Below are 57,671 nucleotides of genomic sequence, written 5' to 3'. Positions count from 1 at the left end.
TGGGCTTGCTACCTCGTATCCTGATGATCGGCAGCCTGGCATGGTCATGCGCGGTTACGGCACAGCAGGCATTTCCAACCCCGGAAAAGGCTGCTCAGGCGTTCGTCGAAGTACTGGGTACGAAACACGCCGATCAGGCACGCCTGACGCAGCTGCTGGGTGAAGACTGGCGCAGTTTCATCCCGCGTGGTGGCGTCCAGCGCAGTGACGTGGATGCGTTTTTGAAGCTTTACCGCGAGCAACATGCCATCGAAAAAACCGGTGAGCGCAAAGCTGTCCTGTCGGTCGGCAGTGACCACTGGACACTGCCGATACCCCTGGTAAAAGCCGAAAAGGGTTGGCGTTTCGACATGAAGGCCGGTAGCGCCGAAATCCGCACGCGGCGAATCGGCAGCAACGAACTGGCCGCGGTGCAATCGGTGCTGACCTATCACGACGCCCAGATGGACTATGCATCAGTGGACCGTGACGGGGACGGTGCCCTTGAATATGCGCAGAAAATCTTCAGCTCTCCCGGCAAGCACGACGGACTTTATTGGGCGGACGACGACAGCGGTCAAATCAGCCCATTGGGACCGCTGTTCGGCAAAGCCATCGCCGACGAAGACTGGCATGGTTACCACTTCCGAATCCTCGACGGACAAGGTCCCTCGGCACCTGGCGGCGCCTACAGCTACCTCATCGGCGACAAGATGAGCCGTGGCTTTGCCCTCATTGCCTGGCCGGCGAAATACGATGACACCGGAGTTATGAGTTTCATGATCAGCCATGAGGGCCAAGTGTTTGAGAAAGACTTGGGACCCGAGGGTTATAAACTGGCGCAGTCGATGAAGCGGTTTGATCCCGATGACAGCTGGCAGGAGGTCACCGTAGATCAGTAGCCGTAACATTCACCTTGCTTCCGCCAGCGGGCAGTCAAAGACATGCTTCACCGCTCATCTCAAGAGACTGTAATCGGCCAAAAGCAGTCATTTCCCACTCCTGGAACATGCCCATCAGCTATAGATTTCAGGATTGAAACGACCTGTCAGGATTTGGGCTTAAGCATTAGTAACGCGTTAATGTCAGTTGGTAACGGGCGATACAATTACGAATCTGTCGGGTAGAACCCGGCAGGATAGCCTCCGCAGGTCCACGCTTTGGCTAAGCGTTCGCGCAAATGGCTAATGCCGATCAGATGGACTCAGCTCCACCGGGGAATTTTACGTAAACTTTACGGGTAGCCATGTTGACTCAATTGATACTGTGCGGCGCTCATCAGCCAGGCGTTTTTTATGTCCATTGCAGTACTGCGGCTTATCGGATTTATCCTGGGTATTTTTTTGATCACGTTGGCCGTAAGCATGGTTATTCCCATGTTTACACTGGTGGTTTATGAGCGCAGTGATGATCTGTCGGCGTTTCTCTGGTCGAGCCTGATCACCTTCGTCTGTGGACTGGCGCTGATTATTCGCGGGCGTCCAGAGGTTGCCCAACTTCGTCCACGAGATATGTACCTGTTGACCACGACCAGTTGGGTTGTCGTCTGCGCCTTTGCGGCTTTGCCGATGGTGCTCATCCATCACATCAGCTACACCGATGCGTTTTTTGAAACGATGTCCGGCATCACCACTACCGGCTCGACGATTTTGACGGGGCTGGATACCGCGTCACCAGGATTACTGATTTGGCGCTCGATGCTGCACTGGCTCGGCGGAATTGGTTTTATCGGCATGGCCGTGGCGATTTTGCCTTTGTTGCGAGTCGGCGGCATGCGTTTGTTTCAGACAGAATCTTCAGACTGGTCAGAGAAAGTCACACCACGCTCTCACGTCGCGGCGAAATATATTCTGGTGCTCTACCTCGGGCTGACCGGGGTGTCCGCTCTGGCGCTATGGGTAGCGGGAATGACGCCTTTCGAAGCGATCAATCATGCGATGTCATTTATTTCAACGGGCGGCTTTTCAACCTCGGATGCATCCCTGGCGCACTGGCCTCAACCGGCTATTCATTGGGTATCCGTGGTCGTCATGATTCTCGGCAGCCTGCCTTTCACCTTGTATGTCGCCACACTACGGGGCAACAAAAGTGCGTTATTAAAAGACCATCAGGTGCGAGGGTTCATTGGTTTTCTGGTGATTACCTGGCTGCTATTTGGTACGTGGTTGTGCATTAACAGTGACTACAGCTGGTGGGAAGCGTTTCGTATCGTGGCCGTCAATGTAACCTCGGTGGTCACGACCACGGGTTTAGCCCTCGGGGATTACACCTTATGGGGCAGCTTTTCTGTTTTGCTGTTTTTCTATTTGACCTTCGTCGGCGGCTGCTCCGGGTCTACGGCGGGAGGGCTTAAAATATTCCGCTTTCAGGTCGCCTCCTCCTTGCTGATGGGCAGCCTGAATCAACTGATTCATCCTCGTGCGATGATTCGGAAAAAATACAACGGCCATCCCATTGACGAAGACATCGCACGTTCACTGCTGACCTTTTCATTCTTTTTCACCATCACCATCGGTGGCATTGCCCTGGGGTTGGCGCTGATCGGTCTTGATTGGACGACAGCCTTAAGCGGTGCTGCCACCGCAGTTTGCAACGTGGGTCCCGGACTGGGGACGATCATTGGTCCAGCAGGCAACTTCTCGACCTTGCCGGATGCGGCAAAATGGCTGCTGACGGTCGGCATGCTCTTGGGAAGGCTGGAAATTCTGACGGTGCTGGTGCTGCTCACACCAGTCTTTTGGAGGTACTAATTGAGTCGATAGCGACGGTCTGGCCAAGACCGTCGCAGTGGATGGTCCGACTTCTGTCTGCTCTGCCATTTCCAGAGCATCATCGACCTCGATGCCCAAGTACCTGACAGTGCTTTCGAGCTTCGTATGCCCAAGCAAGAGTTGGACTGCTCTCAAGTTTTTTGTCCTGCGATAGATCAACGATGCCTTGGTTCGCCGTAGCGTATGAGTGCCGTACATGGTTGGGTCAAGGCCAATGGCGGTCACCCACGCTCAGGAAAAATGCAGGTGCGGTTCTAAATATACCTATCCCACGCCCCCCTCCGAGTGGCCGCCGACTGTCCCGCAGGCCGCCCGTTCAGCTCATCGGCCGACGATTGCCCTTGTCATGAAATGAAAACTCTCTGTCGTGCGATGCGAGGTGGCCGCAGGCGCTGCTGCCCTAGAGTCGTTGCAAAACAACACAGCGCCCGGAACACGAGAGCCGCCATGAGCAGATCCACCCGAACGAGTGAGACCGCAACCCCCACCCAGCGCCCCCCGGCGACCGGCCGAAAGCGTCGCGCTCGCAAGGATGGCGATCTCCCGGACAACATCCGGCAACAAGAGCTGATCGGCACGGCCGCCAAACAGACCCTGGCAGGCAATCCGCTAGTCAGCCTGCGCGCGGCGGACCTGGCCAGTTCGGCCGGCTACCTGCTCAAGGCCGTGGGCAAGTCGCCGCTCAAGGCTGGCGCTCATCTGGGTGGCTACCTGAAGGCGCTGCGCGGCATCGTCGGCGGCAACTCCAGCATCGCGCCAGACCCGAAGGACAAGCGCTTCGCCGATCCGGCCTGGCAATCCAACGCCTTCCTGCGCGCACTGCTGCAGAGCTACCTGGCCGGCCAAAGTGAGCTGACCCGTTTCATCGAATCCACCGACCTGGCCCCGCAGGAAAAGAGCCGGGCCCGGTTCGTGGCCGCGCTCCTGGCCGATGCAATGGCGCCGAGCAACTCGCCGCTGACCAATCCGGCGGCGCTGCGCAAGCTGGTGGACACCGGTGGCATGAGCCTGGCCAGGGGGGCCCGCCAGTTCGGCGAGGATATGCTGACCAACCGTGGGCTCCCGAGACAGGTCGACAGCACGCCGTTCAAGGTGGGGGAAAACATCGCCACGGCCAAGGGCGAAGTGGTGTTTCGCAACGAGATGTTCGAGCTGCTGCAGTTCGCGCCCACCACCGAAAAGGTCTTTGCCCGGCCCTTGGTAATGTCGCCACCGCAAATCAACAAGTACTACGCCATTGACCTGTCGCCGGAGAAAAGCCTGATCAAGTGGATACAGGACAGCGGCGTGAACCTCTTCGTCATCAGCTGGCGCAATCCCACCCGCGAACACCGCGACTGGGGCTTGTCCGATTACGCGCTGTGCCTCGACCAGGCGGTGGACGTGGCACGCAGGGTCACCGGCAGCCCGGATGTGAACATGTGGGGCTCCTGCTCGGGCGGCATCACCCTGGCGGCCTATCTGGGCTGGCTGGAGGCCCGTGGCGAAGGCCACAAGGTGGCCAACACCAGCTGGGCTGTGTGCGTACTCGACATGCCCTCGGCGCTGGACGACACCACCCTGGGGCTGTTCACCACCCCGTCCGCCCTGCGCGCGGCCAAGGCCAGCTCCCGGCGCAAGGGCGTGCTGAGCGGCCAAGGCATGGCCCGCATGTTCGCCTGGATGCGGCCCAACGACCTGATCTGGAACTACTGGGTCAACAATTACCTGCTGGGCAATAAGCCACCGGCCTTCGACATCCTGGCCTGGAACAACGACACCACGCGTCTTCCCGCCCAACTGCACGCGGACTACCTCGACCTGATCCAGCAGAATCCCTACAGCAACCCGGGCTCACTGGAGATTGCCGGCGAGTCGATCGACATGACTCAGGTGAAGGTGGGAGCTTATGTGGTCGGCGGCACCACTGACCACATCACCCCCTGGCAGGGCTGCTACGGCACCGCCCGGCTGTTTGGCGAGGACACAACCTACGTGCTGTCCAATGCCGGCCACCTGCAAAGCCTGGTGAACCCGCCGGGCAACCCCAAGTCGTTTTACTACGCGGCGCCTGCCGCGGCCGAAACCCCGGAAATCTGGCTGCACAACGCCGGGGAGCGCCAGCAAGGCAGCTGGTGGCCGCATTGGCGCGAATGGATCGGGCAGCGCTCGGGCGACAGCCGGCCGGCGCCGAAGAAACTTGGCTCGCGCAAGTACCCGCCCCTCTGCCCCGCACCTGGCACCTATGTCATGGAGCGTTGAGGCAACCCTCTCGTCCTCAACAAGCCACGCTCCCCCAGGTTGTGCGCAGCCCCCTGTGGGAGCGGGCTTGCCCGGGTAGAAACCGGGGACATCCTTTACGTTTTAAACCGAAGCCAGCGTCTCGACCAGGTACACCATCAGCGTTTCGGTCGTGGTCTGCGGGTTAACGGTAAATAAAGTACTGGGTGTTCGCGGCGTGGCCTTTATGTCGGCCGTAGAGGGGAAGTGAAAGTCGAGGACACGCTCGGCGGCCTCGTTGAGCTTTTTTTCATCGGGTTCGTAGGGGATGCCGGATCAGTGTCTGGGGGATTGGGTGTGACTTTGAACATAGGCTAGTTTTCCAGATTGGGTGCCACCCCTCCTGCGACTAAACGGGAGGGAGGCAGCTGTGCGCAGGTTAGTCGACCGGGGAATCTAGCAAAGCCGGCGCGCCCGAAGGCGCCCTGCGCACAGCCACCATCGAGCGCAGGCATCGAACTACCTGACTGATGAGTTTGTGCAACTCTCTAAATATCCAACCGGGCGACTAAACCGGCAGTGACGCGAATCAAGTTACCGATGGCCCCCAAAGCGCACAAGCCGGCGGATTCTGGCGTAACCGTAGGCAGCGGCGCAAGGTTTTGTAGCTTTCAACGGGTAACTGTAGGAGCCTTTAAACAAACACTTTCAGGGGATGTTTAACGAGTAGGTACGCACTTCCTACACGAAAAATAAATCCGTCCCCTTTTTCGTCCCTAATCTACGAAATCGGTAGCTGTGCGTCGTGATGCAATAAACTCATCACTACAAATTAGCCACAACTAGCCTGCATATTTCCGACAACGGCCAGTTGCTTTAAAGCCACAATCCTTTTGAGGCTCCAGCATTATCCATGCTGACGGTGCTGTTCGAATCATCATGTTCGCCAGCAGAAAAAGCTGCCCCTTCAATATGGTAGACCCTCGGTTCTTCCGAAAAATATTCCTCCAAGCCCATCATGAACACCCGATGGTCTTCACTCTCTTCGAAGCCCGGCGTGTGATCCTCAAGTGAAGCCCAGCGCACTATCAAGTTGAATAGCTGGGGGGTTTCAATCCCTTGCGCGAGCAAGTGGCCGCCGTAACCCTTTGCGCGGGTGAGCAAAGGAGCGACTTCGGCAAATGCACGTTTGAACATTTCAATGCGTTCTTTGTGGACGGGGAGCAGAGCGATTTCATAAATCATGGCGTTCCTCTGATACGACTTAAACGATTAAAAGTACGCATTTACGAGATGAGCGATGGCTCGACTGCAATCGCGATTTTTCCTTGAATGCCGTTGTTGGGGCTCTCCAACCGGGCATGGGCGAGCGCAATGTCGGCAAGCGCATAGACGGCGCCAACGTGTGGCCGCAGCTGACCGCGCTCTACCAATGCGCTCAGCTCATCCAGCTTGCCGCGGTTCTGTCTGGTGAAAACGAAGTGATAACTCGCGTTCTTGCCCCAGGCCTGAACGAGGTTTTGCGGCTGGGCAATGTCCACAATCGAGACCACGCGGCCAAGTTGAACGAGCACGTCAGGGCTGCGCGACAAAGTGTTGCCGCCGATGGTGTCGAACACCACATCGACTCCGCGGCCATCCGTTTCCCGATTGATGGCGTCGACGTAATCCTCCTTTTGGTAGTCGATGACCACATCGGCACCCATGCTTCGTGCGAACTCAAAGTTTGCTTTGCGCACGGTCGTGAAGACCCGCGCTCCAATGGCTTTTGCCAACTGGATCGCTACATGACCTACGCCTCCCGCGCCGCCGTGTATCAGAATGCTTTCCCCCACTCTGAGCGCTGCGCGCACGGTCAGTGCTTCCCACACCGTCCCGCCAACCAGGGTCAGACTTGCCGCCTCAAGATGGCTCAGTGATGGCGGCTTCTTCCCGATAATGCTTTCGGCCGCAACGTGGTACTCGGCATAACTTCCTGGCCCGTCAAATATTTGCGGGGTGTACCAGACTTCGTCTCCCGGAGCGAAGGTCGTCACACCCGGCCCGACTTCTTCGACAACGCCCGATACGTCGTGCCCGGTAATGGCCGGCAGTTGCACCAAGTCGGGATAATCGCCACGTCGAACCTGATAATCCAAGGGGTTGATGGAGGTTGCGTGTACCCGCACCAGGACTTGACCCGCACGCGGCACTGGCTTGGGCACGTCGCAGAATTCGAACGATTCCGGGTCGCCAAATGATTTAAGCACCATCGCTTTCATAGAAAATCCTCGCATCGACAAAAAGGGATATCGAGATATCTCGATATCATGTGGTAAAAAAAGTTACAGATCTTTCCCTATGATTTCGGCAAGCGCACTGATGGTTGCTTCATTGCGTTTGTAATAGGTCCACTGGCCGATGCGCCTGACTTCGACCAGGCCCACTCGTTGCAGAGTTGCAAGATAACCAGACACCGTTGACTGCGACAACCCGATACCTTCCTGAATACTGCTGACGCAGACCCCTACCGTGAGAACGTCACCCTCATCCTGGGGAGGGAAGTTCTTTACGGGGTCCTTCAAGCCTTTCAGGATTTCAAGGCGTGTAGGATTTGAGAGGGCTTTGAATATTTCGAGTAATTCCATGAGCAGAGGATATCTAGATTTATCGATATGTCAATACGAAACGGTGTCTGACTGACGTCCCCATTTCCCCCATCGCGGCCATGGCCCGGCTCCTGCAATTGCAAATTGCACCCTAGCTGACTGCAACCGGGCCTCACGCTCAGGACGATTCACAGGCGACGAACATGTTCTGCAGGTGAGGTGACGACCTGGATCAATACTCGAGTTGAAGCTATACCGAAAGGGTTCAGAGTGAGGATGAAACCCACGCTCGATCAGCGACTGAGGAGAGCTTCGTGGTGTCGAATCAGCTGGTCATACGCAACATGACCCGTCCCGAGCTGGACGAACTCGTCGATTGGGCTGCCCGTGAGGGTTGGAATCCCGGTTTTCACGATGCCGAGCTGTTCTGGGCGACGGACCCTGCCGCCTACATCGCGGCATCCCGGGGCGGCGAATTGATCGGCGGCGGAGCCATCACCTCCTACGATGGCGAATTCGGCTTCATGGGTTTTTTCATCGTCCGGCCTGAATATCGCGGTCAAGGTCTGGGCAATACCCTCTGGCACGCGCGCCGCGAGCGACTCCTCGCCCGCCTGCGACCAGGCGCGAGCATCGGCATGGACGGCGTCTTCGCGATGCAGGACTACTACGCCAAGGGTGGTTTCGTCTTCTCCCATCGCAACATGCGTTTTCGTGCCATTACCGCTAAACGCCCGGTGATCTCGCCGGTAGACGACCAGGACATCGTCCCGTTGGCCGCCTTCCCGTTCGATCAGGTTGTCGATTACGACCGCACCTGCTTCCCCGCCGCGCGCGCAACCTTCCTGAGCGGGTGGATAACCCAAGCCGATGCACTCGCCGTGGGTTGCCGGCGCGAGGGCAGGCTAAGCGGCTATGGCGTAGCAAGGCGCTGCCGGGAAGGCTACAAAATCGGCCCCTTGTTCGCCGATGACGCCCTGGCAGCCACCGCCCTCTACGCGCGCCTGGCGGAATTTGCAGAGGGCGGCCCGTTGTTTCTTGATGCCCCGGAGAATAACCCCGCAGCGATGGCGCTTGTGCGCCAACAGGGCATGGTCGAGGTGTTCGGCTGCGCACGCATGTACCTCGGCCCTCCCCCGGCGATCGCGCACGAACGTGTGTTCGGCGTCACGACCTTCGAGCTGGGCTGATGTCCGCTCGCGACCTCATCGGTTATGGCGGCCGCCCACCCCACCCGCGATGGCCCGGTGAGGCGCGTGTCGCGGTCCAGTTCGTACTCAACATCGAAGAGGGAGCGGAGTCATGCATCCAAAATGGCGATGCACAATCGGAGGCCTGGCTGCACGAGCTACCAGGCCGCCCGCCGCGTGTGGGGGAATCGGATTTGAGCGTCGAGGGCATGTACGAATACGGATCGCGCGCAGGTGTGTGGCGCATTCTGGAACTGTTCAGTACCCGAGGCCTGCCGCTGACCGCCTTCGCCGTCGGCCGGGCACTGGAACTCACCCCGACGATTGGCCATGCGCTCTTTGCTGCCGGGCATGAGATTGCCGGGCATGGCTACCGTTGGCTGGACTATCGCGACATGCCTGAAGACCAGGAGCGGCGCCATATCCGCCTCACTCTCGACGTGATCGAGCAGATCTGCGGTAAACGCCCCACAGGTTGGTACACAGGAAGGGTCAGCCAGAACACCCGCCGCCTGTTGCGTGAGGAAGGTGGGTTTCTCTATAGCTCGGACGCCTACAACGATGATCTGCCCTATTGGCTCCCAGGCTCGCCCGCCCACCTGGTGATCCCTTACACACTGGTCAACAACGACGCCCGCTATCTGCTACCGAACGGTTTCGCCTGCGGTGAAGACTTCTTCGGACTGCTCAAGGATGCTTTCGACCTGCTGTGGCAGGAAGGCGCGCACCACCCGAAGATGATGAGCGTCGGCCTGCATGGGCGGATCAGTGGCCATCCTGGTCGTGCGATGGCGCTGGCGCGCTTTCTCGATTACGTGCAAGGCCACGACGCGGTGTGGATCTGCCGACGCGAAGAGATTGCCAGGCACTGGATAGCCCAATTCCCCGCTTGAGTGGTAGGTGGTTCGGAACGGTCTGAGCCTCGCTGGCGTATCAACATCACCACAGCTTCGGGCCTTCTCTGCCGGTCAAGGCCACGAAGTGCACCGGTTAACGCACTCTCCTGCCGACGTCTAAGCTTCCACGATCAAACCTTGTCTACCAAGGACTCCTCCCATGCCCCCCTCCCTCTCCGAACTCGACACCGTCCTACCCACCCTGACCCGAAAAATCCGCGTCCTGGACGCCTTGAGCTGGCCCGACGGCATCGAAGAATCCTTCCTGAAAAATTGGCGCACCGGATGCGCAAAACTCCCCAAAGTCGAACTCCACCCCCGCGATCACACTGCCGATATCGCCGCACTGGAAGACTTCATCACCCAATGCGATCCAGGCCATCCGGCCGGTAATTTTCTCGCCATGACCGCTCGCAGCTATGCCTCCGCCGGACGCATGCTCGGTGCCATTGGTACGCCGGACTTTACTCATTATTCGTCAGCGCTGTACCGCCGCCCGGACTTCTACTACACGAACCAGAAGCTGAGCATGCTGGATGCGGCGCGTTTCTTTCTGACGACCACCGACGCCCTGCTGGGCGGTGCGCGGATTCCGCCGACCCAGGCTGATATTCCGGCCGAGGCCTTTGCCGCGTGGATGCAACCGGAGCTGGACCGGTTCTTCGGTGAGGGGCGAATTGAGGTGGTACTTGATGCAACGCTGGCCGCCAAGGCCATCGCCGGGGCGAGTCGGATTCGCCTGCGGGCCAGCGCGCTGTTTTCGGAGCTGGACAAGAATCAGTTGTTGCAGCACGAGGCTTTCGTGCATGTGGCCACGGCGCAAAACGGTGCGCTGCAACCCAACCTCAAAAGCCTGGGCCTGGGGGCGCCGCGCACTACCCAGACGCAGGAGGGTATAGCCACCCTGGCCGAGCTGTTCACAGGCAGCATGGACATCAACCGTCTGCGGCGCCTGGCGCTGCGCGTACTCGCGGTGCAGCAGGCGCTGGATGGCGCCGATTTCATCCAGGTGTTTGAAGGCTTTTTGGCGGGAGGACAGTCGCAGGAGGAGTCGTTCCGATCGACGCAACGGATTTTCCGTGGTGCCGACCTGCGTGGCGGCTCGGCGTTTACCAAGGATGCTGCTTATCTGACTGGGATGCTTGGCGTGCATACGCTGTTGCGCATTGCGATTCGTGATAACCGGCCGGATTTGGTGGGGCATTTGTTTGCCGGTCGCCTTAGCCTGGGGGATACGGTGCGCCTGGCGCCGCTGTTTGAGTGCGGCTGGCTTAAGGGGCCCACCTATGTTCCCCCTTGGGCTTCTGACTTGCGTCTGCTAGCCGCCAACCTGGCCTTCTCCGCCTTTATCGCCCGCATCAATCTGGATGTGCTGGATCTGGACGTGTTCATGGCCTTTGCGGATGAGCATGAAAGCGATGCCAGTGCGCCGTGATATGCGGGCTGCCTGGATGATCGTGTTGTCTGGACGTTCTTTTCGCGGGCAAGCCACGCTCCCACAGGGACCTACGCCAAACCTGTAGGAGCGAGCCTGCTCGCGATGGACGTCAACGATGACGCGGGCAGTCTGAATGACCGCGTTGTCTGGGCGCTTTTCGCGAGCAGGCTCGCTCCTACACTGGCCTCAAGGCGCCATCGAATGCCGGCGTCAATCCCGCCAACTCCAGTTTGCAGACAAAGTCGCCCAGACGCTGCTGCTTGTAGGCTTCCACGTCCAGGTCGCGGTAGTCGTAGAAACCCTGGCCGTCTCGCAAGCCATTGCGGCCGTTTTGCATGTTGTCGGCGATCACCTGTGGCGACTCGAAGCGCGGTGACAGCGCGCCACTGAGGTAGCGCGAGGCGTAGTACAAAATGTCGCCACCACCCCAATCGATGAATTCAAGCAGGCCCAGCACCGAGAAGCGCAACCCGAAGCCGACACGCACCGCGGTATCGATATCTTCTGCGCTGGCCACGCCCTCTTCCACCATCCGCGCGGCTTCGTTCATGACCAATGCCTGGATGCGCGGCACGATGTAGCCAGCCACCGGGTTGCACACCACCGGTACCTTGCCGATCCGCTTGAGCAGTTGCAGCAGTCGTTCGACCACCTGCGGGCAGGTGGCTTCGCTACGGCTGACTTCCACCAGCGGCATCAGGTATGCGGGATTGAGCCAGTGTGCATTGACGAAGCGCTGGGGCTCCCTGACCATTTCGCTCAACTCGGTGACCAGAAACGTCGAGGTGGTCGACGCGATGATGGTCGATGCCGGAACATGCTCGCTGACCCAGGCGAAGGTCTGCTGCTTGACCGCGATGATCTCCGGCACCGCTTCGAACACCAGGTCGCACAGTCGCAATGCCTCTGCGGCCTGGGATCTGCTTTGCAGCGTCAAACGGGCTATCGCGATGTCCGCCTGTTCCGGCTCAAGCACGCCAAGGCGTACCAGCGTCTGAAGTTCGCTGCGGATGTTGTTCCGCACACGCTCAAAGTAGCCGTGCCGCTCATCCTCGGTGCGATCCTTGATGTCGATGAGGGTCACCGGCAGGCCCGCATGGATGAACGCCAGGGCAATGCCCTCGCCCATCCGGCCGGCGCCGACCACGCTGACTTTGGGCAGCGCGGCGTTCATCAGTTGAAGCCTCTGGTGAGAAGCTTGGTCATTTGCACCCGGTCGAGCTCGGCCAGACCCAGGTTCTCCAGCGTGCGGCCTTCGGCGTAGAGATCACGACCAGCGACGACAGAGGCGATGCTCAGCAGCCCCTGCGCCACCGGGGTCGACACACCGGCCCAGCGGCCGACGGACACCAGGAATGACAGGCCCAGGCGGGTGTCTTCGAGCATGTAGCGGTGTTTCTGCAGGTCGATGTCTTCGCGCCAGTCACCGCTGTCAGTCAGCTTGCCATGGGCACCGCGACCGTACATCCACTCATCGCCTTCGGTGCTGTTGTAGTGGTCGGCCAGGGGAAAGTGCGGCGCACCGTAGGTCAGCGCTTCGCGCACGGCCATGCGTTCGGCATCGAGCTGGTTGGTCACACGACGAATCGACGGTTGGGTGCCTTCGTTGTGAATGTCCCAGGTCTCGAAATGCTCCAGGGGACCTGCGTTCATCATGATCAACGGTGGGTGGATGATGGGGCCGGCGTTCATCAATGCACCGCTCAAGGCGTCTTCAATGGGTTCGACGCTCGGGTAGGCTTCACGCAGTACCGCGAAAGCGTGTTCGGACAGGTTGCTCGGGAACACACCGGTCGGCAGGCGGGTGGCGTAGCCGCTGATCACCAGGTCGCTGGCGCCGTGTTTGCGTACCAGATACGGCAGCGTACCGGTTTCAGCGAAGGCGACCTTGCTCTGGTTGCCCGCATCGGCCATGGCCTTGGCGAACACGAAACTGCCGAAGGTGCCCGGCGGCAGGAACACCACCTGACCGTCGCGTAGGTGCGGTGCCACGTGCCTGGCCAGATCTTCGTGGGAGGTCGACGGCAGCGGGATGATCACCAGTTGCGCGTCGCCCAGGGCTTCAGCCGGATCGTCGGTCAACGACAGTTTGTCGCCCTCCTGTCCGACGGACAGCATGCGAGTTCCCCGGTAGTCCTTGATGGTCAGACTGCCAATGGCCAGCAGCTCCTTGAGCGCGGCGGAATCTCGACGCCACAGGCGGGTCGGGTGCCCCTTTTCAGCCATTTCGACAGCTGCGGCGTAACAGCCGTGTCCACCACCCAGCACGGTAATATTCATGGAGATGCTCCTCTTGTAAGAGACTCGATGCTATCGAGCCGCACCGCCACAGACTCCTCCGATTGCGCAGTCGACTGACGGATTGCGCAGCCGTCTCAATGCTTGCGTCGGCGCAGGGTGTCCGACGGCAGACAGCCATAGCGTTGCCGATAGGCGCTGGAGAAATGCCCGAAACTGTTGATGCCGTGACGCAACAGGATATCGGTAACGGTTTCACCAGCCCTACCCTGCTTCAGCGACTCGTGGATCACCGCCAGACGACGGTCGCGGATGTATTCGACCGGCGCCTGCTGGAGGAACTGGTTGAAGCCATTTTGCAAGGTTCGCACCGAGACACCACACAGTCCGCTCAAGGTCGCCAGGCTGATGGGCTCGTCGAGGTGCTCCTCGATGTAGTCACGGGCCTTTTTCACGTGGTGCGGCAGCGGCGCGCGCGTATCGATCAAAAGATCCGCCGAATAGTTGTGCGGCAATTGAGTGAGCAGCAGTTGCATCAGGTATTCGGACAGGCCGCCGGCCAGACGCGAACCGTCCACCCCGCTGCCGTAAAGCCGACAGATGTAGTCCAGGGTGTGATAGAGGCTGACGACGCCCGCGCCCAGGTGGTCGACGCTGACATCGAAGATCACCGACTGCCGCAGGCTGCGGCCTAGCAGGTGTTGCAGTTGCGTCTCCAGAGCATCACGGTCGACGCGCAGGATCAGGTTGCGGCACTGCCCATCGGTGACGATGCGGCTTTGCGCGAACGGCGAGGAAACGCTCAGGTAGCCTGACTGCATTGCCGCGCTGCGCCGCCCGTGGGCCACCTCGCACTGCCCCTGCAAGGTAATGCGAAACAGGTACTGATCGGCAATGTCGTCGATGGTGATCTCCACCGGCGCGCCATAGCGCAGGTCGAGCAGCGCCGAATCACCGAAGAATACGCCGTTGAGCCGGGTATGGATCGGCTCGTCACGCAGCACATTGAAACTGTGCGGGCACAGGTAATGGCTGACCTTGTCCTTGATCTCGCAGTAATCGGCCGAGCTGAGCAGGCTGTGCCGTTCGAGCAAGTGTACGTCATTCAACATCAGGGGTTCTCCTGATCTGGAGCACACAGGCCCCGCTCCCTTCAAAAGGAGCGAGGCCCGGGCGCCGATCGTGGACTATGAGCAATCAAGCCAGGCTCGGGTACTCCCGGGCATAGCTTTCGCGGAAACGATGGCAACCACGCCAGAGCAGCAGCACGGTCAATGCCGACGCGCCGGCGATCACCAGCGACATCGACGAACCTACCGCTGCGGGCGATCCGAAGTAGCGGTCGGTCAACAGCGCCACCAGCGTGGTCCCCAGACCCAGGCCCAGCAGATTGCTGATCAGCAGGAACACCGCCGAGACCTGGGCGCGCACCTGGTTCGGCGCGAGGATCTGCATCGCCGCCGTGGACGCCGGCATCGGGAACGAGGCGAAGAACATCGCAGGCACCAACAGCGTCACTGACAGCCACAGTTGATCCACTTGCGGGAACAGCACGGCGGGCACCACCATGCCCAGGGCACCGATGACGCCGGTGCGCATGGCGGCATCCTGGTGACCTTGCTTGGCCAGGTAGTCGGTGAGCCATCCACCGAACAGCACCCCGGCGGTGTTGGCCAGCAACAGCACGGTGCCAAGCATGTAGCCCGCCTCTACCGGCGTCAGGCCGAACTTGCGGATATACAGCGCCGGGCTCCAGCTCATCATGCAGAACAGGACCATGGCGTAGAACGAAAAGCCCAGGTAATGGCAGGTGAAGGTGGCACGGTGACGAGCCAGGAAGCGAAAGCCATCGCCCAACGCGACCTTTCTGGCCCGACCCTGGGCATCGACCTGCAGGCCTTTGCGCGCAGGGTCACGCACGGTGAGCCAGATCAACAGGCCGACCACGATACCGGGCAGACCGACAATGAAGAACGCCAGCTGCCAAGCCTTCATCGCGCCGAGGAAGGCGACCTCGATGGTGTTCATGTCCTTGAGCATCGCGATCACATAGCCGCCGACCAGGAAAGCCAGGCCACCGCCGACGAACGAGCCGATAGAGTAGATGCCCACTGCGCGGCCGAGTTTTTCCTTGGGGAACATGTCGCTGAACATCGAGTAGGCCGAGGGCGACAGGGCCGCTTCACCGACGCCGACGCCAATGCGGGCGAGGAACATGTGCAGGAAGTTCTTGCTCAGGCCGCAGGCAGCCGTCGCCAGGCTCCAGAACACGACGCCGACGGCGATGATCTTCGGTCGGGAGAAGCGATCGGCCAGATAGGCGATGGGCATGCCCATGAAGGCGTAGAACAACGAAAAGGCCAGCCCGTGCAGCAGGCTGAACTGGGTGTCGCTGATCTGCAGGTCGGCTTTGATCGGCTCGATCATCAGCGCCAGGATCTGCCGATCCACAAAGGAAAAGATGTAGGCGATCATGCACAGGCCGACCACGTACCACTCGTAGATGTAGGTTTTCTTCTGCTGCTGCAGGACCGCGTTATCGACCTGGATATTCACTAGTGTTTGCTCCTCTTGGAATCCGCTCATGCGCGTAGCCGTGCGCAGAACAACGACTGGAAAGTTGCGGGGCAGATGCAAAGGACAAAGGGTTCACGCATGGTCAGGCCTCTTATTGTTATGGGGTCAAACGTCGGGTGGGTTTACCAGAACTTCCAGGTGTAGGTCGTGGCGAAACGGAATTCGTTGTAGTCGTAGCCGTACTTCTGCTTCACGTCGATGTTGCGCAGGTCCAGCCCCAGACCTTGCAGCGCCCCGCTCTGCACTACGTAGCTGAGCCCCAGAAAGCGTTCGCTTTCCTGGTTGTCGCTCAGGTTGGCGCCACGGTCCCAATGGGTACCTTTGATGTAGCGGGTGTAGAGCTTGAGCCCCGGCACGCCCATCCCGGCAAAGTCATAGCTGTAGCGCGCGCCCCAGGACCTTTCATCCGGACGGACAAACCCGAGGGACGACCAGTGCACCAGGTAAGGTTGCGGTATATAACCGTTCATCGTGGGGAATACGCTGTCACCGAGCATGCGCTGGTAACTGAGGCCAAACATGTGGGCGCCTTTGAGCAAGCTGAACAAGGCACCGTAGGAACGGTTGTCGATCTCACCGTTTAAAGCATTGCCATCTTCATTGTTATTGAAGTAGCGCAAGTCGGTTTTCAGTTTGTAGCCATTACCCAAGTCGGCCATATGCATCAGGCCAAAATAGTGCTGCTGATAAATATCGTGCAGCACCCCATAGAAATAACTGGCTTGCAGGTTTTTGGTAATGTCGTAAGTTGCGCCGCCAAAATCCAGGCCGTCACTGTCGAGATTATCGGTGGAGCCAAACTTGTAAAGTTTCTCGTGGTTGGAAGACTCCCGTGTCACGGCCGACCAGAACCGGCCACCGGTCATTGTCAACCCATCGACCTCCCTGGACTCGACCACGGCCCCTTGATAGATCGTATCCAGTTGCCGACTGGTGTCATCGAACGCCACCGGCAATTGCGGGCGAAGGTCACCGACCTTCAACTCGGTCTTGCTGTAGCGCATCTTGAGGGTTGCACCGGCGCGACTGTAGTCATCGGCCGTCTGCCGGTCGCTGACGCTATACGGCAGCGAGCCGTCATTGCCCGACGAATCCAGGCGCACGGCATACTGCGCATCCACATCAAGGCCGATGGCCAGGGCCGTGTCGGTGTAGCCGGAAGTAAACTGCGCATCGAACCCCTGAGACCAACTATGCACTTCAGAGTCCGGTGCATTGGTATTGGTGTAATTACGGTGCAAGTAAAAGTTACGCGTATCCACTTTGAAGTGACTGTCATCAATAACATCGGCCTGTGCGGCCAATGGCGAACAGATCATTCCCAATACACCGGCCATACCGAACCCGCGGCAAGATTGTTTTACCTCATGCATCTAACTTCTCCACATCTGTATGTGCCTGGGCACTGTATTTATAGGAGCAGGTTCAAACTAAAAACTAAAAATGCCGGCAGCCGAACACCGAGCCCTCTTGCGCAGGAAGGCGGATTGCATGAGGGACATGAAGGACGGTGGATTCGAGCATTGTCAGGCCTATTGTTGTTATGGGGTAAAACGCCAGGCGGACTCAAGGGAACAGACGACACGCCTCTTGCCTGCCCAAGGTAAGTCAGTAGACGCTGCACCGGTATCGAGAAGAACCGCATCCGTTGGGGGGAAAACTTCAACCCGGCTAAAGGTTTCCCTTAGTCGACCCGAAAGCGCAGAGGGCAAGCCTGAGTTGCCCGGGCCTTCCGGTCGCAAGGTCTTGTTACTGGATGGCCCCTAAACTAGCGACTGCACCGCCTGCCAACCTCCCCGATTGCGCAGGCGACTCTCCAATTGCGCAGCCTATTGCAGGCAGCCTGAGCACTGTCGCCGCCGTGTTACCGGCGTGTCGTCGAGGTATTTCAACGCCACTGGAAAAGGTCACCATTCATTCATGGTGACGATCGCATCAGGCAGCAACCTTTCGCGGCTCCAAATCACCCACGCTTGAGGTTGGCGGGTGCAAGCACCGGCGCCATCAGCGTATCCGGCTCCGCGTTTGTACATGTCACAGACGCCATCGATATCTGTGCACTCCCGTAACCGGTGTTTTGCTCTTCGTCCAAGCCAGACTCAACAGCACCGAAATCAGGATGATGCCGCCGACTATAACCAGCGACCATTGGATCGGCATGTGCCACCACGGCGCGACCAACATCTTGCCGCCAATGAACATCAGTACGATGGCCAGACCATATTTGAGCAAGTGAAAGCGGTCGGCCATGTTGGCAAGCAGAAAATACAGCGAGCGCAGGCCCATGATGGCGAAGGTGTTGGAGGTGAACACGATGAAGGGGTCGGTGGTGACGGCGAAGATAGCCGGGATGCTGTCGACCGCAAATACCAGATCGCTGGCCTCGATCAGTACCAGCACCAGGAACATCGGCGTCGCCCAGCGCAGGCCGTTCTGGCGCACGAAGAAGCACTCACCGTGAAAGCCGTCGGTGATGCGAAGATGGCTACGCAGCCAGCGCAGCAAGGGGTTCTTATCGAGGTCTGGCTGCTGGTCGGCGAAGATCAGCATTTTGATGCCGGTGATGACGAGGAAGGCGCCGAAGACATAGAGCAGCCAGGCGAACTCCTGCACCAGCCAGACACCGGCGAAAATCATACCGGCGCGCATGACGATGGCGCCGAGCACGCCATAGAGCAGGACGCGGCGCTGCATCTCTGGCGGCACGGCGAAGTAGCCGAAGATCATCACGAAAACGAACATGTTGTCGATCGACAGCGACTGCTCAATCAGGTAGCCCATCAGGAATTCGAGCGTTGTACGCTGGGCCACTTCGGCACCAAACATGATGTGCAGATACCACCAGAGCAGGACGGCGAAGACCAACGCCAAGCTGGTCCAGGCGATCACCCAGGCCAGCGCTTCGCGGGCCGAAACACGGTGCGCCTTGCGCCCGCCGAAGACAAACAGATCAAGCGCCAGCATGGCGAGGACGAAGCCGATGAAGGCGGACCACATCCAGGGTTGGGCGACGCTTATGACGGTCATGCCGTGCCCCCTGACAGATAGGCGGTGTTTTCAGTAACGGGCTCGAAGCTGTTGCACGCGCCCCTTGACCGCATAAATGCCGGCCACCGCCTGGGCGCTCAGCGCATCTGCTCATGCTAACGGGCATGTTGCATCAATAAAAATCGTTTATTTTTTGCGAATTGTTCGTTATTAACGAAGTATTGATGCCGATGTGTTGGCGCTGATTGAAAGTTGACCCACCCTGTCGATTGAAATATGACCCAGGGTGGATTGCTGATTTTGCATTCGCAATCGTGGATAAGCTTGGCAGCAGCGTACTGATTGATTGAAGCGATCAGGGCATGCCTGAAGAGGTCTTTTTTTTGCCGATCCAGCAAGCTGATGGCCGCGCTGAGGGGCTCCAAAGCCGCAGTGATAATCCGCAGAAGTTGTTTCGACCAATTGCTCAGCTAACAACTGTCGTCGCAACGCCCCGACTGTGCATCAGTGCGTTTTTACACACTCTGGGCCAGAAGCAGTCACTCCCGTCACGTCGCTTTGATCCAAAGTTTTGGTTAAGGGGTTAGCTTTAGGCGATCCCTTGGAAAGAAGTGAGCAATTTTAGCGCATTTTTACACGTCCAGACCACGAATAAGTTTATTGGCTTCTTCAGCACTTATGATTTTGTATGATTGGTTGTAATGTGAGTATAAGAATGGCGTGCCGCCCTCTTTGGAAGTGACCTTGGCCTGAATTTAAAACATAGTTCCTACCGGATGGCCTTTGCGCATTTCTGAAGAGCATTCGACATTCATGGAGGTGTCGAAATTTTGGCTTGGCAGCGGGCGTGCCCGAACAACTTCGCTAGAAGTAGTGCCCTACCTGTGTACGTTTCGATCACGACGGTTCGATAATTGCTCACTGACTACCTACATGTGCAGATATTTATTGTTTGGATGTATAACGCTTGGATAACGGGGGCTTTATCTCGCCCCAATGAGCGAAGTAAACAAAGAGAGAAAAAGAAGGGAGGACAGATTTATTTTTTGTACGTGACAGCATGAAAAAATAAATCTGCCCCATTTCTTATTGTGCCATTTTTTGAGAAAAGTCATTTCGGAAACAGCATGCCAGAACTGCTAGAACCACTCAGAGGTATCGGATTGATATCAGACCATTCACCATTTATTAAAGCATAATAGTTCCATCCGCTGTCTGTTTTAAGTCCAAAGATGAATGCGCCCAATGTTATTGTCAACATGGTGGGCAACGCATCTTCTGCTGCAGCTTTGACTTTTGCAGCTATTATCTTGGCATCCTCCTCGCTTTTGCCTTCTGACATTGCCAACTGGACGACCGACGTGGTTATACTCGTTATCGTGTCCGCGGAGGCTCCTTTTTCCTTATAAATATTCCGCAATGTTGTTGCCGTGTACCGGTTTTCCGGCCAAGCGCTCATCAAAGCATTTGTTGCAATATCCACAAGACCCTCCCCTCTGCGAGCAACGTAAGGTTGAGTTCCGGCTCTATCAGTTATCGAAACTCTCCGCAGCATATTAGGCGCCTTATTTTTGAGTGCCGTTTGCTCGGCTTTGTCGCGCCTCACGTGGCCCGACTCGTAACTAAGCCCAACATCTGCGGCGATATGAAGAACAAATTCGTCAGTAATAGTGAACCTGCACCCACTTAGCTCGACTGTGATAAAAAACTCATGATCACTTTCGTAGTCGCTACGTTTAACGCATGTGACCTTTTTAGCGGAATAATTTAATAGATAGACCTTTGTCCAGTCATGACCAATTTGTTTTGATAGTTCCCAGCTGTACTCTCCTGTTTTTTTTGCACTTACATAGATCGATGCTCCATGGGTCACAAAGCTTTTGTCTCCTGCCAACAATGCTCCTTTGCCTTCAACCTGCTTTATTCTACTTCTGTTGGTTTTTAGCAGATCCCAAAAAATAATATTGTCTCGCTTACTCTCATCACCCGACGAACTAGAATCTCCATTTTCGTTTTTTCTTTCTTCATCCTTAATAGTCATTGGTATCATAAGTCCAGCTCCGCGATAGTGGTTGATGCAGGCTAGTACATCTGACCGCTTACGGCCAATTCTGTTGAAAAAGTCGGTTCGTCCAAACGGCCCGAATACTGATCGGTAAAAACGCCACTTTTACACGCTGCTACGTGAAATCTAAGTCCGGAAGCCTCTGTTAAAAAGAAAGATTTCAATATCCGGCGCGTACTTTTCTGCCGAGGAAACCATGGCCGACTTTTTCAACAGAATCGGCCAAAAGCGAACACTCGGTTAGCACCGCTTTTGGGCATTTAGCCGAATTTGAAATGCGTCGCTTTCAGTCACTTCGGTGAAAGCAGGGGCAGGATTTTCACCCGCCCCCAGTTGCCTAACCTCGCAGGAAAGCGAGCAAATCGGCGTTGATTGTATCGGCGTTCGTTGTGGGCATTCCATGCGGGAAGCCCGGGTAGGTTTTCAGCGTGCTGTTTTGCAATAGCTTGGCTGACAAGAGCCCGGAATTTTCATACGGCACGATCTGATCATCATCACCATGCATCACCAGCACGGGGATCGTGATGCTCTTTAGATCGTCGGTAAAGTCGGTCTGGGAAAAGGCCACGATCCCATCGTAATGTGCCTTTGCACAGCCCATCATGCCTTGGCGCCACCAATTCAAGATGATGCCTTCGGACGGTTTTGCACCAGGGCGGTTATAACCGTAGAAAGGTCCTGCCGGAACGTCATGGTAGAACTGTGCGCGGTTGGCCTTCAGCTGTGCCTGCAAATCATCGAAAACCGACTTTGGCAAGCCGCCTGGATTGTCTGGGGTCTGGACCATCAACGGTGGCACTGCACTGATTATCGCCGCCTTCGACACTCGGCCTTCGCCGTGGCGAGCAATGTAATGGATGACTTCCCCCCCACCGGTGGAGTGGCCCACATGGACTGCACCTTGCACACCAAGATGGTTGACGACGGCCGCGACGTCATCCGCATAGTGATCCATGTCGTGCCCGTCCCAGACCTGACTGGATCGCCCGTGGCCACGTCGGTCGTGTGCAACCACCCGGTAGCCGTTCGCCAGGAAAAACAGCATTTGCGCATCCCAGTCGTCCGCGCTGAGCGGCCATCCGTGATGAAAAAAGATCACCTGGGCATCGCGTGGCCCCCAGTCTTTGTAAAAGATCTCAACACCGTCCTGCGTAGTGACATAACTCATGCTCGCATCTCCTGTGTGGCAGGGAGGCCATGACCCAAAGCATTAAACCTGCGCCGCTGGCTGCCCAATAACTTCAGGTTTAAAGTCAACTTTAAGGTCAACGGTTTTTTGGGTGGAATATGAGAATAGGCGAACTGGCGAAAATCAGCGGATTGGCGCCTTCACGCATCCGCTTTTACGAAGCGAGCGGCCTGATCAAGTCTGTCGCGCGCAAAGCCAATGGGTATCGGGACTATTCGCCTGACACGGAATGGGTTCTGGAGATCATCACGGGCGCCCAGGCAGCGGGTTTTTCATTGGAAGAAATCCGACAATTACTGCCGATGAATGCGAACGGTTGGAAGCATGAAGAGCTGCTCAGTGGGCTCAAGCGCAAGGTTGAGGAAATCGAAATCCTCCAGCAACGGCTGGCCCAGAATAAAGCGCAACTGCTGCTGGTGATCGAGGGTATTGAAAGCAAGCCTGAAGGCATGGGTTGCGTGGACAACACGCAGTTGTTGTTGCATCGTCTGCGCGAGGAAGGTGTGGCGCCAGCACCACGCGACCGCGATACTGCGTCGTCCAAGTAAAGCGTCACCTGTCAGGCTTACAAAACTGTCGTCAGGCAAGTTCAAATTGCGGTTACTCCGGACCAGCTTCAGCCGTCAACCAGCGAGAAAGGCGCGTATTCTTCAGATCGAATAGGGTTGATTCAGAGGAGCCTTAGGTGATAATCAACTAACTCAATCGACCAACTAACTGAACTTTAAACAGAATAGCCGCCATACTTAGCAATCGAGTTGAGCGTGCAAATAACGCAGCAATAGAGCAACTCGATTTAGTCCACCAAGGTTGGAGGTATCCGTCTGCGCGTAGTATTTACGCGGATGGATAGGCGCAGGCAGGCCTGGAATTGAACGTAGCCGATACTCACACGCTACTTTGCCGGCAGCGCAACCATCAGGAAAAACGCAATTCATTCGGCACTAAGTGTACCGGCCGCGTTACAACTCAATATAGATGCGATGGAAGAACAGCGCCAGTGCTATGGAGTTAACTTGCACAGTTGCATGAGCGATCAGCAGCCGTTGCGGTAATTACTGTCAGCTCGAATCGAGCGTCAACATTCGGACTGGGCAGGCAGGATTCGATTTTAGCTGTCGCGTGCATGATGTCGGTAAGTGAGCTTCCGGTTGACGGGCGGACAAGGGGTGGCCCAACGCGTACACCCCCGAAAGGGCATAGGCCGAGAACGCCCGTGCCGCCGCCCCACATAAAACCACATAAAAACTGTACTCATGCACAGGAAGACACTCATGCACACCATTCGCAACACCTTGGTGGTGGTGGATCCGCAGCAGTCCAATGACCTGATCCTGAATAGAGCCAAAATGATTGCCGGCGCTACCCAGTCACACCTGCACCTGCTGGCCTACGACAAGGGGCACCAGCATTCCTCCTGCTTGAACGACATGCAAGGCGCCTTGGTACAGGAGGGTTATAGCGTCAGCACCCAGCAGGCCTGGAATGGGAGTTCACACAAGACTATCATCGCCACCCAACAAACGGAGGGCTGTGGCCTGGTGATCAAGCAGCACCTGCCCGACACCCCCCTGATGAAGGCCCTGCTCACCCCCGAGGACTGGAAACTACTGCGATACTGCCCCAGCCCGGTGCTTATAGTAAAAACCGCCAGACCGTGGACCGGTGGCACCATTCTCGCGGCAATAGATGCTGGCAGCAGTGATATGGAACATCGCGTCCTGCATTCCGGCATTGTCAGCCACGGCTATGACATCGCCGCACTGGCCGGCGGCACTCTGCACATGTTGAGCGCCCACCCCTACCCCATGCTGTCGGCGACCGACTCCGTATTCCAACTCAAAGAAAGCATTCAGGCTCTCTATCGCGAACTGTGCAAGACATTCCAGGCCGAATTCGATGTCAGCGACGAATGCCTGCATATCGAAGAAGGTCCTGCCGATGTGCTGATCCCGTATATAGCGCACAAGCTCACAGCCGTACTCACGGTGATCGGTAGCGTGGCCCGCACCGGACTGTCCGGCGCATTGATCGGCAACACCGCCGAGATGATTCTGGACACCCTGGACAGCGACGTCCTGGTACTCAAACCGGACGACATCATTAACCACCTGGAAGAACTGGCCGCCCCATCACACGGTACATCGGCAGATACTGAGACATCCTCTTGGCCGTATAGCCACAATAACCGTCGATCACATACTTAAGAGCGAGACCGCTGCACCGGCCAACCACCTGCCATGGCATGGCATGGCATGGCATGGCACATCAGGCCAGCCATGCCTGCTGGATGAATTGCCACGTGCCACTATCGTCGGCTTGGGGCCGAGAGCAGCCCTTGCCGAGTGCTAATCGCCGTGCCCCTTCCTTCCCGCCCCCTGCTGCACATCCATCACGCTCACACCTGATCCATCGCCTCGACCACGCCCTTATCCTCACCCAGGAACCCGCCGCTTTGATGCTGCCACAGCCGCGCGTAGACGCCGTTCTTCCCGAGCAATTCGGCGTGGGTACCCTGTTCGATGATGCGCCCGTCATCCATGACGATGAGCCGGTCCATGGCCGCAATCGTGGACAGCCGATGGGCGATGGCGATCACGGTCTTGCCCTGCATCATTTCATCGAGGCTTTCCTGAATGGCCACTTCGACTTCGGAGTCCAGCGCGCTGGTGGCCTCGTCAAGCAGCAGGATCGGGGCGTTCTTGAGCATCACCCGGGCAATCGCGACGCGTTGGCGCTGGCCGCCTGACAGCTTGATGCCCCGCTCACCCACAAGGGTGTCGTAGCCGGTATGGCCTTGCCGGTCGCTCAGTTGGCTGATGAACTCATCGGCCTGGGCATTGGCCGCGGCGTTGCGGATTTGCGCTTCGGTCGCATCGGGACGGCCGTAGGCGATGTTGTCGCGAATGGAACGGTGCAGCAGGGAGGTATCCTGGGTGACCATGCCGATGGCGCCGCGCAGGCTGTCTTGCGTCACGTGTGCGATGTTTTGGCCGTCGATGCGAATCTCCCCGCTGTCGACGTCATAAAAGCGCAGCAGCAAGTTGATCAACGTGGACTTGCCGGCGCCAGAGCGGCCCACCAGGCCGATTTTTTCGCCCGGACGGATGCTCAGGCTCAGGCCATCGAGCACCTGGCGTTCGCCGTTGTAATTGAAGCTCACGTTATCGAAGGTGACCGCGCCACCGGAGGTCACCAGCACGCCCGCGTCCGGCGCATCCTTCACCTTTGGCCCGCGGGTAAGGGTCTCCATGCCGTCCTGCACGGTGCCGATGCTCTCGAACAGCGAGGTCATTTGCCACATGATCCAGTGCGACATGCCATTGATGCGCAACGCCATGGCGGTGATTGCCGCCACGGCACCTGCGCCGACCTCTCCCTGGTGCCATAGCCACAGAGCATAGCCACCGGCTGCCATGATCAACGCCACCACCAACGCCTGGTTGACGATCTCGAACTGGCTGACCAGGCGCATCTGACGAAAGCCGGTTTGCTTGAAATCCTCCATCGCCGCACGCGCGAAGTGCGCTTCACGATTGGAGTGGGAGAACAGCTTCACCGTCGTGATGTTGGTGTAGGCGTCCGAGATACGCCCGGTCATCATCGACCGCGCATTGGCCTGTTCCTGCCCGACTTTCCCCAGGCGGGGCACGAAGTACCACATGGCCAGCCCGAACAACACGACCCAGGCAACGAAAGGCAGCATCAGTTTCAAAGCGAAGCCGCCGGCCAGCGCGATGATCGCAATGAAATACACTCCGATCCCGGGTGCGATCTCGATCAGGGTGAACAGCAGGTCGCGCACCGCCAGCGCCGTCTGCATCACCTTGGTCGTGACCCGGCCGGAAAACTCATCGGAAAAAAACGAAAGGCTTTGCCGCAGCATCAGGCGATGGAAGTCCCAGCGCAGCCGCAACGGCAAGTTAATCGCCAATATCTGGTGCTGCACCATGGTGCGCAACGCCACCAGACCGACACTGGTCACCATGACGATGCCCATGCCCCACAACACGCGACTTTCCTGCGCGGCCGCGTCACCGCCTGCCTGCCAGGTCGAGAGCAGGTCCACGACCTGCCCGAGGAAGGAAAACAGCCAGGCTTCGTAAATCGATACACCGGCACTGAGCAGCGCAAACGCAAGGATGTAACCGCGGGCGCCCCGCGTGCAGGCCCACAGGAAGCGAGCCAGGCCGTCGGGGGGCGGTGGCACCTCGTCAGGAGGAAAGGGGTCGAGCCTTCGTTCAAACGCACGAAGCATGGTGTTCTCCAAAACGATCAAGTTGAGGAGATTCTGCCATTGAACGGTTGCTTTGAGGGGACGACCGTCCCTCGCAATGTGACCAGCTGGGTCAGGGAGAGGCGTTTATGCAAGGCCATTGTCGAAAAGGTCAGGCAAGGAAATATGTCCGAACGCCACCGCCATTGATAAATACTCTCAAATGCGTATAAACCCATTACAGATTAATTAACAGCAGTGAAATCGGCCTGAAAGGTGAGTACTTCGGGGGCCGCTTGAACGCCTCCGCGGCCATCTTCCAGATCAAACAGGATAACCTGGGCCAGAGTACCGGCGTGCTGATCGATCCTTCGAACCCTGTCGGCGGCTACGCCTACGAGGCCAGCGAAGGCGCGACCAGCAAGGGCTTCGAGCTGGAAGTCTCCGGCGAACTGGCGACTGACTGGAATGCATCGGTGGGTTACACCCAGTTCACCGCCGAAGATGCCAACGGCGACGATGTGAACACGCTGTATCCAACCAAGTTGCTGCGTACATTCACCACCTATCGCCTGCCCGGCATGTTCAACAAGCTGACCATTGGCGGCGGCGTCAACTGGCAGGATTCGATCTACACCTACGCCACCAACCCGGCAGGCAACTCCGAGAAGATTCAGCAGGACGCCTACGCGCTGGTCAACCTGATGGCGCGCTACGAGATTACCGATAACCTCTCGGCGCAAGTGAATGCCAACAACGTCACTGACGAGAAGTACTTCGACATCTTCGATGCCTACGGGGCACTGACATACGGCGCCCCCCGCAGCATTACCGCGTCCGCGAAGTACCGCTTCTGAGATACCGTCTCGCTACTCTCTGAATGACCACGACACCGGCCTCGCGCCGGTGTTGTAGTTTTTGATGATCGGCAATCCGAAAGGGGCTTCACAACCTTTCTCAGAATCCACCCGCTAAACCGCAAGCGCATGCTCCAGCAGCACTTCCAGTGGGTGACGCAGCTGCTTGTCGGCCATGCGCTTGACCTGGCTGCGGCAAGAGTACCCTGTCGCCAGCGCCTCACCCTGCTTATCCAGCTTACCGGCCCATGACTGCTCGAAGATGATTCGTGAGGTGTCCTGATTGCGTGCTTCGTGGCCGTAGGTACCCGACATGCCACAGCAGCCGGTCGCCTCAATCACCAGCTTGAGCCCAAACCGGGAAAACAGTTTTTCCCACTGTGAAGTACTGGCCGGGACATTGGTCTTTTCGGTGCAGTGCGCCAGCAAACGAAACGTCTGCGCAACAGGCTGCGGCTTTTCCGGCAGCGCATCAAACAGCCACTCCTGCGGCAGCAAGACCTTCGGGCAATCATTGAGCCCCGGTACTTTCAGGTATTCCTGGCGGTAGACCAGCGTCATGGCCGGGTCCAGACCCACCAGCGGCACGCCACAGTCTGCGAGGGCGTTGAGCTGATGGGCGTTGCGAATCGCTGCCTTGGCGAATGCACCGAGGAAGCCATGTACATGCAAGGGTTTGCCATTGACACTGAAAGGCGCCAGGAATACGCGGTAGCCCAACCTGTGCGCCAACTGGATGAAGGACGCCAGTAAGGGGGTCTCGAAGTAGCGGGTGAACGCGTCCTGCACCAGCACCACGCTGCGTGAACGTTGTTGCGGGGTCAACTCACGCAGCGCCGCGACACTGGCGACGCCCACCTTGCATCCGGCCAACGTGGCTTGCAGGTTGTAGCGGCTGATCAGTGGGCTGTCGAGCATGCCGACATGGCGTTCGAGCACGCGACTTATCCATTTCGAGCCCATCACTGCGTTGTACAGTCTCGGTGCGTACGCCACGTACGGCAGGGTGAACTCCAGCGAGCCGATCAGGTAGTCGCGAACCGGGCGCTGGTAGCGACCGTGATACAACTGCAGAAAACGCGAACGGAATTCCGGCACGTTGACCTTGACCGGACACTGTCCCGCACAGGATTTACACGCCAGGCAACCCGCCATCGCGTCGTAGACTTCATGGGAAAAATCCTCCTCGCCGCGTGAACGCGCAAAATTGTTGCGCAATCGCTTCGGCAACCCGCGCAGCCACGACCATTGGCCTGCGACCGCTTCCAGCACATCAATATTGGCAGCACCTTGCAGACGCAACCACTCGCGAATCAAGGATGCCCTGCCCTTCGGCGAATGCTGGCGTTCACGGGTGGCTTTCCACGACGGGCACATCGCATCGTCGGGATCGTAGTTGTAGCAAGCGCCGTTACCGTTGCAGTGCACGGCGCTGCCGAAGTTTTGCCAGACGCGCTCATCGATTTGCCGATCAAGATCGCCGCGCAGCGTCACTTCGTTGACCTTGAGCAAGCCTTGGGCGGCATCCGGCGGGGCGCAGATCTTGCCGGGGTTGAGCTGATTGTGGGGATCGAACGCGCCCTTGAGCGATTGCAGCGCCGGGTACAGTTCACCGAAAAATTCCGGGACATATTCGGACCGCAAACCCTTGCCGTGTTCGCCCCACAGCAAGCCGCCATAGCGCCGTGTCAGTTCGGCCACGGCATCGGAAATCGGCTTGACCAACGCGGCCTGAGCCGGGTCTTTCATGTCCAGCGCCGGGCGCACGTGCAACACACCGGCATCGACATGACCGAACATGCCGTAGGCCAGGCCGTGGCTGTCCAGCAGTGCGCGGAACTCAGTGATGTAGTCGGCCAACCGCTCCGGCGGCACCGCGGTGTCCTCAACGAAAGGCTGCGGGCGAATTTCGCCTTCGACGTTGCCCAGCAGCCCGACTGACCGTTTACGCATGGCGTAGACGCGTGTCACCGCTTCGGCCCCTTCGGCCAGCGTGTGCCCCAGTCGCTCGATGCTCGTGTCAGCCTGCAGATGCACCACGAACGCCGCCACGCGAGCGTTGACTTGCGCGGCGTCTTCCCCGCTGAATTCCACCAGATTGATGCCCAGTGTCGGGCGCTCGGCATCAGCGGGAAAATACTCGGCGACGCTGTGCCAGACGATGTCTTTCATCGCCAGCATCAGCACTTTGGAGTCCACGGTTTCGATGGACAGGGGCTTGTGCGCCAGCAACGCGTTGGCATCGCGCAGCGCGTCCATGAAGCTGCTGTAACGCACGTTCACCAACACCGAATACTTGGGGATCGGCAGTACGTTGAGCTTGGCCTCGACGATGTAGCCCAGCGAACCCTCCGCACCGCACAACACGCTATTGAGGTTGAAACGCCCCTGCTCATCGCGCAGGTGGGCCAGGTCGTAACCGGTCAGGCAGCGGTTGAGCTTGGGGAACACTGCCTCGATCAGCTCGGCCTGGGTTTCCTGGATCTGCCGCGCGGTACGGTACACCTCGCCGGTGCGACCGGGTTGCGCGCAGGCCGCATCAAGCTGCGCGTCGGTCAGCGGCTGGCTGTGCAGGCGCTCGCCACCGAGCAATACGCTATGCAGTTCCAGCACATGATCGCGGGTCTTGCCATAGGTACAACTGCCCTGCCCGCTGGCGTCCGTGTTGATCATGCCGCCAACGGTGGCCCGGTTGGAGGTCGACAGCTCCGGGGCGAAGAACAGCCCATGGGGCTTGAGCGCGGCATTGAGCTGATCCTTGACCACGCCCGCCTGCACCCGCACCCAACGCTCGGCGACGTTGATTTCGAGGATGGTGTTCATGTGTCGCGACAAGTCGACCACGATGCCGTCGGTCAATGACTGGCCATTGGTACCGGTGCCGCCGCCCCGCGGGGTCAGCTTGATCTGGCGAAAGCGCTGCTCGGCCATCAAGGTGGCGATGCGCACTATGTCGTCTGCGTCTTGGGGGAATACCGCTGCTTGCGGCAGGCGCTGGTAAATCGAGTTGTCGGTCGCCAGCACGGTCCGGGTGGCGTAGTCAGTGCTGAGCTGACCGCGAAAGCCGCTGGCCCGCAGGGCTTGAAGAAATTCCGGGTACTGTGCCGCGGGTGCAACGGTAGGCAGCTGGGCGATCATCGCAGGATGGTCTCTTGTCGGTCGAATCACGGAAAAATCAAAACACTTGTCGCCCGGGCATTAATCGGTCAGCCTCAGGTTGTCAGCGCGCCAATGATCCTGCAGGTTCTGGTGCCGGACAAACGGATAATCCTGCCGCTATCGATGACTTTTACGAATGAATTACCGCCACCTCACCCCTTCCATGTCGTTGCTGCTGGCATTTGAAGCCGCCGCTCGCCATGAAAGCTACACACGCGCCGCGGTGGAACTGTCCCTGACCCAAAGCGCGGTCAGCCGACAGGTCCAGGCGCTGGAGCAGCAACTGGGCCTGACGCTGTTTCGCCGGGAAGGCCGGCAGGTGCAGTTGACCGATGTCGGCCGCCTTTATCAGCGGGAATTGAGCGAAGCGCTCGGACGCATCCGCAGTGCCACGTTACAAGCCATGGCTTATCAGTCGGGCAGCGGAACCTTGCGCCTGGCCACCTTGCCAACGTTCGGCTCGAAGTGGTTATTGCCACGCCTTCACGACTTCTACAAAACCCATCCCGGCATGCTGGTGCACATCAATTCCCGGATCGACACCATCGACTTCGAGACCAGCGGCATCGATGCCGCGATCGTCGTCGGCAACGCCGACATGCCGGGCCTGATCAGCCATCGCCTGCACACCGAAGAATTGATGGTGATCATGTCTGCACAAGCGGCGGCGGCCCATGACACCTGGACACCGGAGCGCATAGGCACACAGACGCTGCTCAACGTCGCGAATAACGCCAACGTCTGGGGCGAGTGGTTCAGCCACCACGGCCTGCCCCATCGGATGATGCGGCTGGGGCCGAGTTTCGAACTCACCTCGCACTTGATCCAGGCCGTGAGGGCCGGCATCGGCATCGGCCTGGTACCGCGTATCCTGGTGGCCGATGAACTGGCCAACGCAGAGCTGATCAGCCTCGGCCAGCCCTTCGCCAGTCAGCGCAGTTACTACCTGACGTATCCGCCACGTAACGAAAGGCTGCCATCGCTCATCGCGTTCCGTGCCTGGTTGCTGGAACAGATCTGACCGATGCCGCTGATCTGAGGCTCCTACAGGGCCCTGCGCTGAATCTGTGGGAGCGAGCCTGCTCGCGAAGAACGTATGGGCGACGCAGACACGCGTTTTCATAGACGACCAATCTGCGCAATTACCGCCCCAGGAACGCGTAGCCAAAACCCACAACCTTGGCGTCCTCGCCGTAGCCGCCCAGGAACGAAACACCCACCGGCAGATTGCCCTTGATGGTGCCTGCCGGGACCGTGATCTCGGGAAACCCGGTGGCGGAGGCAATGTACGACGAGGCGTAGGTATCACCGGCGTTGCACAGGTAACTGTCATCGGTCACGCCGCGAACTACCGAGGCCGGGCAATTGATTGTCGCAAAGAACAGACTGTCCACTTGGTTCTTCTTCATGATGTCCATCAGTTGCGCGCGCAACTGCGGGATCTTTCTGGAGAGGATGGAGATGTACTGCGGCGAATCGATGCTGGTGGTGTTCGATACCGCTTCCAGTCCGGCCAGGCGCGCCGGGTTCATGCCATGCGCTGCGTTGTCAGCCTGATTCTTTTTCGCCAGATCAAGGAACCGGGCAAGCGTTCGCGGTTGACCCGGGTTGAGGGTGGCCAGGTATCGTTCGAATTGGGGTTTAAATTCGCTCTCTCCCACCAGGCCAAGCACATCGCTCCAAAGGGTTTCAAATGCCTTAGGCAGCTCGATGGAGACGACATGCGACCCACGCTTGCCAAGGGTTTCCTGTGCGCTCTTAAAACCGCGTCCACCTCCAGGTTGGCGCCTTTGAAGTTGGTGATCACCCCTATGGTCTTGCCTTGAAGCGAGGAACGGCTCAGGGCTGGCTCAAACTGTATGGTCTCGGCGGCAAGGTCGAGGGTCGCCGGGTGGCTTTTGTCCTGTCCCTTGATCGCATCCAGCACGATGGCCTGATCCAGCACGCTGTTGGTAATGACGCCACCGGTATCGAACGTCAGCGAGAGCGGAATAATGCCGCTGCGACTGATCAGCCCCAGCGAAGGTCGAAAGCCCACCGTACCGGTGACGCTGGCAGGCGCGCGGATCGATCCGCTGGTATCCGACCCCAGCGCAAAGGGTGCGAACGCCGCTGCTACCGAAGCGGCAGAGCCGCTGCTGGAGCCAGAAGCATCGCGCCGGGTATTTCTTGGATTGAGCGTCTGGCCGCCAAACGAGCTGTAGCCGAACCAGCCGAAAGACGCGGCCAGTTCCGACAGGTTGGCTTTGCCGAGCAGAATCGCCTGTCCATCGATCAGCTTCTTGACGGTGAAGGCATCCTGGCTCGGCACCGATGAACGCAATACGTAGGCCCCACCGGAGGTGACCAAGCCGGAGGTGTCAAAGTTGTCCTTCACCACGAACGGAATGCCGGCCAGCGGTATTCAGCTGGCCTGAACAATCAAGATGAAACCGAGTGGCCTCAACGCAACGACGCAATCACTAGATCAACTTGTTTTTCTCCAGGAATTCCCTGGACACACTCTCGATTGACTCACGACCGACATCGACCCGGGAGTTCAGTCCGGCAATCGAGTCGTCGTCCAGTTTGGAAGAGAGCGCGTTGAGCAATTCACCAATCTTCGGATTCTCTTTGAAGACTTCGGTACGAATCACCGGCGTCAATGCGTAGCTGGGGAAAAACCCTTTATCGTCCTTGAGTACGACAAAGCCAAATGCCGGAATCCGCCCGTCAGTCGACAGCACCAACGCCACGTTCACCTGACCATCCCTGAGTGCCTGGTAGGTCAGGCCTCCGTCCATGCGTACGACGTTTTTGCGCTCGAACTCAAACTGGTACATGTCCTGGAGAGGACGCAGGCCATCGGAGCGTGAAAAGAACTCAGCGTTGGAAGCGAATTTATAGGTTTTGCCTTCGCCGACGTTTTTCGCCAGGTCGCTGATCGAAACGATGCCCTCCTTCTCGGCCTCGTCCTTGCGCATGGCAAACGCGCAGGTATTGTTGGCTTTCGATGGGTTCAATCAGGTAATGCCTTTCTCTGCGTCTAGGGCGCTGATCTTCTTGTATGTTTGCTCGGCATCAAGTTTATCCGTCACCTTGTTGTAAATGACCAGGGAGGTCCCGGTGCACTCCCAATACACATCGACCTGACCGTTCTCTTGTGCCGCGCGCAATACGGACGACCCCAGGTCCGGACGTTTATCGACGCTGTATCCATTGGCGCGTAGTAATTGAGTGGTCATTTCCGCCACCAGTTGCTGCTCCGTAAACTTCTTGCCGCCGACCACAATGGTGCTGTTGGCAGAAGCAGTCCCCATGGAACCTGAAACAAGGCCAAGCGTTAAGATCAGACTGGTTAGCATGCGATGAATCATGATGCACCTCGTATTATTGGCTTTTATCCTGGGTCTTCTAATCATTCGCGCCCGGCCAACCTCAAGCCCCGCGACACCGAGACGGTCTGGACCAGACCGCACGCCAGATAGACGGCGATGGCGAGCGCCGTGCGAATGCCGGCGAAAATCACGTTCATCGCATTCGGGATCTCGACTATCCACAGGGTTTCCCGTGGCGTCATGCCCATGGCCTCGGCCGCTTCGATCAAATGCGCCGGCACCGCGCGCAAGCCTTCATAGGTGTTGACCGCCACCGGCAACAAGGTCGCGACAAACAATCCGATGATGGCGGCGCCGCTGCTTCCGTCGATTCGCCCTTCCGGCATTGGGCCTGGCCACGCTGGCGGTGCTGAGCCTGCAATTCAACGGCTTTGCGCAACGTTTCAGCCTTGATGTTTCACGACTGAAAGCCATGTCCCTGCAGAAGCCGAGCGAGATCCGCAAGGGCTGCCACGTGACCAATGCGCTGTACAAAACAGAACCCGATGACACCTGTCGCCTGGGAGCTGAAAAGGAACAACTGGACGGCATCATGATCGGTGATTAGTTTGCCAATCACTTCACCGGCATGGTCGATCTGCTGGCCAAGCCGGATAACCTCTCGATCGTGGACTACACCATGGACTCGTGTCCGCCGATCATCGGCTACACCGTCGACATGTCCGCGACCTAGGCCAAGCATTGTGCAAAAAGGTGAAGTTCCCCCAGGTGCACTTTATCGACCCCAATCAAGTGATTTGTACGGCAGGCGTGTGCAGCCCGATGATCAAGGGTCAGTTGCTGTACCTGGATGATTTGCACCTGAATGAAGTGGGATCGCGCTTTATCGGTCGCACGTTACTGGACCGAGGCAATTCGTTGCTGCACGACCCGGTGGCTGACCCAAGTAATGCCGTGACGAAGCTTGATGCCTCCGTTCACCTATAGGAAAACGTCGACGGGCCGCGTTTACATCCTCAGGACCCGATAGCAACCACGCACCGTGACTGATCCCGCATGGCCCGCTGCCGGGAGTTGAGGATAGATCGCCCAGTGTCCTGGTGGACCTCCGAGGACTGGGTCATCACGTACTCTTCAGCATGGCTATACTCCAAAAACGCTTTGCACCAGACCTCAAAAAGTCGCTCCGTGGTGTTGTTCCCGTCGTCTCAGCGCCGTTGATCTCAACCGCTCCGCTTTTGGGCCAGGGGCGGCCACATCTGCCCGTCAGGTGCCCGGCAAGGGCTGCAGTCAATGCAGCATAAGGAAAACGGACAACGGGAGGTAGAGTCATGAACATGCTGCTGGCTCGGAACCAGAGTGGCGATGACGTAGCGGAACTTCGCAAGAAACTGGCCAAGGCACTGGCCGACGACGAGCAAGGATTCCCCGGACTTGCAAGTGGAAGTGATTTCGACGCATTGACGGAATCGGCGGTCCGTCACTGGCAATCAGGCATCGGCATCGTAGCGGACGGAGTGGTCGGTCCTTACTGCCAAAGCCTGCTGGGTCTGCGCGAACTCAAGACGCTGGCCATGGCGCTCAGCGTGGATGTGGTAAAGCTCCTGTTCCCCGCCACCAAAGCTTCAAACATTCAGCGCTACCTTCCCTATGTCGCTGCGGCCCTGGCAGCGGCCGACCTGACGGACCGTCCGATGATACTGGCTGCGTTGGGCACCATTCGCGCCGAGACCGAAGGCTTTGTGCCCATTTCGGAGTTTCCCTCGAAGTTCAATACCAGCCCGGGCATGGCGCCGTTCAGCGCCTACGACGGCAGAAAGGACCTGGGCAACACCGTACCCGGTGACGGCGCAAACTTCCGCGGCCGTGGCTTCGTACAACTGACCGGGCGCCACAACTATCACGTCTATTCAGAGAAGATTGGCCTGGATATCGAAGCGCAACCGGACCTTGCCAATGCTCCCGAAGTGGCGGCCGTCCTCCTGGCGCGATTCCTTGGCGACCGGGCGTCCAAAATTCGTACCGCCCTGGCCAGTGACAACTACCGCGCGGCTCGCAAGGAGGTCAACGGCGGCTCCCACGGCCTGGACCGCTTCAGCGATGTCTTCAGACTTGCAGCGCTGATACCGCAGCCGACTCGCGCCCGTCAGGTCAAGGGCGCGGCGGCGAAAAAGGCTGCAGCGAAGCCAATGCCAGTCGCGCGTCAGCTCAATGCCAGCAAGGACCCGGTGGACCTGCGTGACCGCGCCTATATGCCACCCCCTTCAAACCTGCCCGATGCTTGTCCCAGTGACGATAAGTTCAAGGAATATCTGCCGCTCTATACCCAATCGGGGTTGATCCTCGACCAGGGCCGGGAAGGTGCCTGCACCGGTTTCGGGCTGGCTTGCGTGATTAACTACCTGCGCTGGTGCAAGAACGGCAACGGTGAATTTCCGGAGTCGGTCAGCCCGCGGATGCTTTACAACTTCGCGCGACGCTACGACGAGTACGACGGCGAGAACTACGAAGGTTCCAGTTGCCGTGGCGCCCTGAAGGGCTGGCACCACCACGGCGTGTGCCCGGAGTCCGACTGGCCCTACGATGACCAGGACACCCTGCCGCCGAAGTTCGGTTATGCAACCCGTGCAACCGACAACACATTGGGCATCTACTATCGGATCGACATCGGCTCCATCACCGATCTGCAGGCTGCCATCTGCCAGGTCGGTGCGATCTATGTGTCCGCTTTCACTCACGACGGCTGGAACAACGTGGCAAAACCCAAGGGCAAGCTCAACGGACATGGTGCCCTGCCGGCCATTCCGTTCGACGGCAGGCCGTCGCAGAGCGGCGGCCACGCCTTCGCTCTGGTCGGTTTCAATGCCAACGGCTTCATCGTGCAGAACTCCTGGGGTACCGACTGGGGCGGAGGCGGTTTTGCCCTGCTGAGCTATGCCGACTGGCTCGCCAATGCCATGGACGCCTGGGTTGCAGCCCTGGGCGTACCAGGGGTGATGCTCGGTCAGCTGGCCTCAGGCCGCGGTACGGCAATCGCTGCGGCCGCTGTCGACAGCTCCCGGTGGTGGGATGAACCCAAGGCCTATGAGCACAGCGTGATCTTCGGCAACAACGGACGTATCGATCGCCACCTCACCCAGGACGAACTGAACCGTTCACTGCTGCACCAGGCCTGCGGGCTGCCGGACCAGTGGTTCCGATCCCAGCCGGGCAAGACCAAGCGCCTGGTGCTCTACACCCACGGCGGACTGAACGACCAGGCCGCCGCCATCGAGCGCGCGAGGGCGATGGGACGCTACTTCCTGGGCAACGACTGCTATCCGCTGTTCATCGTCTGGAAGACCGGTGTACTCGAATCCATCACGAACATCATCACCGACATGTTCCAACGCGAACCACCCCGTGCCGGCGGTTTGCGCGAGGCGCTACAGGACGGCGCCGACATCCTCCTCGAGCGGGGAATCGGCCGCCCCTTCGCCCGTCCGATCTGGAGCGAGATGAAAGAAAACGCCGAGTTCGCCAACCTGCCCACCCGTGGCGGCGACAAACTGGTGACGGCCCTGCAGAACCTGGCCAGGACCTGGGGCGACGACCTGGAAATCCACCTGGTGGGACATTCGGCCGGCGCGATCTTCCTTGGCCATGTCATCGACCTGTTGGCCGCACGCGGCCTCGAAACGAACGTCCGCTCGCTGCACCTCTACGCGCCAGCCTGCACGGTGCAGTTTGCCAATCGCCACTTCGCTCCCCATGAAACGCTGATGCAGAACCTTTACCTGGACATCCTTTCCGATCGCAATGAGCGTGACGACAGCATCGGCCCCTACGGCAAGTCACTGCTCTATCTGGTGTCCAACGCGCTGGAAGGCGACCTGCGCATACCGATCCTTGGCCAGGCCAACGTGCTCGACCCCGAATACAAGGGCTGGGACGGTTCCTCCAGCACCGGCGAAGCACTGGGCAAATGGCGCCAGGCCGTCCAGTCGGCGGGCCTGGCCAAGCGCAAGCAAATCGACATCCTCGACGCAGGCACGGTGTTCAGCTTCCGATCGGACAGCCCCGACAACCGCCCCGATGTCACCATCAAGGCGACCCACGGCTGCTTCGACAATAGCGTGGATGTGGTGAGCCGGACGCTCAAGCGCATCACCGGAACCGAGCCGAAGCTGGCACTCAAGTTGCCGGTGGATGATCTGCGGGGCTTCTGACGGAAAGCCTGGTTCTCAAGACGCAAATCGTCAGTGAAAGGGGGTAGAACCCGTGGAGTCCGGTAGCGAAGTTCGGCCTGGCATCGCAACTAAGCTCACTTCGTTCACCGGACAACCATGCACCATGCTTTTGTCTACCCGTCAGCTTAACCGTTAGCCTAATCGGAGATCATGATTCGCGCGATACAAGCGCAAGCAGCAACAACTGCCCCTCCGCTTGAGCTTTGGCTCTCTCACTCATGCAAGCAATGAGATCTGACCCAGCGTAGCGAAGAAGCCCGATGCCCCTGGCTTCGGAACGCCTTGCCCGCCTCAAGAACGATTGCGGGTTTGAAACGAGCGCAACACAGCTCGCATACGCTAACCTGACGCTTGGACTCGACGGCTCAGCCCTCACACATCAGATCAAGGCCTTGCACACTATGATCATCTCTTCTGCATCGGACTACCGCGAAGCGGCACGCCGCAAACTCCCCCGTTTTTTGTTCGACTACATCGACGGAGGCGCTTATGCAGAGCATACGTTGAGGGCCAACAGCGCCGACTTGAGTGACGTCAGCCTGCGCCAGCGCATCCTGAAAAATGTCGAAAGCCTGAGCCTGGACACCACCCTCTTCAACCAAAAACTGGCGATGCCCATCGTGCTGGCGCCGGTAGGGCTGACCGGCATGTTCGCCCGCCGTGGCGAGGTGCAGGCGGTCAAGGCGGCGCAAAACAAAGGCATCCCGTTGTGCCTGTCGACCGTGTCGGTGTGTTCGATCGAGGAAGTCACGGCGAACACGCAACAACCGATCTGGTTTCAGCTGTACGTGTTGAAAGATCGCGGCTTCATGCGCAACGCACTGGAACGTGCGCAAGCCGCCGGGGTGCAGAACCTGGTGTTCACGGTCGACATGCCCACGCCCGGCGCCCGGTACAGGGATGCCCACTCGGGCATGTCGGGTCCGTTCGCCTCGTCGCGTCGCGTGCTCCAGGCCATGACCCGCCCCGACTGGGCCTTCAACGTCGGCGTGATGGGGCGTCCACACGACCTGGGCAATATCTCCAAATACCTGGGCAAAGCCGTCACGCTTGAGGACTACATGGGCTGGCTGGCCAACAATTTCGACCCGTCGATCAGCTGGAGCGATCTGGAATGGATTCGTGAATTCTGGAAAGGCCCGATGATCATCAAGGGCATTCTCGATCCCCAGGATGCCCGCGATGCGGTGAGTTTCGGTGCTGACGGGATTGTCGTTTCGAACCATGGCGGCCGACAGCTCGACGGTGTGCTCTCCACCGCCAACGCCTTGCCACCGATCATGCAGGCGATAGGCAACGATCTGAGCGTGCTGGTCGACTCGGGCATCCGCTCGGGGCTGGATGTGGTGCGCATGTTGGCCCTGGGGGCGAAAGGAGTTTTGCTGGGACGTTCAATGGCCTACGCGCTGGCTGCCGACGGGCAACGCGGGGTGGAGAACATGCTGGATATTTTTGCCAAGGAGATGCGTGTGGCGATGACGCTGACCGGGGTGACGTCCATTGAGCAAATTGATGAGTCGATTCTGGTGCGATCCCTGCGGGCGTGAGCAAACCGACATTCACCACAGAGGCAATTGATCCATGCGCATCGCCTTACTCTCCGATATCCACTTGTCCGTCAACGCCATACCCTTTCCCGACGTGGATGCCGATATCGTCGTGCTTGCCGGGGACATTGCCCGACCGGCCAGGGCTATTGAGTGGGCCAGAACCTGCCCGGTTCCGATCCTGTACGTGGCCGGCAATCATGAGTTCTATGGCAGTGACCTGATCTCGACCTACGAACAGCTGAACAGCTTGTCCCAAGGCACAGGGATACAGGTTCTGGAGCGCTCGGAATATGTCCACGACGGCGTGCGTTTCCTGGGCTGCACACTGTGGTCGGACTACCGTCTATTCGACGATGCGCAGGCTCGGAGCCAGAGTATCGATCTGGCGACGCAGCTCATTCGCGACTTCAGCCATATCAAAGTTTCGCCGGACTTTCCGGACCTGTTCACCCCGGCGGTTTCCCAACTGATTTTTCTGCAGACCGTCGCCTGGCTGGACGACTGCTTCGCCCGGGACAGTACAACGCCCACAGTGGTGATCTCTCATTTCGCACCGACCCGGTCGAGCATCAGCCCGATGTTTGCCAGTTCGCCGATCAACCCGAGTTTCGTTTCGGACCTCGAAGAACGGATCAGAAAATGGCAGCCGGCGCTGTGGTTGCATGGGCATACCCATGGCAGTTTTGACTATCGGGTGGCCAATACCCGCGTGGTGTGCAACCCCCGGGGCTATGCGAAAAATGGTGTAAACGAGAATCCCGCATTCGACGATGCATTGGTGATTGAGCTGGGTCCATCGCTCACCTGAAAAAATGACTCGGCGTCGTGCCGAACTGCTTTTTGAACATGGTGGTAAACGCGCTGGGGCTGTCGTAGCCCAAGGCGCCCGCCACGTCGATGATCTTCTCGCCGACCGCAATCCGTTCCAAGGCCAGAAGCAACCGCGCCTGTTGACGCCACTGGCCGAAGGTCATGCCGGTGTCCTTGTGAAACAGGCGCTGGATGGTCTTCGCATCCAGGTTCAGCCGAGCGCTCCAGTCCGCCAGCGTCGATCCATCCCCCGGGTCCTGTTGCAGGGCCGAACAGATCGCCTGGATTCGTTCATCCGCCGGTTGCGGCAGGTGCAGGGGCAAGGTCGGCAGGAGGGTGAGTTCGTCCACGATCAAACGCATGATCCTGGCTTCGCGCGAATCCTCGTCCATAGGTGCCGCGATGGTCACGGAGGTCTTGATCAGCTCGCTCAGCAGCGCGGAAATGCTCACGGCACGGGTTTCGTCTGGCAGCTCGGGAAATTGATCCGGCCGCACGAAGATACTGCTCATCTTCAACGCGCCGACGCAGCGAATCGAGTGCACGTGCCCGCTGGGCATCCAGATCCCTCGGCTCGGTGGAACCGTCCATTGGCTCAGCCCCGAATGCACGACCATCACGCCCTCGATGGCGTAGATCAACTGGTGCTTGGCGTGGCTGTGAGGTTCGATGATCCAGTCTTCCGGGTAGTCCGTCGCACTGGTGCAGACCGCCCAGGCGACTTCGTCCATTTCGACCAGAAATGTTTCCAGCGATTTGACCATGATGCCTCTTTTGCGAAAGTAGCCGCCCGAATTGCGCGAGACAGGCAATTTCGCGAAATCTAGCATAGCGCCAGGTTTACGCAATGCCCTTCTTTTCCAGCCTGGATGATGTGCGATGTCCTCAATGACAACCCCTTCCGCCACCGCCTCGGTGGCCAGCCAGACCAGCCCCCTGGTCATGCGCGTGATCGGTGCCTGCGCGTTGGCGCACCTGATCAATGACCTGATTCAGGCCGTGTTGCCTTCGATCTACCCGATGCTCAAGGCCAACTACGGCCTGACCTTCACCCAGGTAGGCCTGATCACATTGACCTTCCAGCTCACCGCTTCGCTGCTGCAACCCTGGGTCGGTTACCACACCGACCGGCACCCCAAACCCTGGCTGCTGCCCGCCGGGATGGTCTGCACCCTGATCGGCATCCTGATGCTGGCCTTTGTCGGCAGCTTCCCGGCGATTCTTGTGGCCTCGGCGCTGGTGGGCATTGGTTCCTCGACCTTTCACCCGGAAACCTCACGGGTGGCGCGTCTGGCCTCGGGCGGTCGCTTCGGCCTGGCACAGTCGACCTTCCAGGTCGGCGGCAACGCCGGCAGCGCCTTCGGCCCCTTGCTGGCGGCAGCGATCATCATTCCTTACGGTCAGGGGAATGTGGCCTGGTTCGGCCTCTTCGCAGTGTTCGCCATCCTGATCCTGTTTGGCCTCAGTCGCTGGTATCGCAGTCACCTGAACCTGTTCAAGCTCAAGCAAGGCAGCAAAGCCACCCATGGCCTTTCGAAGCAACGGGTGACCTTTGCCCTGGCGGTGCTGGCGCTGCTGGTGTTCTCCAAGTACTTCTACATGGCCAGCTTCACCAGCTACTTCACCTTCTACCTGATCGAAAAATTCGACCTGTCAGTCGCCAGCTCTCAGCTGTACCTGTTCCTGTTTCTCGGTTCTGTCGCCGCGGGTACGTTCTTCGGCGGCCCCATCGGCGACAGGATCGGACGCAAGAAGGTGATCTGGTTTTCCATTCTCGGCGCCGCCCCCTTCACCCTGGCCCTGCCCTACGTCGACCTGTTCTGGACCGGTGTGCTGAGCATGGTCATCGGCTTCATCCTCGCCTCGGCGTTCTCCGCCATCGTGGTCTTCGCCCAGGAACTGGTACCGGGCAACGTCGGCATGATCGCCGGCGTCTTCTTCGGGCTGATGTTCGGCTTTGGCGGTATTGGCGCTGCGTTGCTGGGGCATTTGGCGGATATTCATGGCATTGAGTATGTGTATGCGCTTTGTTCATATCTGCCGTTGTTGGGGGTTTTGACGATTTTGTTGCCTTCTACCAAGGGGGGTTGAGCAGATGACTGTGGGAGCGAGCAGGCTCGCTCCCACAAGGGGATTGGCTACAGCCGCACGACCGGCGCCCTGCCCGGTTTTTCGTTTCTGCGCCCCATTCGCATTTTTGTGCGACAAATCCCACTTCAGGGGCTCCCGCATGCCCTCTTCGTTTGCTAGTTTGCAAACGTTTCTGATTAAACGATCAGATATTTCTCACAAACCGCCTGCAAAGGAATGCCCCCAACAATGGATTTTTCACTCAAGCACCTGGCTGCGGCCACCCTGATGCTCGCCAGCCTGTCGTCGTTCACCACCGCTGCGCACGCCAACATCACCCCGCAGCAGAGCGCGATCATCCTCAAGACCTTCAGCGATGCGTCGGTCACGGATTTCAGGCAGTTCCTGCAGAGCCTGGCCAAGAGCGACGTTGCCAAAACCGGCGACATCGGCCCGGCCATCAGTGCCTTCCTCGACAACAAGACGCTTTCCCCCGAGCAACAAAACGAAATCCATCGCCTGCTGGGTCTTTATGCGCGAGTGAAATACGGCAGCGCCGCCACCGAGACCCTGCGCGAGCTGGTGGCCATCCCGACGTTCCGCGTGGACGGCGTTGCCCAACACGAAAACCCCGAGTTCATCAAGATCGCCGACAAGATCAAGGGCCTTGCCCAGGCGTTTAACCTGAACTTCCGCAACATCGACAACCGCGTCTATGAAATTTCCCTCGAAGGCGCTGGCGATGAAGTGGTCGGCATTCACGCCCATGCCGATGTGGTGCCTGTAACGCCGGAGAACTGGGTGCTGCAGGACGGCACCAAACTTGATCCATTCAAAGTCACCCTGGTCGGCGACCGCCTGTATGGCCGGGGCACCGAGGATGACAAGAACGGCATCGTCGTTTCGCTCTACGCCATGAAGATCATTAAGGAAGAAAAGCTGCCGCTGGCCCGGAACTTCAAGCTGCTGGTCGACACCACCGAGGAAACCACGGGCGATGCCATCCCGTACTACTTCGAACGCAACCCGATCCCCAACTACAACCTGGCGCTGGACGGCGGCTACCCGGTGGTGATCGCCGAGAAAGGCTACGGCACCGTCATGGCCAGCTTTGCCCGGAGTACCGCGCAAGGCCAGGGCGCAGAACTCATCTCGATGACCGGCGGCCTGGCCACCAACCAGATTCCGTCGACTTCGGTCGTCACCCTGGTGACTGACAAGCCCGCCGAACTGGCCGCCAGCCTGCAAAAGGCCGGTGCCGATTACGCCAAGCGCAATGGCGGCAACTTCACCGTAGACGCCAAGGTCGACGGCAAGGACGTCAAACTGACGGTCACCGGCGTTTCCGCCCATTCCTCCGAGCCCGAGTCCGGCGTCAACCCGGTGGCCAGGATGCTGGACTTCATCAATAGCCTCGACGGCAAGGTCGCACTCAAGCAGAACGCGATCACTGACGCCGCCCGCTACGCCGCCGACAACTGGGGGCTGGATTACCTGGGAGGCAAACTGGGCGTCGGTTTTTCCGATGAGTTCATGGGCCCGCTGACCACCTCCCTGACTTATGTCGGGATGGATGACAAAGCCTTCAAACTCGCGGTCAACCTGCGCGTGCCGAAGGGCAAGTCGCCGGAAACGCTCAAATCGCAAATCGCCGCAAAGCTGGACGCCTGGAGCAAGAAAACTCACATCGCGCCGACCTTCGACTACTCGATCGCCGAACCGATGTACCGCAACCCCGAGGGTGAATGGGTCAAAGCCCTGCTCGCCGTGGCCAGCGAAAACCTCGGCATGGAACACAAGTTCGGCACCTCCGCCGGCGCCACGTCGGTGCATGAACTGCCCAACGGCGTGCAATTCGGCCTGGCCATGCCCGACGTCAAATACACCGGCCACAACGACAACGAGTTCAAGACCACCGAGCAGTTCCTGCTGGACCTGCAGATCGTGACCGAGATGATGGGACGCATCGGGCAGTTGCCGAAACTCTGATCCCCTTCGGACCCGCCGTTCTGGCGGGTCCACTGGTTTGTGCCTATCACGGTATAAGTACGGACCTGATTCCGCCAAACCGACCCAAGGACAGGCGCAACAACGACTAATCTGAAAAGGACACGATCAGCAACACGTCTCCAGCCTCTTGCTCCGAGGGAAACGGGATGACCGGAATAACAGCGCGTCAATGCTCGTCATGGGCCCTGCCTTCCTTGCTCGCGATCAACCTGGCGCTGATGGCGGGATGCGCAGACAAGCCTCCCCCTCAATATGCAAGCCCGAGCATAGGCTCCAACTGCTACGCAAAAGCCCTGCCCACGGTTGGCGAAGGTGGCCTCGCGTGGGGCGTCACCTTGAGCATCGCCCGGCAAAAGTCCCTGAACAATTGCATACGCTATGCCGGCCGATCCGGCGGTACGCCCGATACCTGCCAAGTGGTGTTGGCGGAGTGCAGAAACTGACAGTGACGTCGAGAAATTCATTCCTACAGCGAAACCACGCGCGGCTCGATCGCGTGCTCATGCAGTGACGCCGACCTTCCGGCAGATCGCTTTGCTCGATGCGTTCCTCGATGCCGGAACCTTGCCAACGCTGCATGAGCGTTAAGGCATTTCGACCCAGACGGTCTGCGCTCAAGTCAAAGCCTGGCTTTGAGCGCTGACTGACAGAGAGCGCCCAGGGACGGGCGCTTGCATCGACTCAGGATGATCTGATCAAGCCATCAGTCCGGGATCGATTCCCGGCTGAATGCCTCCACCTCCTTCACCAGACCCTCAGCAGCCATCATCACCAATGCCCGGCCTTTTTCTGCTGTCGCCTGCGCCGGGTCCGAGCCCATGCGCCCGTCCGGATGGCGTGCGCGGAAATCCTGGGCTTCGCGGATGGGACCCCAGTTAGCGATCTGCGGCGAATAGTCAGCGGACTTGATCGAGTCAGGATAGGCCCACTGGGTGACGGCGATTTCCGAAGGCGTTGCATGCACACCATGCCCCGTCGGGAACTGCTCCTTGGCAAGATCATTGACCCCTTCCAGATCCCACCAATTGCACAACTTCAGCGCGAACCCCGCTGGGCGTCGGGCGAAACTCGCTTCGGCGTAAAGCTCCGAGAATGCCGCTTCAATGGATGCAACGTTGCCGCCGTGGCCATTGAGAAACAGGATCTTCTCAAAGCCGTGCGCAGCCAGCGATCGCACCCAGTCGCCAATGGCGGCGATGAAGGTTGAAGGGCGCAGTGAAATGGTGCCCGGGAACCCGAGATGGTGTTGCGCCATGCCGATGTTGAAGGTCGGCGCGATCAGGATGTCGGCCCTGTTCTGAGCTTCGTGGGCAATGATTTGCGGACACATCCAGTCAGTGCCCAACAGGCCGGTCGGGCCGTGTTGTTCATTCGAACCGATGGGAATCACGATAGTGCGGCTGCGTTCAAGAAACTGGCCGATCTCGGCCCAGGTCGACAGGTGTAGAAGCATGGAAGTGCTCTCCTTTGGATGGTTCCTTGCGGAACGCGACGATTCAATTTCAGGGTTCAAGGTGACTGATCAACCTGCGCTGTATTGAGGCGCGACGTGCTCAGTCGAGAGTGATCTGTTGAGCGTGATGATAAGCACCGCGCACAGGGAGGCGCAGCCGACGACTACGATGCCGAGGTTCATGTCTCCGGTAGCGGTTTTTGCCCAACCAATGACCGCCGGCCCCCAGAAGCCGCCGCACAGGCCGATGGTGTTGATGAAGGCAATGCCTCCCGCCGCCGCCTCACCCTTGATGTGTTCCGAGGGCATGGCCCAGAACACGGTATACGCCATGAAAATCGTAGCGGTCGCCCCGGTCAGCAGCGCCAGCGACACCAGAACATGTCCCTCGGCAAAAGGAAACATCAGCAGGCACAAGGCTGCGATGCCCGCCGGTACCGCGCAGTGGTAGCGGCGTTCACCGAGCCGGTCGGAGCGGCGTCCAATCAGGTACATGCCAATGGCGGCGCCCATGTAGGGAATGGCGGTGTACCAACCCAACTGCAGGGTGTCATTGACCCCTTGGGCCTTGAGAATGGCCGGCAGCCAGAAGCTCATGGCGTAGATCGAGAAGATGATGCAGAAGTAGGCCGAAGCCAGGATGTAGGTTTTCGGGTCGCGCAACACGGCCCGGAACGAATGGACCTGGCTCGTCGATGTCCCCAGTTCAGCCTCCAGCAGATGCTTTTCTTCGACACTCAGCCAACTGGCCTCAGAGGGTCGATTGGCAAGCACGAAGTACGTAAGGACGCCGAGGAACACGCAAGGAAGGCCTTCAAGCAGAAACATCCACTGCCACCCGGTCATGCCGCCGACACCGGCCAAGGTGGTGATCAGCCACGCGGACAGCGGGCCACCGATAATGCCGCCTACGGGGCCGGCGATAAATACGATGGCAATGGCGCGGGCCATCCGTGTCGGGCCGTACCAGCACGACAGGTAATAGATCATGCCCGGGGCAAAACCGGCTTCGAACACACCCAGCAGAAATCGCATCACGTAGAACGTCGGCACGTCGCGTACAAAGAGCATGCACGCCGAGGTGATGCCCCATAACACCAGGATGCGGCTGAAGGTCTTGCGTGCGCCAACCCGTGGCAGCATCAGGTTGCTCGGCAGTTCAAACAACACATACCCCAGGAAGAAGATGCCCGCGCCCGCGCCATAAGCCGCGTCGGAAAGCCCGAGATCACTCTGCATCTGCAGTTTGGCAAAGCCGACATTGATCCGATCCAGATACGCAAACACATAGCAGATGAACAGCAGCGGCAGCAGCCGCCAATTGAGCTTGCGGTACAGGGCCGCAAGGGTCCTGCTTTTTGCCGAGGTGTCGAGGGTTGACATGCACGTCTCCGATTCTTCTTGTTGATCTGCGGTCGTGCCAGGGATGTTGCCCCCGCAGCCAGAACCCAGCAAGAGCAACTAAGTTCGCGTATCGTTGCTCTACGAGCAACGCTGAAACAACGGAGAGACGTCAGCCATGCGCGAAATAAACCAACAACGCCTGAGGTATTTTCACGAAGTGCTGGTCCACGGCTCGATTCGTGGCGCGGCAGACAGCATCAACACGTCGCCATCGGTGATTACGCGCCAGATCAAGCTGCTGGAAGAGGAACTGGGGGCGACACTGTTCGAACGCCAGGCGCGGGGTGTGCAGCCGACCGAAGCTGCCGCGCACTTGCTGGAGTTCTGGCGCGGTTATCGATCCCATCAGGAGAAGCTCGAAGACCAGTTGCAAGCGATCAAGGGCCTGCAGCAAGGCCATGTGCGGGTGGTCATCAGCGAGGGTTATGTCGATGCGTTGGTCGACAACGTTCTCGCGCCCTTCTGCAAGGCGTACCCGAAACTCAACGTCACGCTGGACACACTGCCGGTCGTCGACGTACTCCACGAAGTCGCCGAAAACCGCGCGCACATTGGCCTTGCCTACAACCCGCCCCTGCATGCGCACATCGATTTTCGCGCAACCTCATCGCAGCCGGTGATGCTGCTGGTTCGCCCCGATCACCCGTTGGCCTTGCGAGGGGGGCCGGCAACGATCGCGGACATTCTCGACTGCCCGTTGGTGTTGACGCCCACCACCTTCGGCATCGGTCAGGCGATAGAAATGCTCGAGTATGCGGAAAAGATCGAGATCCGTCCGGTGCTGGTCAGCAACTCCCTGGCAGCACTCAAGCGTCTGGTTGCCGCCGGGGACTTCGCCTCGTTGCTCGGAGAATTCGCCGCCTACAGAGAAATCGCCCAGGGCAGCCTGGCAGCCATTGCGGTAGACCATCCGCTGTTTCTTGGGGTTGAGGCGAAACTGCTGGTGAAGTCCGGCCGACCGCTGGCGGCCCCGGCTCAGGAGTTGCTCAACTGGATGCTCAAGCGCCTGCCGATGTTCTCGCCTGTTTGACAAGCGCAATGCGGCACCTGAACGAATCAGGTGCCAACACGCTTGTTTACTGCGCCAACCCCACTTGCAAGCGGCTACGACGGGACAAACCCGCCTGCAAGGCAAACGCCACAATCACCGTCGCCGGCGCGGAAAAACTGCTCAGGCCGCTGCCGGCAAACATCAGTGCCAGCCCCAACGCCGTCGCACCAAACCACGCTGTCAGGCCCACTGGATTGAACGCTGCCACACGCTCCAGCGCCGCTGCGTCATAGCGCCCGTAAACGATCTGCGCCAAGGCCACGCCAACCCAGGCCACCACGAAAATACCCTGATAGGCCAACGCCTTGAGCAAGTATGCAAACACATCCGCCAGCATCAGGCCGTAGACAATCACACCAACCGCCAGCGCCCACATCAGGTACGAACCCCGCAGGCCGAAACGCGCGAAGAACGCCTGCATGTTCAAGGTCGCCAGGTAGTAATTGGCGGTGTTGATCCGGGTTTGCGTGGCCCAGACAAACAACAATCCCCACAGGCCCATCAACTGCAGGATCGCCATCACCACCGACACTTCGTTGAGCGCGCCTTCGTGGGGAATGCTGCTGACCAGGTAGATGCCCGCCGCGCCGTTGAGCAAAAACGTCACCGCGTAGAACGGCATGCCGAAGTTCCAGCGGCCGTGATATTCGGCGTCCTCGGCCTTGCCGAAACGGGCGTAGTCGAAGGTGAACAGCATCAGAATCCACACGCCCATGTAAGCGACGAAGCAATCCCACCAGCCGAAGGCGCTGGGGGTAGCCGGGCCGAGATCCAGCCATTGCGGCTGGTAGCCGTATCGGCTGATCGACAACCCCACCGCCACCAGCAAACCACCCAGATACACCGGCAGCAACACGCCGTTGAGCTTGTCCAGCCAGTGTTGCACGCTGCCCAGAATCATCGGCACGCTGTACAGCACCACCAGCAATGCGGCCAGCGGATAGACCAGTTCCGGGTACAGGTGATTGAGCGCCACGGCGATCACCGAGCCTTCAAACACCGCGTAATAGATCGCCGTCGAGAAGAAGATCAAGGTCGCCAGGCAGGCGCCGGTGCTACCGAACAACAGCCGTGAAAACAACGCCACCGACAAGCCGCTGCGGATCGCAAAGCGACTGAGCACGGTGTTGACCAGCCCGTAGCTGATCACCGACAGCACCATCCCGATCAGCGCATTGCGCGCGCCGTAGGACAAGGCCAGGGAAGCGCCGACCACGATGTAAAACATCGCGCTGCACACCGCCCACCAGGCCATGGTCAACGACAGTCGGCCCATGCGTGCGCCAGTTGGAACGGGATGATTGGCCGGGTCTTGCCCGGTTTGACTCGATTGCGATAAAGCAGCCATGTGCGTGAACTCCAGAACCAGTCAAAGGTTGAAGCGCGGGCAGCCGTCACCGCACCGAAGTGCGGCGTTGGCTCACCGTTTGGCATTACCCGCGCAGTGCGACGGGCAGCGTCAGGAAGGGAACAGCTTGCTCAGGCAGCTGAGTTTTTTCTTATAGGAACGTCGCGCTTCCAGCGCTTCTTCGAGGGTCACCGCCACGAAACGGGCTTTCTGGTTGGGTTGCATCTGGCCGATCAGGTCGAGGTCGGCGCTGATCACCGTGCCGATCATCGCGTAGCCGCCACCGGATACCGCATCGCGGTGCAGCACGATGGGTTCGAGCCCGGCGGGCACCTGGATCGAGCCGATCGGGTAGCAACTGTCGACGATGTTCGACGGATCGGAACCGGCACCGAACGGCTGCTCACGGGGCTGAAAGCTCAGCGGGCTGCCGCCCTTGAAGCGATAACCGATGCGGTCCGCCTCCGAGCCGACCGTCCAGGCCTCGGCGAAAAAGCTGTCCGCCGCCGCTGGGGTCAATCGGTCGTAGTACAGCCCCGGCACCACGCGCAGGGTGATTTCGCCCCCCAGGGATTGGCGCAACGCCATGGGCAGGCTGGCCCCGGCTCGGCCTTTGCCGCTGTCGATGCCCACCGGCAATTCGTCTCCGGCAATCAGGCGACGCCCCTGAAAACCACCGAGTGCGCCCAGGGCATAGGTGGAACGACTGCCGAGCACCACCGGCACATCAATGCCGCCGGCCACCGCCAGATAAGCCCGCGCGCCCGCCTTGGGGAAGTCAAAGCGCAGCACTTGCCCGGCCTTCACCTCGAAAGCGGTGTCCAGATGCATGTCCACACCATCGACCTTTGGCGTCATGTGCGCACCGCACACTGCCACCAGCGTGTCCTGCTGGAACTCCAGTTCCGGCCCCAGCAAGGTGCATTCCAGTGCCGCCGAATTGGCCGGGTTGCCCACCAGTTGGTTGGCCGCGCTCAGGGCGTATTGATCCAGTGCGCCGGAAGGCGGAATGCCCAGGTGGTAATACCCTTCGCGGCCCAGGTCCTGTACCGAGGTGGCGAGACCGGGTTTGAGTACCTTGATCATGCCAGCACCTCCTGCAGCGACTTGGGGTAGCCGATCGGGTCGGCGAGAAACGCATCCAGCGAGAATTCCACCGGACGAATCCGCAGATCGAAGCGCCCGGCTTCGACCTCGGCCACGGCCTGGTCATAAGCCTCTCGGTCCATCGGCTTGAACTGCACGATGTCCCCCGGACGGAAGAACACCATGTGCTCTTTCAGGTACGCCAGGTTTTGTTGCGGATCGTAGATCGGTGCCGGCGTGACGCCGAACATCTGATAACCACCGGCACCGCGCACCGAGTAGATGCAGCCGAAGCAACCGCCGTGACCGAGGGTCAATTTAGGCGTGTCAGTGCGCGGTCGCAGGTACTTGGGCACCTGCAACTGACGCTCGCGCTCGACCATCTGGAACATGAACGGCAGGCCGGCAACGAAGCCGACCATCGAGACAAACCACGGCGCACCACTGTGGGCGGCGATGAACGCCTCGACGTCCGCCAGGCCGTTGATCCGTGCGGCGTATTCCAGGTCGGTCGCGCTCGGATCCTGATGGCGGTCGCGAAAACGCATCAGGGTTTCATGGGTCCAGGGATCGTTGTACAGCACCGGAATTTCGATGATCCGGGTCTGCAAGATGCGCTCGGCAACCGCCTCGGCTTCTGCGCCTTTCACCGCTTCGAGCAGGTCGGAAGGCGCGATGCGGTCCGGGTCGAAACGGATCTGGAACGAGGCATTGGCCAGGCACACATCGAGTACGCCCTCCAGTGCCAGTCGCTCCACCGCACGGGTCACGGCCATGCCCTTGAAGAACGCTTCAAGGGACATGCTGTCGCTGACTTCGGCAAACAGATGCTCATCGGCGCCAAAGCTGTAGCGGATTGGATTGCTCATGCTTCACCTCCGCTGCGGCGCGCGGCCAGCCAGGTTTCCAGGGTGCCGGTGTGGAAGTCGGCGCTGTGCAGCCAGGGTTGCTCCAGCAGTTCAGCGTGCAACGACAGGGTGCTGGACATGCCGCTGAGCGTGGTCTGCTCCACTGCAAGGCGCGCACGGGCCAAGGCTTCGTCGCGACCCCGACCGTGAACAATCAGCTTGGCCAGCAACGAGTCATAGTAAGGCGGCACGCGGTAGCCTTGATACAGATGAGTATCGACCCGCACGCCCTCGCCTTGCGGCCAGATCAGTGATTCAACCAGACCGGGACTCGGGAAGAAATCCCGCGCCGGGTCTTCGGCATTCAGGCGCATCTGCAACGCGGCGCCATTGAGCTGGATATCGCTTTGCTGCAAGCCCAACGGCTCGCCCCCGGCAATACGCAGCATGGCCTGCACCAGGTCGATGCCGGTGATCAACTCGCTGACCGGGTGCTCCACCTGAATCCGAGTGTTCATCTCGATAAAGAAAAACTCGCCGGTGGCGTCGTCGTACAGATACTCCAGGGTGCCGGCGCCCTTGTAGCCCAGGGCCTCGGTCAGGCGTACGGCACTGGCGCACAGCGTTTCGCGCTGTTGCGGGTTGAGGACCGGCGACGGCGCTTCTTCAAAGATTTTCTGGCGTCGACGTTGCAGCGAACACTCGCGTTCAAACAAATGCACCGCGTGCTTACCGTCGCCCAACACCTGCACTTCGATGTGCCGGGCCTTGCCGATAAAGCGCTCCAGGTACACCGCGCCATTGCCGAATGCCGCCTGGGCTTCGCGCTGGGAACGGGGGAACTCTTCGCTCAGTTGTTGCGCGTTCTCCGCCAGACGAATGCCACGCCCACCACCACCGGCCGAAGCCTTGATCAGCAGCGGAAAGCCAACGGACTCGGCCGCCTTGAGCGCCGACTCGACGTCGAACAGCTCACCGGGGGAACCGGGCACCACTGGCACGCCAGCCGCTTGCGCAGTGCGCCGGGCTTCGGCTTTGTCGCCCATGCGCCGGATCGTCTCGGGGCTCGGCCCGACGAAAATAGCGCCAGCGGCGAGGACCGCTTCGGCAAAATCCGCGTTCTCCGACAGAAAGCCGTAACCGGGGTGGACCGCATTGGCACCGGTGGCTTTCAAGGCGCCGAGCAATGCCTCGACGTTCAGATAGCTTTTATCCGCGCGGGCCGGGCCGAGGATGTGTACCTCGTCGGCCATGCGCGCGGCCTGGGAGTCGACGTCCGCCTCGCTGCATGCAGCAACGGTGGGAATTCCCAGTTCTTTGGCGGCACGGATGATCCGCACGGCAATTTCGCCACGGTTGGCGATCAGTAATTTACCAATAGTTTGGGTCATGATCGTGCCCTACCCTCAATGGCCGTCGAGTGTTGCGATGACCTGACCCGGCTCCACCGGATCACCGTCTTCAACCAGAAACGCACTCAGGCGACCGGCCGTCCCGGCGGTCAGTTCGGAAAACTGCTTCATGACTTCGATCAGGCCAATCACGGTGTCGGCGCTGACCTCTGCGCCCTCCTCGACGTAGTTCGCCGATTCCGGTGTGGCTTTGCGATAGAAGGTCCCGGGCAACGGGGTAATGATGGTGTGTTCGGCCATGTCTGTTCCTCTTGGAATAGTTGTAGAAAGGCAGGCAAAAAAGATGAATCGTGTGCAAACCCTGGCGTCTCCGTGCCGGGTGTTTCGTTCTGATCAGCGCGGTGCGCGAACCTTGATTCCCGCATCATCGAGCGCTTTACGCGTGGCTTCGACCAGCGCCAAGGCACCCGGCGTATCGCTGTGCAAGCAGATGGAATCGAATTCGATCGCCAAGTCTTCGCCTTCAACGGTGCGCACCACGCCTTCCTGACAGGCACGCAGCACCCGCGCCGCGACCTGGGCCGGATCGTAGGCACGCACATTGCGGGTAAAGACGATGGAACCGCTGAGGTCGTATTCGCGGTCGGCGTAGAACTCACGGATCACTGGTTGGCCAAGTTCCTTGGCGACGCGCCAGATCACGGAGTTGGGCATGCAATACAACAGCAGTTCAGGCTCCAGGCGCTGCAGGTTTTCCACCAGCAAACGCGCGGCTTCCTCGTCCCGGGCCAGGTGCATGTACAGCGCGCCATGGGGCTTGATGTGTTGCAGGGCCACGCCTTGAACCCGGGCGAGTTCGCGCAGCGCCCCTAACTGATACAGCATGTCGTCCACCAGCTCTTGGGCCGGTGCATTGATGTGCCGACGGCCGAAGCCGACCAGGTCGCGAAACCCCGGATGCGCGCCAATGGCCACGCCCAGGCGCTTGGCCTGCTCGACGGTGCGGCGCATGGTGCCGGGATCGCCGGCATGGAAACCGGTGGCGATGTTGGCGGTGCTGATGAAGCCCATCAGCTCATTGTCGACGCCATCGCCGATGGTCCATGGGCCGAAACCTTCGCCCATGTCCGAGTTGAAATCTACTGCCTGCATGACGCTTGCTCCTGACGCTTGTGACTTCATGCAGACCACGTTAAATTCCAGCCAACCCCTTGGGAAGATCTATTATCAGATAGGTCATCTTCTGAAAAACAGATAGCTATAAAAACAGAAAGCCCTGAAAAACAAAAAGCCCGTCCACCGGAGTGTTCATGTCACTGACCCTGCGCCAGGTCCGCTATTTCGTCGCCACCGCCGAGATCGGGCAAATCTCGCAAGCCGCGATCCATCTGAACATTTCCCAATCGGCGGTGACCACGGCGATCAAGGAACTGGAAGGCATGCTCGGCACCCTGCTGTTCCAGCGGTCAGCCCAGGGCATGAGCCTGACCGATGCCGGGCGGCACTTTCTCAATCGGGCCTACGTGATCTTGCGTAGCGTCGACGACGCCCTGAACAGCCCGCTGCCCGACATTCGCGCCAGCGGGCTGTTGCGCCTCGCCGCCAGCTACACGGTGATCGGTTACTTCCTGCCGCACCATCTGCAGCGACTGGAGCACTGGCACCCGGACGTGGCCATTGAAGTCCACGAACAGGAACGGCAAGCCATCGAACAAGGCCTGCTGGAAGGTCGGTTCGACATGGCGGTGGTGCTCACCGCGAACCTCACGCACCCGGACATCGTCTCGGAGACCCTCTTCAACTCCGAACGCCGGCTGTGGCTGCCCAGCCACCATCCGCTGTGCGAACGCTCGGCCGTGAGCCTGGCCGATGTGGCCAAGGAACCCTACATCCTGCTCACCGTCGACGAAGCCGAACAAAGCGCCATGCGCTACTGGGAACATGCTCATCAGCAGCCCAACGTCAGGGTCCGCACCAGCTCCGTGGAGGCGGTGCGCAGCATGGTCGCCAACGGCAGCGGCGTGGCGATCCTCTCGGACCTGGTGCACCGCCCCTGGTCGCTGGAAGGCAAACGCATCGAAACCGTGACCATCACCGACAAGGTCACCCCCATGAGCGTCGGCCTGGCCTGGCATCGCGAGCGCGAATTCAGCCCGGCGATGCAGGCGTTCCGCAATTACTTCCACGATGCGTTTCTGGCACCGCAGCAGCATTCGGCACGGCGGTGACTGTGGGAGCGAGCCGGCTCCGGGCGGCGTTCCGACGAAAGCGGAGTGTCAGTTAACATAAACCTCTCCTGATACACTGCCTTCGTCGGAACGCCGCCCGGAGCCGGCTCGCTCCCACAGGAATTAAAGTGTTCAATGCATCGGCCCGTTTGGCTTTCCATTTTTTAAGGATGATCAAGGCATGACCACCCTCGACACCTCCCTGCAAGACTCCGCCGCGCCGGATGGCGTTTGCTACGGTTGCGGCGGCCGCAATCCCCACGGACTGCACATCAAGAGCTACTGGCATGAAGACGGCGAGCACGTCGTGGCCGAGCATGTGCCGGATGCCATGTACTGCGGCTGGCCGGATCTGGTGTACGGCGGCTTGATCGCGATGCTGGTCGACTGCCATTCCAACTGGACGGCGATGGCTTGGCACTACCGCGCGGAACAACGCGAAGTCGCCAGCCTGCCCCGCATCAACTGCGTCACCGGCAACCTGGGCATCAAGTTCATCAAACCGACACCGATGGGCGTGCCGCTGATCCTGAAGGCAAAAGTGGAAGGTGATGTCGGGCGCAAGACCCGTGTCATCTGCGAGGTCTACGCCGGGGACGTACTCACGGCGGTGGGTGATTCGGTGTTTGTCCGGGTTGATACCGAACAACTGGCGGATGCGGCGCATGGTCGATAATCCAACTGTGGGGTCGGCTGTCGGGCCGCCTCGCTTTGGTTGTTGCGGTGCACGCCCCCTCTCAATTTGAAGACCCCATCCACCCGCCCCATTTCGGCTAACCTCTCAATGCGCCTTCGCCTCAATAACCCTGTACCCTGCGCACCGAAAACCCAGCGTAAATGAAACGGAGATCTTCCATGCTCAAGCGTACCCTGGCATTGGCCATCGGCTTGACCCTGTCGGTTTGCAGCGTGCTCGCGCAGGCCGCGGACACCCTGAAAGTCAGCGCCATTCCCGATGAGGCGCCGACCGAACTGCTGCGCAAATTCAAGCCGCTGGGCGCCTACCTGGAGCAGCAGTTGGGTATGAAGGTCGAGTTCGTGCCGGTGAGCGACTACCCGGCCGTGGTCGAGGCGCTGGCCACCGACCGCATCGACCTGGCCTGGCTCGGCGGTTTCACCTTTGTGCAGGCACGGCTGAAAACCGGCAATGCCATTCCATTGGTCCAGCGCGAACAGGACGCGAAGTTCACCAGCAAATTCATCAGCGCCGACCCGAACGTCAAGTCCCTGGCCGATCTCAAGGGCAAGTCCTTCGCCTTCGGTTCGGTGTCGTCCACGTCGGGCAGTCTGATGCCGCGTTACTTCATGCTCAAGGACGGCATCAAGCCGGAAACGTACTTCAGTCGCGTGGGCTATTCCGGCGCCCATGACGCGACAGTCGCCTGGGTGCAGGCCGGCAAGGTCGACGCCGGGGTCCTGAACGCCAGCGTGTGGGAAAAACTGGTCGCCGCCGGCAAGGTCGACACCGACAAGGTCAAAGTGTTTGCCACCACCCCGGCCTACTTCGACTACAACTGGACCGTGCGCGGCACCCTGGACCCGGCGCTCGCCAGCAAGATCAAAGCCGCGTTCCTGGCACTCGATCCGGCGAAGCCTGCGGACAAGGAGATCCTGGATCTGCAAGCCGCCAGCCGCTTCATCGAAACCAACCCCGAGAACTACAAGGGCATCGAGGAAGCCGCACGCGCCGCCGACCTGCTCAAATGACCGTGCAATTGACCGGGGTCACCCTGACCCACGCCAACGGCGTCCAGGCGCTGCGTGGCGTGGACCTGCACATCGGTGCGGGCGAACAGGTGGCCATCATCGGCCCGTCCGGCGCAGGCAAGTCGAGCCTGCTCAATCTGCTGGCCACCGCTTTGCGTCCCGGCAGTGGTGAGCTGCAAGTGCTGGGCGAACACGCCTGGCAGCTGTCGGCCCGCCAGCGCCAGCGCCTGCGCGCCCGTATCGGCCTGGTGCATCAATCACCGCCCCTGCCCCCACGCCAGCGCGTCGTCACGGCGGTGCTGGCCGGCAAGCTGGGGCAGTGGAGCCTGGGCAGGAGTCTGTTGAATCTGCTGCATCCGGTGGACATTCCCGGCGCGCGGGCGGCACTGGCCCGTCTGGACCTGAGCGACAAGTTGTTCGCGCAATGCCAGCAACTGTCCGGAGGTCAGCTCCAGCGTGTCGGCGTTGCCCGCGTGCTGTATCAAGCCCCCGAGGTGTTGCTGGCCGATGAGCCGGTGTCGGCCATGGACCCGGTGCTGGCCGGGCACACGCTGTCGGTACTCTGTCGTCATGCCCGGGAACACCGCGTCACCCTGGTCGCCAGCCTGCATGCGGTGGAACTGGCCCTGGCGCATTTTCCGCGGATCATCGGCCTGCGTGACGGGCAAATCCTGTTCGACCTGCCGGCCAGCGCCGTCGACCGCGAGCTGCTCGACAAGCTCTACGCCAACGAGCAACTGCAATCGCCACCCAGCGCACCGAGGTCGATGCCCAGATAGCTGAATGAGGCAACCACCGCGACGCCGATGCACAGCAGCAAGGTCAGATTGATCAGGCGATTCATTCCAGTCTCCAGCG

46 protein-coding genes and 6 pseudogenes (1 of these 52 running past the window's edge) are annotated in these 57,671 nt (G+C 59.5%); 24 read left to right on the top strand and 28 right to left on the bottom strand.

Annotation, left to right across the window (positions count from 1 at the left end; translation table 11 throughout):
- Both FFS64_RS26310 and FFS64_RS26305 read left to right on the top strand, forming a co-directional pair.
- On the top strand, nt 1–881 hold the 3' portion of the coding sequence (locus tag FFS64_RS26310; RefSeq protein WP_137807723.1) for a DUF2950 domain-containing protein. It extends 1 nt beyond the left edge of the window; 881 of the gene's 882 nt are visible here — the last part of the coding sequence; the start codon is cut by the window's left edge — 2 of its three bases fall inside, at nt 1–2; its stop codon occupies nt 879–881.
- Between the two features lie 393 nt (nt 882–1,274).
- Nucleotides 1,275–2,729: a TrkH family potassium uptake protein gene (locus FFS64_RS26305; RefSeq protein WP_137807722.1), complete on the top strand. Its 1,455-nt coding sequence runs from the start codon at nt 1,275–1,277 to the stop codon at nt 2,727–2,729.
- Between the two features lie 48 nt (nt 2,730–2,777).
- Here the strand turns inward: FFS64_RS26305 and FFS64_RS31875 are convergent.
- Nucleotides 2,778–2,981, bottom strand: a pseudogene (locus FFS64_RS31875) (tyrosine-type recombinase/integrase); the annotation flags it as partial.
- 216 nt (nt 2,982–3,197) lie between these two features.
- Between FFS64_RS31875 and FFS64_RS26295 the strand changes: the two are divergent.
- Nucleotides 3,198–4,991, top strand: coding sequence for an alpha/beta fold hydrolase (locus FFS64_RS26295; RefSeq protein WP_137807721.1), 1,794 nt, complete (start codon nt 3,198–3,200; stop codon nt 4,989–4,991).
- Nucleotides 4,992–5,096: 105 nt separating this feature from the next.
- Here FFS64_RS26295 and FFS64_RS31870 read toward each other — a convergent pair.
- The 4 genes and pseudogenes from FFS64_RS31870 to FFS64_RS26275 form a co-directional block, all read right to left on the bottom strand.
- A pseudogene (locus FFS64_RS31870) lies at nt 5,097–5,320 on the bottom strand (DUF6124 family protein); the annotation flags it as partial.
- A gap of 505 nt (nt 5,321–5,825) precedes the next feature.
- Nucleotides 5,826–6,194 (bottom strand): antibiotic biosynthesis monooxygenase, encoded by a 369-nt coding sequence (locus FFS64_RS26285; RefSeq protein WP_137807720.1) that lies wholly within the window; start codon nt 6,192–6,194, stop codon nt 5,826–5,828.
- A gap of 41 nt (nt 6,195–6,235) precedes the next feature.
- On the bottom strand, nt 6,236–7,210 hold the full coding sequence (locus FFS64_RS26280; protein WP_137807719.1) for a zinc-dependent alcohol dehydrogenase family protein: 975 nt from the start codon (nt 7,208–7,210) through the stop codon (nt 6,236–6,238).
- Between the two features lie 63 nt (nt 7,211–7,273).
- Nucleotides 7,274–7,576 carry a helix-turn-helix transcriptional regulator gene (locus tag FFS64_RS26275; RefSeq protein ID WP_095195290.1) on the bottom strand — a complete coding sequence of 101 codons (303 nt, stop codon included), beginning with the start codon at nt 7,574–7,576 and terminating at the stop codon, nt 7,274–7,276.
- Between the two features lie 278 nt (nt 7,577–7,854).
- Here FFS64_RS26275 and FFS64_RS26270 point away from each other — a divergent pair, with 278 nt between their 5' ends.
- The 3 genes from FFS64_RS26270 (at nt 7,855) to FFS64_RS26260 (ending at nt 11,058) form a co-directional block, all read left to right on the top strand.
- Nucleotides 7,855–8,727, top strand: a complete 873-nt coding sequence (locus FFS64_RS26270; protein ID WP_137807718.1) for a GNAT family N-acetyltransferase — start codon at nt 7,855–7,857, stop codon at nt 8,725–8,727.
- A complete protein-coding gene (locus FFS64_RS26265) occupies nt 8,727–9,620 on the top strand; it encodes a polysaccharide deacetylase family protein (protein ID WP_137807717.1) in 894 nt (297 codons plus the stop codon). The genes FFS64_RS26270 and FFS64_RS26265 overlap by 1 nt, the downstream gene beginning before the upstream one ends.
- 163 nt (nt 9,621–9,783) lie before the next feature.
- Complete coding sequence (locus tag FFS64_RS26260) at nt 9,784–11,058, top strand: flavohemoglobin expression-modulating QEGLA motif protein (protein WP_137807716.1); 1,275 nt, start codon at nt 9,784–9,786, stop codon at nt 11,056–11,058.
- Between the two features lie 178 nt (nt 11,059–11,236).
- On the opposite strand, the gene FFS64_RS26255 is transcribed toward FFS64_RS26260, so the two are convergent.
- The 8 genes from FFS64_RS26255 to FFS64_RS26215 form a co-directional block, all read right to left on the bottom strand.
- Nucleotides 11,237–12,235, bottom strand: coding sequence for a 3-hydroxybutyryl-CoA dehydrogenase (locus tag FFS64_RS26255; protein WP_137807715.1), 999 nt, complete (start codon nt 12,233–12,235; stop codon nt 11,237–11,239).
- On the bottom strand, nt 12,235–13,341 hold the full coding sequence (locus tag FFS64_RS26250; protein WP_137807714.1) for an NAD/NADP-dependent octopine/nopaline dehydrogenase family protein: 1,107 nt from the start codon (nt 13,339–13,341) through the stop codon (nt 12,235–12,237). Before FFS64_RS26250 ends, FFS64_RS26255 begins: the two co-directional genes overlap by 1 nt.
- Nucleotides 13,342–13,436: 95 nt before the next feature.
- Nucleotides 13,437–14,411 carry an AraC family transcriptional regulator gene (locus FFS64_RS26245; RefSeq protein ID WP_137807713.1) on the bottom strand — a complete coding sequence of 325 codons (975 nt, stop codon included), beginning with the start codon at nt 14,409–14,411 and terminating at the stop codon, nt 13,437–13,439.
- 85 nt (nt 14,412–14,496) lie between these two features.
- Complete coding sequence (locus FFS64_RS26240; protein ID WP_137807730.1) at nt 14,497–15,855, bottom strand: MFS transporter; 1,359 nt, start codon at nt 15,853–15,855, stop codon at nt 14,497–14,499.
- Nucleotides 15,856–15,998: 143 nt separating this feature from the next.
- A complete protein-coding gene (locus FFS64_RS26235) occupies nt 15,999–17,249 on the bottom strand; it encodes an OprD family outer membrane porin (RefSeq protein WP_137807712.1) in 1,251 nt (416 codons plus the stop codon).
- Nucleotides 17,250–17,910: 661 nt separating this feature from the next.
- Nucleotides 17,911–18,903: a TerC family protein gene (locus FFS64_RS26225; RefSeq protein ID WP_137807711.1), complete on the bottom strand. Its 993-nt coding sequence runs from the start codon at nt 18,901–18,903 to the stop codon at nt 17,911–17,913.
- Nucleotides 18,904–19,975: 1,072 nt separating this feature from the next.
- Nucleotides 19,976–20,905, bottom strand: coding sequence for a hypothetical protein (locus tag FFS64_RS26220; protein ID WP_137807710.1), 930 nt, complete (start codon nt 20,903–20,905; stop codon nt 19,976–19,978).
- Between the two features lie 361 nt (nt 20,906–21,266).
- Nucleotides 21,267–22,097, bottom strand: coding sequence for an alpha/beta fold hydrolase (locus FFS64_RS26215; protein WP_137807709.1), 831 nt, complete (start codon nt 22,095–22,097; stop codon nt 21,267–21,269).
- A gap of 119 nt (nt 22,098–22,216) precedes the next feature.
- On the opposite strand from FFS64_RS26215, the gene FFS64_RS26210 reads away from it, so the two are divergent.
- A complete protein-coding gene (locus FFS64_RS26210; protein WP_137807708.1) occupies nt 22,217–22,666 on the top strand; it encodes a MerR family transcriptional regulator in 450 nt (149 codons plus the stop codon).
- Between the two features lie 726 nt (nt 22,667–23,392).
- Entirely contained in the window at nt 23,393–24,325 is a 933-nt protein-coding gene (locus tag FFS64_RS26205) for a universal stress protein (RefSeq protein ID WP_137807707.1), read from the top strand.
- Nucleotides 24,326–24,516: 191 nt separating this feature from the next.
- Here FFS64_RS26205 and FFS64_RS26200 read toward each other — a convergent pair whose 3' ends face one another.
- Entirely contained in the window at nt 24,517–26,376 is a 1,860-nt protein-coding gene (locus tag FFS64_RS26200) for an ABC transporter ATP-binding protein (RefSeq protein ID WP_137807706.1), read from the bottom strand.
- A gap of 206 nt (nt 26,377–26,582) precedes the next feature.
- On the opposite strand from FFS64_RS26200, the gene FFS64_RS26195 reads away from it, so the two are divergent.
- Nucleotides 26,583–27,191, top strand: coding sequence for a TonB-dependent siderophore receptor (locus FFS64_RS26195; protein WP_305955754.1), 609 nt, complete (start codon nt 26,583–26,585; stop codon nt 27,189–27,191).
- A 114-nt stretch (nt 27,192–27,305) separates the two neighbouring features.
- Here the strand turns inward: FFS64_RS26195 and FFS64_RS26190 are convergent, their stop codons facing one another.
- Nucleotides 27,306–30,329 (bottom strand): FAD-binding and (Fe-S)-binding domain-containing protein, encoded by a 3,024-nt coding sequence (locus FFS64_RS26190; RefSeq protein ID WP_137807705.1) that lies wholly within the window; start codon nt 30,327–30,329, stop codon nt 27,306–27,308.
- 157 nt (nt 30,330–30,486) lie between these two features.
- On the opposite strand from FFS64_RS26190, the gene FFS64_RS26185 reads away from it, so the two are divergent.
- Nucleotides 30,487–31,371: a LysR substrate-binding domain-containing protein gene (locus tag FFS64_RS26185; protein WP_137807704.1), complete on the top strand. Its 885-nt coding sequence runs from the start codon at nt 30,487–30,489 to the stop codon at nt 31,369–31,371.
- A 121-nt stretch (nt 31,372–31,492) separates the two neighbouring features.
- Here the strand turns inward: FFS64_RS26185 and FFS64_RS26180 are convergent.
- The 3 genes and pseudogenes from FFS64_RS26180 to FFS64_RS26170 all read right to left on the bottom strand — a co-directional run bounded on the left by FFS64_RS26180 (nt 31,493) and on the right by FFS64_RS26170 (nt 34,053).
- Nucleotides 31,493–32,727 (bottom strand): annotated as a pseudogene (locus tag FFS64_RS26180) (amidase family protein).
- A gap of 85 nt (nt 32,728–32,812) precedes the next feature.
- Nucleotides 32,813–33,649 (bottom strand): annotated as a pseudogene (locus FFS64_RS26175) (glycine betaine ABC transporter substrate-binding protein).
- A 98-nt stretch (nt 33,650–33,747) separates the two neighbouring features.
- Entirely contained in the window at nt 33,748–34,053 is a 306-nt protein-coding gene (locus tag FFS64_RS26170) for an ABC transporter permease subunit (protein ID WP_256660540.1), read from the bottom strand.
- Between FFS64_RS26170 and FFS64_RS31865 the strand changes: the two genes are divergently transcribed.
- The 5 genes from FFS64_RS31865 to FFS64_RS26150 all read left to right on the top strand — a co-directional run bounded on the left by FFS64_RS31865 (nt 34,053) and on the right by FFS64_RS26150 (nt 40,254).
- Entirely contained in the window at nt 34,053–34,274 is a 222-nt protein-coding gene (locus FFS64_RS31865; RefSeq protein ID WP_256660539.1) for a hypothetical protein, read from the top strand. The two genes, FFS64_RS26170 and FFS64_RS31865, sit on opposite strands and share 1 nt — an antisense overlap.
- Before the next feature lie 146 nt (nt 34,275–34,420).
- The gene (locus FFS64_RS31860) at nt 34,421–34,654 is read left to right on the top strand and encodes an SGNH hydrolase domain-containing protein (RefSeq protein ID WP_256660538.1); all 234 of its coding nucleotides are present in this window, start codon (nt 34,421–34,423) and stop codon (nt 34,652–34,654) included.
- Between the two features lie 344 nt (nt 34,655–34,998).
- Nucleotides 34,999–37,875: a C1 family peptidase gene (locus FFS64_RS26160; protein WP_137807703.1), complete on the top strand. Its 2,877-nt coding sequence runs from the start codon at nt 34,999–35,001 to the stop codon at nt 37,873–37,875.
- Nucleotides 37,876–38,297: 422 nt separating this feature from the next.
- Nucleotides 38,298–39,443, top strand: coding sequence for an FMN-dependent L-lactate dehydrogenase LldD (gene lldD, locus FFS64_RS26155; RefSeq protein ID WP_137807702.1), 1,146 nt, complete (start codon nt 38,298–38,300; stop codon nt 39,441–39,443).
- A 34-nt stretch (nt 39,444–39,477) separates the two neighbouring features.
- The gene (locus FFS64_RS26150) at nt 39,478–40,254 is read left to right on the top strand and encodes a metallophosphoesterase (RefSeq protein WP_137807701.1); all 777 of its coding nucleotides are present in this window, start codon (nt 39,478–39,480) and stop codon (nt 40,252–40,254) included.
- On the opposite strand, the gene FFS64_RS26145 is transcribed toward FFS64_RS26150, so the two are convergent.
- Entirely contained in the window at nt 40,247–41,020 is a 774-nt protein-coding gene (locus tag FFS64_RS26145; RefSeq protein WP_137807700.1) for a helix-turn-helix domain-containing protein, read from the bottom strand. The genes FFS64_RS26150 and FFS64_RS26145 overlap by 8 nt on opposite strands.
- Before the next feature lie 115 nt (nt 41,021–41,135).
- Between FFS64_RS26145 and FFS64_RS26140 the strand changes: the two genes are divergently transcribed.
- From FFS64_RS26140 to FFS64_RS31850, 4 genes and pseudogenes are all read left to right on the top strand, one after another.
- Nucleotides 41,136–42,347, top strand: a complete 1,212-nt coding sequence (locus FFS64_RS26140) for an MFS transporter (protein WP_137807699.1) — start codon at nt 41,136–41,138, stop codon at nt 42,345–42,347.
- 228 nt (nt 42,348–42,575) lie between these two features.
- Nucleotides 42,576–44,315: a dipeptidase gene (locus FFS64_RS26135; protein WP_137807698.1), complete on the top strand. Its 1,740-nt coding sequence runs from the start codon at nt 42,576–42,578 to the stop codon at nt 44,313–44,315.
- Nucleotides 44,316–44,482: 167 nt separating this feature from the next.
- Nucleotides 44,483–44,779, top strand: coding sequence for a hypothetical protein (locus FFS64_RS31855; RefSeq protein ID WP_137807697.1), 297 nt, complete (start codon nt 44,483–44,485; stop codon nt 44,777–44,779).
- 58 nt (nt 44,780–44,837) lie between these two features.
- Nucleotides 44,838–44,924 (top strand): annotated as a pseudogene (locus FFS64_RS31850) (transketolase); the annotation flags it as partial.
- A gap of 115 nt (nt 44,925–45,039) precedes the next feature.
- Here FFS64_RS31850 and FFS64_RS26120 read toward each other — a convergent pair.
- The gene (locus FFS64_RS26120) at nt 45,040–45,789 is read right to left on the bottom strand and encodes a creatininase family protein (protein WP_137807695.1); all 750 of its coding nucleotides are present in this window, start codon (nt 45,787–45,789) and stop codon (nt 45,040–45,042) included.
- Nucleotides 45,790–45,858: 69 nt separating this feature from the next.
- The gene (locus tag FFS64_RS26115) at nt 45,859–47,172 is read right to left on the bottom strand and encodes an MFS transporter (protein WP_137807694.1); all 1,314 of its coding nucleotides are present in this window, start codon (nt 47,170–47,172) and stop codon (nt 45,859–45,861) included.
- A gap of 136 nt (nt 47,173–47,308) precedes the next feature.
- On the opposite strand from FFS64_RS26115, the gene FFS64_RS26110 reads away from it, so the two are divergent.
- Nucleotides 47,309–48,223, top strand: coding sequence for a LysR family transcriptional regulator (locus FFS64_RS26110; RefSeq protein WP_137807693.1), 915 nt, complete (start codon nt 47,309–47,311; stop codon nt 48,221–48,223).
- 46 nt (nt 48,224–48,269) lie between these two features.
- On the opposite strand, the gene FFS64_RS26105 is transcribed toward FFS64_RS26110, so the two are convergent.
- The 6 genes from FFS64_RS26105 to FFS64_RS26080 form a co-directional block, all read right to left on the bottom strand.
- Complete coding sequence (locus FFS64_RS26105) at nt 48,270–49,592, bottom strand: cytosine permease (RefSeq protein ID WP_137807692.1); 1,323 nt, start codon at nt 49,590–49,592, stop codon at nt 48,270–48,272.
- A 111-nt stretch (nt 49,593–49,703) separates the two neighbouring features.
- On the bottom strand, nt 49,704–50,678 hold the full coding sequence (locus FFS64_RS26100; RefSeq protein WP_137807691.1) for a biotin-dependent carboxyltransferase family protein: 975 nt from the start codon (nt 50,676–50,678) through the stop codon (nt 49,704–49,706).
- Nucleotides 50,675–51,547 carry an allophanate hydrolase subunit 1 gene (locus FFS64_RS26095; protein ID WP_137807690.1) on the bottom strand — a complete coding sequence of 291 codons (873 nt, stop codon included), beginning with the start codon at nt 51,545–51,547 and terminating at the stop codon, nt 50,675–50,677. Before FFS64_RS26095 ends, FFS64_RS26100 begins: the two co-directional genes overlap by 4 nt.
- Nucleotides 51,544–52,917 (bottom strand): acetyl-CoA carboxylase biotin carboxylase subunit, encoded by a 1,374-nt coding sequence (locus tag FFS64_RS26090; RefSeq protein ID WP_137807689.1) that lies wholly within the window; start codon nt 52,915–52,917, stop codon nt 51,544–51,546. Before FFS64_RS26090 ends, FFS64_RS26095 begins: the two co-directional genes overlap by 4 nt.
- 15 nt (nt 52,918–52,932) lie before the next feature.
- Entirely contained in the window at nt 52,933–53,178 is a 246-nt protein-coding gene (locus tag FFS64_RS26085; RefSeq protein ID WP_137807688.1) for an acetyl-CoA carboxylase, read from the bottom strand.
- Between the two features lie 93 nt (nt 53,179–53,271).
- Nucleotides 53,272–54,030: a 5-oxoprolinase subunit PxpA gene (locus FFS64_RS26080; RefSeq protein ID WP_095196088.1), complete on the bottom strand. Its 759-nt coding sequence runs from the start codon at nt 54,028–54,030 to the stop codon at nt 53,272–53,274.
- A gap of 158 nt (nt 54,031–54,188) precedes the next feature.
- On the opposite strand from FFS64_RS26080, the gene FFS64_RS26075 reads away from it, so the two are divergent.
- From FFS64_RS26075 to FFS64_RS26060, 4 genes are all read left to right on the top strand, one after another.
- Nucleotides 54,189–55,106: a LysR family transcriptional regulator gene (locus FFS64_RS26075; protein ID WP_137807687.1), complete on the top strand. Its 918-nt coding sequence runs from the start codon at nt 54,189–54,191 to the stop codon at nt 55,104–55,106.
- Nucleotides 55,107–55,287: 181 nt separating this feature from the next.
- A complete protein-coding gene (locus FFS64_RS26070; protein ID WP_137807686.1) occupies nt 55,288–55,782 on the top strand; it encodes a PaaI family thioesterase in 495 nt (164 codons plus the stop codon).
- 179 nt (nt 55,783–55,961) lie between these two features.
- Nucleotides 55,962–56,813, top strand: a complete 852-nt coding sequence (locus tag FFS64_RS26065; protein WP_137807685.1) for a putative selenate ABC transporter substrate-binding protein — start codon at nt 55,962–55,964, stop codon at nt 56,811–56,813.
- The gene (locus FFS64_RS26060; RefSeq protein WP_137807684.1) at nt 56,810–57,592 is read left to right on the top strand and encodes a phosphonate ABC transporter ATP-binding protein; all 783 of its coding nucleotides are present in this window, start codon (nt 56,810–56,812) and stop codon (nt 57,590–57,592) included. Before FFS64_RS26065 ends, FFS64_RS26060 begins: the two co-directional genes overlap by 4 nt.
- On the opposite strand, the pseudogene FFS64_RS31845 reads toward FFS64_RS26060, so the two are convergent.
- A pseudogene (locus FFS64_RS31845) lies at nt 57,562–57,657 on the bottom strand (phosphonate ABC transporter, permease protein PhnE); the annotation flags it as partial. The gene FFS64_RS26060 and the pseudogene FFS64_RS31845 sit on opposite strands and share 31 nt — an antisense overlap.
- Nucleotides 57,658–57,671: the final 14 nt, after the last annotated feature.

The organism is Pseudomonas sp. G(2018) (assembly GCF_005502415.1).
GTDB lineage: Bacteria > Pseudomonadota > Gammaproteobacteria > Pseudomonadales > Pseudomonadaceae > Aquipseudomonas.
Note: the sequence above shows the minus strand (reverse complement) of the source record. Positions and strands in the feature narration are given on the sequence as shown.

Coding starts and splice junctions, on each gene's coding strand:
- FFS64_RS26110 (WP_137807693.1), top strand. CDS start 47,309: ATGCGCGAAATAAACCAACAACGCCTGAGGTATTTTCACGAAGTGCTG.
- FFS64_RS26305 (WP_137807722.1), top strand. CDS start 1,275: ATGTCCATTGCAGTACTGCGGCTTATCGGATTTATCCTGGGTATTTTT.
- FFS64_RS26070 (WP_137807686.1), top strand. CDS start 55,288: ATGACCACCCTCGACACCTCCCTGCAAGACTCCGCCGCGCCGGATGGC.
- FFS64_RS26200 (WP_137807706.1), bottom strand. CDS start 26,376: ATGCTTCGTGCGTTTGAACGAAGGCTCGACCCCTTTCCTCCTGACGAG.
- FFS64_RS26265 (WP_137807717.1), top strand. CDS start 8,727: ATGTCCGCTCGCGACCTCATCGGTTATGGCGGCCGCCCACCCCACCCG.
- FFS64_RS26295 (WP_137807721.1), top strand. CDS start 3,198: ATGAGCAGATCCACCCGAACGAGTGAGACCGCAACCCCCACCCAGCGC.
- FFS64_RS26075 (WP_137807687.1), top strand. CDS start 54,189: ATGTCACTGACCCTGCGCCAGGTCCGCTATTTCGTCGCCACCGCCGAG.
- FFS64_RS26090 (WP_137807689.1), bottom strand. CDS start 52,917: ATGACCCAAACTATTGGTAAATTACTGATCGCCAACCGTGGCGAAATT.
- FFS64_RS26205 (WP_137807707.1), top strand. CDS start 23,393: ATGCACACCATTCGCAACACCTTGGTGGTGGTGGATCCGCAGCAGTCC.
- FFS64_RS26150 (WP_137807701.1), top strand. CDS start 39,478: ATGCGCATCGCCTTACTCTCCGATATCCACTTGTCCGTCAACGCCATA.
- FFS64_RS26060 (WP_137807684.1), top strand. CDS start 56,810: ATGACCGTGCAATTGACCGGGGTCACCCTGACCCACGCCAACGGCGTC.
- FFS64_RS26065 (WP_137807685.1), top strand. CDS start 55,962: ATGCTCAAGCGTACCCTGGCATTGGCCATCGGCTTGACCCTGTCGGTT.
- FFS64_RS26170 (WP_256660540.1), bottom strand. CDS start 34,053: ATGCCGGAAGGGCGAATCGACGGAAGCAGCGGCGCCGCCATCATCGGA.
- FFS64_RS26105 (WP_137807692.1), bottom strand. CDS start 49,592: ATGGCTGCTTTATCGCAATCGAGTCAAACCGGGCAAGACCCGGCCAAT.
- lldD (WP_137807702.1), top strand. CDS start 38,298: ATGATCATCTCTTCTGCATCGGACTACCGCGAAGCGGCACGCCGCAAA.
- FFS64_RS26245 (WP_137807713.1), bottom strand. CDS start 14,411: ATGTTGAATGACGTACACTTGCTCGAACGGCACAGCCTGCTCAGCTCG.
- FFS64_RS26080 (WP_095196088.1), bottom strand. CDS start 54,030: ATGCAGGCAGTAGATTTCAACTCGGACATGGGCGAAGGTTTCGGCCCA.
- FFS64_RS26100 (WP_137807691.1), bottom strand. CDS start 50,678: ATGATCAAGGTACTCAAACCCGGTCTCGCCACCTCGGTACAGGACCTG.
- FFS64_RS26215 (WP_137807709.1), bottom strand. CDS start 22,097: ATGAGTTATGTCACTACGCAGGACGGTGTTGAGATCTTTTACAAAGAC.
- FFS64_RS26140 (WP_137807699.1), top strand. CDS start 41,136: ATGTCCTCAATGACAACCCCTTCCGCCACCGCCTCGGTGGCCAGCCAG.
- FFS64_RS26235 (WP_137807712.1), bottom strand. CDS start 17,249: ATGCATGAGGTAAAACAATCTTGCCGCGGGTTCGGTATGGCCGGTGTA.
- FFS64_RS26185 (WP_137807704.1), top strand. CDS start 30,487: ATGAATTACCGCCACCTCACCCCTTCCATGTCGTTGCTGCTGGCATTT.
- FFS64_RS26120 (WP_137807695.1), bottom strand. CDS start 45,789: ATGCTTCTACACCTGTCGACCTGGGCCGAGATCGGCCAGTTTCTTGAA.
- FFS64_RS31855 (WP_137807697.1), top strand. CDS start 44,483: ATGACCGGAATAACAGCGCGTCAATGCTCGTCATGGGCCCTGCCTTCC.
- FFS64_RS26145 (WP_137807700.1), bottom strand. CDS start 41,020: ATGGTCAAATCGCTGGAAACATTTCTGGTCGAAATGGACGAAGTCGCC.
- FFS64_RS26095 (WP_137807690.1), bottom strand. CDS start 51,547: ATGAGCAATCCAATCCGCTACAGCTTTGGCGCCGATGAGCATCTGTTT.
- FFS64_RS26135 (WP_137807698.1), top strand. CDS start 42,576: ATGGATTTTTCACTCAAGCACCTGGCTGCGGCCACCCTGATGCTCGCC.
- FFS64_RS26275 (WP_095195290.1), bottom strand. CDS start 7,576: ATGGAATTACTCGAAATATTCAAAGCCCTCTCAAATCCTACACGCCTT.
- FFS64_RS26255 (WP_137807715.1), bottom strand. CDS start 12,235: ATGAACGCCGCGCTGCCCAAAGTCAGCGTGGTCGGCGCCGGCCGGATG.
- FFS64_RS26250 (WP_137807714.1), bottom strand. CDS start 13,341: ATGAATATTACCGTGCTGGGTGGTGGACACGGCTGTTACGCCGCAGCT.
- FFS64_RS26085 (WP_137807688.1), bottom strand. CDS start 53,178: ATGGCCGAACACACCATCATTACCCCGTTGCCCGGGACCTTCTATCGC.
- FFS64_RS26210 (WP_137807708.1), top strand. CDS start 22,217: ATGAGAATAGGCGAACTGGCGAAAATCAGCGGATTGGCGCCTTCACGC.
- FFS64_RS26285 (WP_137807720.1), bottom strand. CDS start 6,194: ATGATTTATGAAATCGCTCTGCTCCCCGTCCACAAAGAACGCATTGAA.
- FFS64_RS26280 (WP_137807719.1), bottom strand. CDS start 7,210: ATGAAAGCGATGGTGCTTAAATCATTTGGCGACCCGGAATCGTTCGAA.
- FFS64_RS26160 (WP_137807703.1), top strand. CDS start 34,999: ATGAACATGCTGCTGGCTCGGAACCAGAGTGGCGATGACGTAGCGGAA.
- FFS64_RS26190 (WP_137807705.1), bottom strand. CDS start 30,329: ATGATCGCCCAGCTGCCTACCGTTGCACCCGCGGCACAGTACCCGGAA.
- FFS64_RS26220 (WP_137807710.1), bottom strand. CDS start 20,905: ATGACTATTAAGGATGAAGAAAGAAAAAACGAAAATGGAGATTCTAGT.
- FFS64_RS26115 (WP_137807694.1), bottom strand. CDS start 47,172: ATGTCAACCCTCGACACCTCGGCAAAAAGCAGGACCCTTGCGGCCCTG.
- FFS64_RS26260 (WP_137807716.1), top strand. CDS start 9,784: ATGCCCCCCTCCCTCTCCGAACTCGACACCGTCCTACCCACCCTGACC.
- FFS64_RS26225 (WP_137807711.1), bottom strand. CDS start 18,903: ATGACCGTCATAAGCGTCGCCCAACCCTGGATGTGGTCCGCCTTCATC.